Source organism: Acidithiobacillus marinus (assembly GCF_002847505.1).
GTDB classification, from domain to species: Bacteria; Pseudomonadota; Gammaproteobacteria; order Acidithiobacillales; family Acidithiobacillaceae; genus Acidithiobacillus; species Acidithiobacillus marinus.
In genome coordinates this window covers 1-41784 of record NZ_MXAV01000052.1, presented here as the reverse complement: position 1 = coordinate 41784, position 41784 = coordinate 1, and the positions used below count along the sequence as shown (strand labels likewise).

The 41784-nt window shown below is 51.4% G+C and carries 40 protein-coding genes and 1 pseudogene; 37 read left to right on the top strand and 4 right to left on the bottom strand.

All coding sequences use genetic code 11. The annotated features are described in order from the left end of the window. The first annotated feature begins 53 nt into the window (after positions 1-53). Positions 54-1268 carry an ISL3 family transposase gene (locus tag B1757_RS13590; protein WP_101536405.1) on the top strand — a complete coding sequence of 405 codons (1215 nt, stop codon included), beginning with the start codon at positions 54-56 and terminating at the stop codon, positions 1266-1268. A gap of 58 nt (positions 1269-1326) precedes the next feature. Further along, positions 1327-1764 carry a hypothetical protein gene (locus B1757_RS13585; protein ID WP_101538832.1) on the top strand — a complete coding sequence of 146 codons (438 nt, stop codon included), beginning with the start codon at positions 1327-1329 and terminating at the stop codon, positions 1762-1764. 264 nt (positions 1765-2028) lie between these two features. Here the strand turns inward: B1757_RS13585 and B1757_RS13580 are convergent. The 3 genes and pseudogenes from B1757_RS13580 to B1757_RS13565 form a co-directional block, all read right to left on the bottom strand. Then, a pseudogene (locus B1757_RS13580) lies at positions 2029-2205 on the bottom strand (IS21-like element ISCARN4 family transposase); the annotation flags it as partial. Positions 2206-2579: 374 nt separating this feature from the next. Beyond that, a complete protein-coding gene (locus B1757_RS13570; RefSeq protein ID WP_101538831.1) occupies positions 2580-2945 on the bottom strand; it encodes a hypothetical protein in 366 nt (121 codons plus the stop codon). A gap of 53 nt (positions 2946-2998) precedes the next feature. Beyond that, a complete protein-coding gene (locus tag B1757_RS13565) occupies positions 2999-5803 on the bottom strand; it encodes a ribonucleoside-diphosphate reductase subunit alpha (protein WP_101538830.1) in 2805 nt (934 codons plus the stop codon). Positions 5804-6544: 741 nt separating this feature from the next. Between B1757_RS13565 and B1757_RS13560 the strand changes: the two genes are divergently transcribed. The 35 genes from B1757_RS13560 (at position 6545) to B1757_RS13390 (ending at position 40528) form a co-directional block, all read left to right on the top strand. Beyond that, complete coding sequence (locus B1757_RS13560; protein WP_101538829.1) at positions 6545-6979, top strand: hypothetical protein; 435 nt, start codon at positions 6545-6547, stop codon at positions 6977-6979. Between the two features lie 86 nt (positions 6980-7065). Beyond that, positions 7066-7323 (top strand): hypothetical protein, encoded by a 258-nt coding sequence (locus B1757_RS13555; protein WP_101538828.1) that lies wholly within the window; start codon positions 7066-7068, stop codon positions 7321-7323. Between the two features lie 300 nt (positions 7324-7623). After that, positions 7624-9249, top strand: a complete 1626-nt coding sequence (locus B1757_RS13550; protein WP_101538827.1) for a PRTRC system ParB family protein — start codon at positions 7624-7626, stop codon at positions 9247-9249. An 11-nt stretch (positions 9250-9260) separates the two neighbouring features. Further along, positions 9261-9638 carry a hypothetical protein gene (locus B1757_RS13545; RefSeq protein WP_101538826.1) on the top strand — a complete coding sequence of 126 codons (378 nt, stop codon included), beginning with the start codon at positions 9261-9263 and terminating at the stop codon, positions 9636-9638. Between the two features lie 144 nt (positions 9639-9782). After that, entirely contained in the window at positions 9783-10106 is a 324-nt protein-coding gene (locus B1757_RS13540; protein WP_101538825.1) for a hypothetical protein, read from the top strand. Then, positions 10103-10342: a hypothetical protein gene (locus B1757_RS13535; RefSeq protein WP_101538824.1), complete on the top strand. Its 240-nt coding sequence runs from the start codon at positions 10103-10105 to the stop codon at positions 10340-10342. The genes B1757_RS13540 and B1757_RS13535 overlap by 4 nt, the downstream gene beginning before the upstream one ends. A 15-nt stretch (positions 10343-10357) precedes the next feature. After that, a complete protein-coding gene (locus B1757_RS13530; protein ID WP_101538823.1) occupies positions 10358-10726 on the top strand; it encodes a PRTRC system protein E in 369 nt (122 codons plus the stop codon). A gap of 1 nt (position 10727) precedes the next feature. Beyond that, positions 10728-10940, top strand: coding sequence for a PRTRC system protein C (locus tag B1757_RS13525; RefSeq protein WP_101538822.1), 213 nt, complete (start codon positions 10728-10730; stop codon positions 10938-10940). Between the two features lie 2 nt (positions 10941-10942). Then, positions 10943-11137 carry a hypothetical protein gene (locus B1757_RS13520; RefSeq protein WP_101538821.1) on the top strand — a complete coding sequence of 65 codons (195 nt, stop codon included), beginning with the start codon at positions 10943-10945 and terminating at the stop codon, positions 11135-11137. Between the two features lie 10 nt (positions 11138-11147). Then, positions 11148-12044 (top strand): hypothetical protein, encoded by an 897-nt coding sequence (locus tag B1757_RS13515; protein WP_101538820.1) that lies wholly within the window; start codon positions 11148-11150, stop codon positions 12042-12044. After that, a complete protein-coding gene (locus tag B1757_RS13510; RefSeq protein WP_143484283.1) occupies positions 11981-12940 on the top strand; it encodes a hypothetical protein in 960 nt (319 codons plus the stop codon). The genes B1757_RS13515 and B1757_RS13510 overlap by 64 nt, the downstream gene beginning before the upstream one ends. Further along, on the top strand, positions 12925-13635 hold the full coding sequence (locus B1757_RS13505; protein ID WP_101538818.1) for a PRTRC system protein B: 711 nt from the start codon (positions 12925-12927) through the stop codon (positions 13633-13635). The genes B1757_RS13510 and B1757_RS13505 overlap by 16 nt, the downstream gene beginning before the upstream one ends. A gap of 2 nt (positions 13636-13637) precedes the next feature. Further along, complete coding sequence (locus B1757_RS13500; RefSeq protein WP_101538817.1) at positions 13638-14219, top strand: PRTRC system protein A; 582 nt, start codon at positions 13638-13640, stop codon at positions 14217-14219. 9 nt (positions 14220-14228) lie between these two features. After that, the gene (locus B1757_RS13495) at positions 14229-15023 is read left to right on the top strand and encodes a PRTRC system ThiF family protein (RefSeq protein ID WP_172437728.1); all 795 of its coding nucleotides are present in this window, start codon (positions 14229-14231) and stop codon (positions 15021-15023) included. Positions 15024-15132: 109 nt separating this feature from the next. Next, positions 15133-17142 carry an ATP-dependent helicase gene (locus B1757_RS13490; protein WP_101538815.1) on the top strand — a complete coding sequence of 670 codons (2010 nt, stop codon included), beginning with the start codon at positions 15133-15135 and terminating at the stop codon, positions 17140-17142. A 202-nt stretch (positions 17143-17344) separates the two neighbouring features. Continuing rightward, positions 17345-17839 (top strand): hypothetical protein, encoded by a 495-nt coding sequence (locus B1757_RS13485; RefSeq protein ID WP_143484282.1) that lies wholly within the window; start codon positions 17345-17347, stop codon positions 17837-17839. A 100-nt stretch (positions 17840-17939) separates the two neighbouring features. Then, complete coding sequence (locus B1757_RS13480; RefSeq protein ID WP_101538813.1) at positions 17940-18947, top strand: hypothetical protein; 1008 nt, start codon at positions 17940-17942, stop codon at positions 18945-18947. After that, complete coding sequence (locus tag B1757_RS13475) at positions 18920-21199, top strand: helicase-related protein (RefSeq protein WP_253253868.1); 2280 nt, start codon at positions 18920-18922, stop codon at positions 21197-21199. The genes B1757_RS13480 and B1757_RS13475 overlap by 28 nt, the downstream gene beginning before the upstream one ends. 320 nt (positions 21200-21519) lie before the next feature. Then, complete coding sequence (locus B1757_RS13470; protein WP_143484281.1) at positions 21520-22629, top strand: helix-turn-helix domain-containing protein; 1110 nt, start codon at positions 21520-21522, stop codon at positions 22627-22629. A 124-nt stretch (positions 22630-22753) separates the two neighbouring features. Continuing rightward, on the top strand, positions 22754-23791 hold the full coding sequence (locus B1757_RS13465) for a ribonucleotide-diphosphate reductase subunit beta (protein WP_101538811.1): 1038 nt from the start codon (positions 22754-22756) through the stop codon (positions 23789-23791). 139 nt (positions 23792-23930) lie between these two features. Beyond that, entirely contained in the window at positions 23931-25085 is a 1155-nt protein-coding gene (locus B1757_RS15625) for a DUF6094 domain-containing protein (RefSeq protein WP_216360882.1), read from the top strand. A gap of 11 nt (positions 25086-25096) precedes the next feature. Next, on the top strand, positions 25097-25702 hold the full coding sequence (locus B1757_RS13455) for a hypothetical protein (protein WP_101538810.1): 606 nt from the start codon (positions 25097-25099) through the stop codon (positions 25700-25702). Next, on the top strand, positions 25692-28367 hold the full coding sequence (locus B1757_RS13450; protein ID WP_101538809.1) for a helicase-related protein: 2676 nt from the start codon (positions 25692-25694) through the stop codon (positions 28365-28367). The genes B1757_RS13455 and B1757_RS13450 overlap by 11 nt, the downstream gene beginning before the upstream one ends. Before the next feature lie 46 nt (positions 28368-28413). Beyond that, entirely contained in the window at positions 28414-29502 is a 1089-nt protein-coding gene (locus B1757_RS13445; RefSeq protein WP_101538808.1) for a hypothetical protein, read from the top strand. A 296-nt stretch (positions 29503-29798) separates the two neighbouring features. After that, the gene (locus B1757_RS13440) at positions 29799-30833 is read left to right on the top strand and encodes a PD-(D/E)XK nuclease family protein (RefSeq protein WP_101538807.1); all 1035 of its coding nucleotides are present in this window, start codon (positions 29799-29801) and stop codon (positions 30831-30833) included. After that, positions 30830-31192, top strand: a complete 363-nt coding sequence (locus B1757_RS13435) for a hypothetical protein (protein ID WP_101538806.1) — start codon at positions 30830-30832, stop codon at positions 31190-31192. Before B1757_RS13440 ends, B1757_RS13435 begins: the two co-directional genes overlap by 4 nt. 2 nt (positions 31193-31194) lie before the next feature. Next, positions 31195-32268 carry a toprim domain-containing protein gene (locus tag B1757_RS13430; RefSeq protein ID WP_101538805.1) on the top strand — a complete coding sequence of 358 codons (1074 nt, stop codon included), beginning with the start codon at positions 31195-31197 and terminating at the stop codon, positions 32266-32268. After that, positions 32265-33116 carry a hypothetical protein gene (locus B1757_RS13425; RefSeq protein ID WP_101538804.1) on the top strand — a complete coding sequence of 284 codons (852 nt, stop codon included), beginning with the start codon at positions 32265-32267 and terminating at the stop codon, positions 33114-33116. The genes B1757_RS13430 and B1757_RS13425 overlap by 4 nt, the downstream gene beginning before the upstream one ends. A 2-nt stretch (positions 33117-33118) precedes the next feature. After that, on the top strand, positions 33119-33703 hold the full coding sequence (gene ssb / locus B1757_RS13420; RefSeq protein WP_101538803.1) for a single-stranded DNA-binding protein: 585 nt from the start codon (positions 33119-33121) through the stop codon (positions 33701-33703). Positions 33704-33716: 13 nt separating this feature from the next. Further along, a complete protein-coding gene (locus tag B1757_RS13415) occupies positions 33717-34607 on the top strand; it encodes an AAA family ATPase (RefSeq protein WP_101538802.1) in 891 nt (296 codons plus the stop codon). A 52-nt stretch (positions 34608-34659) separates the two neighbouring features. Further along, complete coding sequence (locus tag B1757_RS13410) at positions 34660-35565, top strand: DUF3150 domain-containing protein (RefSeq protein WP_172437727.1); 906 nt, start codon at positions 34660-34662, stop codon at positions 35563-35565. Positions 35566-35614: 49 nt separating this feature from the next. Beyond that, positions 35615-37975, top strand: a complete 2361-nt coding sequence (locus B1757_RS13405; protein WP_101538800.1) for a VWA domain-containing protein — start codon at positions 35615-35617, stop codon at positions 37973-37975. A gap of 99 nt (positions 37976-38074) precedes the next feature. Continuing rightward, a complete protein-coding gene (locus B1757_RS13400; protein WP_101538799.1) occupies positions 38075-39133 on the top strand; it encodes a hypothetical protein in 1059 nt (352 codons plus the stop codon). Positions 39134-39151: 18 nt separating this feature from the next. Continuing rightward, on the top strand, positions 39152-39553 hold the full coding sequence (locus B1757_RS13395; protein WP_101538798.1) for a hypothetical protein: 402 nt from the start codon (positions 39152-39154) through the stop codon (positions 39551-39553). A 3-nt stretch (positions 39554-39556) separates the two neighbouring features. Further along, complete coding sequence (locus B1757_RS13390; protein ID WP_101538797.1) at positions 39557-40528, top strand: hypothetical protein; 972 nt, start codon at positions 39557-39559, stop codon at positions 40526-40528. Here B1757_RS13390 and B1757_RS13385 read toward each other — a convergent pair. Further along, the gene (locus tag B1757_RS13385; protein WP_101536405.1) at positions 40517-41731 is read right to left on the bottom strand and encodes an ISL3 family transposase; all 1215 of its coding nucleotides are present in this window, start codon (positions 41729-41731) and stop codon (positions 40517-40519) included. The genes B1757_RS13390 and B1757_RS13385 overlap by 12 nt on opposite strands. Positions 41732-41784 lie beyond the last annotated feature (53 nt).

Sequence of the window (41784 nt, the reverse complement as noted above, 5' to 3'; positions counted from 1 at the left end):
GGGTAGGGGGTAGAATGCTGTGGAGCGGTCGTGCCCTGAATTGGAGTTAGCTGATGGTCCCTGAAGAGCTGTTTTCTCTCGCGTTAGGATTGGTTCCGCCGTGGTTGGTGGATCATGTGACTTTCACGGTGGAGGAGAAACGCCTGGATCTGCACATCAACTTTCCCAAGGGTAGTCGCTTTGCTTGCTCCGTCTGTGGTGAGGAGTGTCCGGTACATGATACCCGTGACCATACTTGGCGGCACATGGATTTCTTCCAGCATGAAGCCTATCTCCATGCCCGCGTACCTCGTGTGAAGTGCCAGGAGCATGGAGTGCATCAGATATCTGTTCCCTGGGCACGGGAAGGCTCGCATTTCACCCTGCTCTTCGAAGCGCTGATCATGACCCTGGTGCGGGAGATGCCGGTATTGACCGTAGCCCGCCTAGTCGGCGAGACCGACACGCTCCTGTGGCGGGTGATTGACCACTATGTGCCAGAAGCCCGTACCAGAGTGGATATGGCCCATGTCCATGCCGTCGGCGTCGATGAAACCAGCAGTCGGCGCGGCCACGACTACATCACGCTCTTCGTGGATCTGGATGCCCGGCGACTCTTGTTCGCTACTCCCGGCAAGGATGCCAAGACCTTTGAGAGATTCTCCGCAGATCTACAGGCCCATGGTGGTAGCGCGGAAGCGATCACCGATGTGAGCATGGACCTCTCGCCGGCCTTCCAGAAAGGGGCTGCCGAGCACCTGCCCAATGCGGAGATCACTTTCGATCGTTTTCACCTCATGAAGCTCGTCAACGAGGCCGTGGACGACGTGCGCAAGGGGGAAGTCCTCACTCAGCCAAATCTCAAAAAGACCCGCTGGCTCTGGCTCAAGAACGATTGCAACCTCAAGGTGAAGCAGAAAGAAAAGCTGCAGGCATTACTCAAAGACCAGAACCTCAAGACGGCGCAGGCCTACCAGTTCCGCCTGACCTTTCAGGACATCTTCACGATCAAGAATCGCCATCAGGGGGCTACCCTCTTGAAAGCCTGGTTGGAAAACGCCAGAACCAGCGATCTGCCGCCTATCGTCAAGGTCGCCTACACCATCATGAATCACTGGGATGGCGTGCTCCGATGGTTCGAGAGCCAGATCACCAATGGAATTCTGGAAGGTTTCAACAGCCTCATTCAATCCGCCAAGGCCAAGGCTCGGGGTTACCGCACGCACAAGAACTTTATCAACATGGCCTACCTGATCCTGGGCAAGCTGGATCTCAGGCTACCCACTTGAAATGACGAGGAACCATTTTTAATGGCAAACCGCGGACATACTTAAAGGAGAAAATACAATGTCTTTTAACCAAACTTTTCAAATATACAACTGCACTCCCTACCAGATGACGCTTGACTCGGCAAATAGCGAAAATTTGGATGATGCATGGCCATCAACTATTCCAGCTCAGAGTGCCAATGGTCCTGGATATGTTGAGTTTGAGCAGGATGGGTTTTTTAGCGTGAACCCCACAGCCATCTATATTATGCAGAGTGCTCCGTCTATTAACGCTACTATGCACTTTTATTGTGCTGGGACAGGCCTTACGGTCCAAGTAACTACAACCTTAGAATATAGTAGCACTCCTTCATTCACTAATTTAATTCGGGAAAGCAACACCAATCCTGATCAAGAAGCTACTGGTTCAAACAATTTGTCTATCAAGGACTTCGGTAACAATTCTAGTCGTGGCATCGCGATATTCGTGATCGGACAAGACAAAATTCCGTCGTAGTCCGATAAGCGGTAACCGAGCGGCGTATCCTGTGGTTTACCGGGAGATATTATAAAGGTCTCTAGTTTAGACACTCAGCCCGGCTTCGCCGGGTTTTTTATCTCAGAAAAAAACAGTTAAAGCCCGGCAATGGCCGGTAAACACCCCGTCGGCAGCCAGGGTGTTTTCGTAATTTGAGCGTAAACGGCCTCCACACTGGTGAACAGGTGCTTGCGCATCCATTCGGTCCCCTCGACTTCTGGGATTTTGCCCAGCTTCCGGCTGGGTGGCGAAGACCTCCGCGCGGGAGCCCAGCCGTTTGCGGAAGGGCTTGGTGTTGAGCCGCAGCACCAAGGAGCGGATGGCCGCGTTGAGTTCCGCCAGGGTGAAGAACTGGCAATGATGTAGCCGGGCCAGTATCCAGCGCTCGGCGATTTGCACGCTGACCTTGGCCAGAGTCTGGACATGCGTACCTGCATACGGAAAATTGGCAATTCACGTGGCATTCTCATTCCACCTGCGTTTCTGGCGGCCTGTGGAATCGGCGACCATGTAGACATTCTTATGGAAGGCAAGTCTCTGCTCAGAAGGCCGGTACAAGAGCCGCGTGCAGGCTGGTTTGAGGGGTTTAATCGGCTGACTGAGGTGATCAGGCATCCGAATGGCCGGAATGGCCGAAAAACGGACTGTCGCATCAACCATACGGACAGCCACTTTCTGGCCGATATTACTCGGCCCCAAGTTGGGCGAGAAGATCCGCTGCTTATGTGTCATTGGGTGTAGCGCAAGCACAAGGGATGCCCGTAGGCACCAGGATGAAACTTTATTGTCCGCTATCACCAGGGTCGGCAAAGGCCGTAGGGCTGCTCAGGATGATACTTCGTGAAACGTGGTAATTGTTCAAAACCTAGAATCAAAGGGATATGGCTGATCCAGGATGATACTTTATTGTCAGCGAACAAGAATGCCTTACCATCAGCAAATAGACTCACCTCAAGCACCGTGCCGACCCACAGAATGGTGGCGCCGTACTCAGCGGAAATCCAGCAACGGCAAGGCTCGTCCGTCTGCAGGACGCATTCTGTGAAACCATCCGGAATACTTGCAACAAACCCCGCATCAATCACGAAACCGACACAACGCCCATCGCCTTGGTCATGGGGAGACCAGGCAGAGAGGAACTCACTCATTTTCATTTTCATAAAAACCCTTTTCAAAAGGGCGATGTGAATCGCCCGTCAAAACCGTGCCTGACTTAAGTGCAGGCTTCACAAGTAGGGTCATCAATGGCGCAGGCTTTAGGCTGCACCGAAACCGCATTTAACTGACCCCCTTGCACCGTAGACTTTTCCGCCGCAGTAGCGCCCAAGCTACGCAGGTAATAAGTCGTTTTTAGCCCGGAATGCCAGGCTTGCCGATACAACCGGTCAATTTTCGCACCAGAGGCCTGGGCCATGTAGAGATTCAGACTGATCGCCTGATCCACCCACTTCTGACGCTTCGCCGCACAACGCACCAACCAGTCGCGCCCCTCATGGTCAACACCCACTTCAAAGGCCGTAGCATAAAGTTTTTTCAGGACTTCAGGGACGCGATCAATCGGCCCCAGGCTGCCATCGAAGTATTTCAGATCGTTAACCATGACCTCATCCCACAAATCCAGCCGCTTCAAATCCTCGACCATGGCACGGTTCAGCACCGTAAACTCGCCGGAGAGATTCGATTTGACATGGAGATTCTGATAAATGGGATCAATTCCCTGGCTCACCCCGGATATATTGGAGATGGTAGCCGTCGGCGCTATGGCCAGGCAGTTACTATTGCGCATTCCGCCCTTTACAAACTCACGAAGGCCATCCCACACCAAGGTCTGGCAGGTTTCCGTATCCATATCGAAGACAGCGGAAGACCTATTACGAAGCGCGACAGAATCAATCGGTAAAATACCCTGGCTCCACAAGGAACCATCGAATGACTCATATGCGCCACGAGAACGGGCTAACGACGCCGATGCATTGATAGCCATAAAGCTAACCACTTCTTGCGAAACATCGCTGAAAAGAACAGCCGCCTCTGATCCATACGGAATGCGACAAGCCATCAAAGCATCCGCAACGCCCATCAATCCCAAACCGACCGGGCGATGACGAGTGTTGCTGAAACGCCCCTTTTCACTGGCGTACCAGTTCATCGAAATGACATTATCGAGCATCTGCATGGCGGTGCTGATGGTCAGGTTCAACTTATCAATATCAAAATACTGATGCAGAAAATCATCCCGAGATCCATCAAACTGCTCGCAAAGCTCGACACCCTCTGCCGGCTTCATGTGGGCCAACAAGTTCACGGAACCTAGATTGCACACGGCAGTTTCCTGCGCGTTGGTGTTCAGGGTGATTTCTGTGCAGAGATTGGAACTGTGCACGACACCGTCATGTTGCTGCGGATTACGCAGGTTGCAGGCGTCTTTGAAAGTGATCCAGGGATGCCCGGTTTCAAAGATCATGGTCAACATTTTCCGCCAAAGCTGCACGGCAGATACTTTCTTGGAAGGGAAAACCCCAAGCTCAGCCTGTTGCTCATAATACGCATAACGCTCCGAAAAAGCAGAACCATACAGATCATGCAAATCGGGAACATCCACCGGACTAAACAACGTCCATTCGGCGTTCTGCTCGACACGTTCCATGAACAAATCCGGAATCCAGTTCGCGGTATTCATGTCATGGGTGCGGCGCCGATCATCGCCGGTGTTCTTGCGCAGCTCGAGAAACTCTTCAATATCCATGTGCCAGGTTTCGAGGTAAGCACAGACAGCGCCCTTACGCTTTCCACCCTGATTCACGGCAACCGCCGTGTCGTTCACCACCTTGAGGAAGGGGACAACCCCCTGTGATTTTCCATTTGTCCCTTTGATATAGGATCCCAGGGACCGCACCGGCGTCCAGTCATTACCAAGCCCGCCACTAAACTTGGACAGCAAGGCATTTTCCTTGATCGCTTCAAAAATCCCGTCCAGATCATCAGGAACGGTAGTCAGGAAGCAGCTGGACAGTTGCGGATGAGTGGTACCCGCATTGAAGAGCGTCGGCGTGGAGCTGACAAAGAGGAATTGAGAAAGGACGTTATAAAACTCCACCGCTGTACGATCTCTCTCAGAGGGCTCCTCCGCCAGGGCAAGCCCCATTGCCACCCGCATCCACAAAGCTTGCGGCGCCTCAATGCGCTTTTCACGATGATGGATCAGGTAGCGATCATAAAGCACCTGCATACCGAGATATTCAAAATCAAAATCGCGGCTATCAGCAATCCTTGTAGCCAAAAATTCCAGATCGAAATCAGCCAGTCGTGGATCCAACCGGCCATCTTCGATCCCGAATTGCACATAAGCCGGAAAATACTGGTTATAAAAGAAGGCTTCTTCCGGTAAACCCAGGGCGCGAGAAGCTTCCTCACGTACCGAAGTGACCAGAAAAGCACTCGCTACCCGGCTGTACACCGGGTCACTCTCGATCAATGTTCGTGCAGCCATAATCGCTGCACTGCGGATCTCATTTTGACTGATCCCAGGGTATAACGAACGACGCATTTCTGCGAAAACGGCCTCACGACGCTCCTTGAGAACGCCAGAATTACCTAATAAACCTGGTGCCCAGAGCGAAAGATGGCCCAGCAGGGTCTCAAAAGTCTGAAATCCGTTGTCTGTTTCAATGCCCTCAACAACATCCGGTGCTTGCACGGCAGCACGTTCTTTCGCTCGCTTTTCACGGAACAAGACATAATCCCGGGCAATGCGATGTTCGCCTGCACGCATGAAGGCGAGTTCTACCTGGTCCTGAATATCCTCGATGAAGATCACCCCATCATTGGGGCGCTTTTCCAGAACGGCCAGTACCTGCTCGGATACATGGTTCGCAACGTCCCGCCCAGCCGCTGAAAGGGTAGGGCCGGAACGATAATCCCCATATTGGTCTTTCAGCACCGCCATAATAACGGCGTTTTGAATTTTTACAGCATCAAACGGAACGATGGAACCATCCCTTTTTTGAATTTTTACCATAGCTTATACGAGGCCACGTCTGAACGACGGACACAGCAATGCGCGGCGCGTAAACGCTGCCGTATCGTGCCTCTCTCCTGAATGAATGCGCCAACATAACAAAACTGCCGAAACGGCAGAAGAAAACACCCTTAAAGAAGGGTCTATTGCGTCGCAGTGTCCCAGACTGCAGTTTTCATCGAAAAAGCTAACGATGAAGGGAGATAAGAGTCAATAATTCTACGCCTCACCGTTGACTTGTCAACAAAAAACACGATAATCCGCATTCATTGCGCCACTATAGCGCGAGGGAGTGCCCCAAAGGCCAGAAAAGCAACCGATAAAATCCGCATCAAAATGGGGCGAAAAGTGTAACATTTTGGTTATTTTTGTCTTCTTTTTGCTACAACTATATGAGGATTTACTGGTAAGCCGTTACTCCCATAAACGGGACCACGAAAAAATACCCGGGCGTCCTTGCCGGTAGAATAATAGATGACAGGCTTTCTCGCGCCACGAGAGACGAGCCATCCATAAAGCTTAAAAGGCCCATGAAAACGGCAGATTAGACGAGGTGCGCCTGGGGCCGAAAAGTATTTAGACGGAGCGACAGGAACACATTGCGTAGATGCAGAAGCGATAAAAGGAAAAATAAGCACGAAAACAAAAAACAAAAATCGCATGTGATAGCCATTGTATATTGAAATAATGAAGTTATGATAATAGCACGAATTTAAATAAACCTGGATATGGGGGTGATTTATGGAAACACTAAACAAGGAAGTACGTCGTCGGCATCGTCGCAGCACGGCAGAGCGGATTGCAGAGCTGGAAGCGATGCTCGAAAAACGGCAAGAACAGGAAAAAATGCTGGCCGACCGGATACGTGCACTCAAGTTCGGCCGAAAGGCAATGACGGTCGCACAGCTCGCCAAAGCCATGCCCCAGGTGAAGAAAGTGTTTTCCGGGCATCAGATCACGATGGAAACCGTGCTGGGAATGGCGCTTGTGGCGATGGATAGCGTTAAAAAAGGTGAGAACAGCGTTGAAAGTCTAAGCGAAATGGGTCAGAAGGCTTGGCGAACCACCCGTGCTACACAATCAGCGGCTGTGCGCAAAGAGGAAGCCCTCTCCAAGCAAAAAAGCACCAAAGCGGCTACCAAAAAGCCATCAACGCGCATCCGAAAAACGGCTTAACGCCTTTTTTCTCCCAGAAAAGCCCCGGGAAAACCGGGGTTTTTTGTGTGTATAATCAAGGCAGGTCCATCAGATAGAGATTCATCATGCCTGCCGAAATCAGCCCCATCATCGCTTTGATCATATTCGTTTTTGTTTTGTATATCGGTTGGAGAATCCTGCGCGGATTACTCAAGGTGGCCTTTTTTGCCCTGCTTCTGTTGCTGGTGGTCGGGTTTGCCATACACGCCCAGGATGGGCCGGTATCCACAAACAGAATCACATCCATAGCCAGCCAATGGGCGGCGTCTGGATTACAGGTCGCGCAAAACACGGTAAAAAGCTTGACGCACAAAGGCGGTTAGCGGTAAATTTGTAGTCTCTACCACCCAGATTCTTTTAGAATCAAACTGTCGATTGGGAAACGACGACGCAACAACCACCCTCTGGGGCACATTTTTAGCCCCTAAACGGGATATCAATGCGCTCCTTTTTCTCGTTTATCGAAAGGAGAACGCCATGATCTCAACAATCACGACTATTCTTTTTGTTATCGCCATTGCAGGAACCCCAGCAGTGCTAGTGGGCGGCTTTATATGGCTGAAGATCGGGAAGTAAACACACCTATTTTTTGACCGAAAGGTCATTTTTCAAAAGGAGCAACGATGAAAATCAACAACATCCAAATCGGGAACAACCCACGCCGTTACTTCGACCCCGCCGAAATGGAGGAGTTGAAAAACAGCATCCAGTCTATCGGCCTATTACAGCCCATCGTCGTCAAAGACAATGGGGACGGTACCTGCCTGCTGATCGCCGGCGAACGCCGCCTTCGCGCCTGGCGCGATCTGTACGGGGACAACTCGGATATCCCGGTCACGGTACCGGACAACGAGGACATCGATGTAGAGGTGGCCAGCCTCGTGGAGAATACGCTCCGCGCAGACATGAGCCCGACCGAAGAATCCAGGGCAGCATACGCGCTCGTCATGCGCCTCAAAGGCGACATGGACGAAGCCTGCCGACTGCTGGGATGGAAGCCTGATTTTTTGAAGCGTCGTTTGGCGCTCAAGGCTTGCCATCCCGATGTCGCCACCGCCCTGGACGAACGCAAGATCCTTTTGGGTCATGCGGAACTCCTGGCCACGGTAGCTCAGGAAAAGCAACAAAAAGCCTTGGGGTCTGTACTCGGAAAGAACATCTCCGTCGCTGACCTCAAGAAATCCATCAATGCCATCGCTCAGGAACTGGCCTCTGCCATTTTCGACAAGAGCGATTGCGCTACATGCCAGTACAATTCGGATCAGCAAAGCTCGCTGTTCGCGGAAACCGTGGATAGCGGCCGCTGTACCGGGGTGAACTGCTTTGCGGAAAAAACGCAGGAAGAACTCAACGCCCGCGTGGGAAAGCTGGAAAGCAAGTACCCCGTAGTAAAGCTGGTATCTGCCGACAATGAAGGCACCTACACACCCGTAGGCCCAGAAACCGTCGGTGACGAAGCCTTTGTCAGCTGTCAGGCCTGCGCTCATTTTGGCGCTGGCGTCAGCGAAAGCCCCGCCTCTCTGGGAGAAATCACGGAAGGCCTGTGCTTTGATCTGGGGTGCAACCAGAAAAAGGAAAAAGCCTTTGCTGAGAGCAAGAAACCCTTGCCGACAGCAACCGTGACAGCCAACAGCACCAATCCCGGCGCAGCAACCTCCACACGGACAGCGGCAGCGCCCGGGCAAACCCAGGGAAAGCCGGCATCGGACAAGATCATGCCCTCCGGCAGTCTCATCACTTACCGCCGCAATGCCTGGAATGTCGCTGCAAAGCGCTTCATTCTGGAGAATGATGCGGAAGTGGCTACGTCTATCATCGTTACAGCGGTGACCACCAAAAATGTCGCCAACGCTAAAATCTCCGAAGCCGCGAAAGCGATTTTCGGAGATTCGGTATCCGTATCTGATGTCTGGAATACCGCATCCCCAGAAGCCAAAGGGGAGAAAAAGCATCAGCAACATCGACAAGCGGTCGCCTATGCGATTGTCATGGCATTGGAACAAGCCCCTTTTCGGGATATGATGGAGTCATTGGGAGTTCGCCTTGCGGACTACTGGCAGATCAACGAGGAATTCCTCGCTCTGCTTACCAAGCATGACCTGGAGCTGCTAGCCACAGAAATCGCACTGCCAACAACCCCGAAAATGTTTGCGGGCAAGAAGGCAGAATGTATCAGCGAAATCATGCTGGCCGAAGGCAAAGGGTTTGACTTCAAAGGCATCGTTCCCAAGGTGATGTCTCTGAAATAAGGAGCACAACCATGAAAAAAGGAACCGTCAAAGGGCTGATAAACTCCGTGGGTGATGTTTTCACCACGTTCTTGGTAACAGCCCTCATTGCTGCCGTCTTGGGAAACTGGCTCATTGCAGCCGGATCACTAGCGGTAGGGGTGCTGGGCATTATCATCTTGCACGGCACTGGCAAAATGCCCCTGCAAAACCCGGTCGTGCGGAAGAATATGCTCGTTGTAACAGGAGTCATTTGTTTCTTGTTCTTACCAGCAGCATTCATAGCCGTACTGGCCTGGCACTGGATTATCGCGGCGAAATGTATTGCCATAGGTGCCGTTGGACTGGGTATTTTGTACGCCCATCCAATAGAGATATTGCCCATTAAATCAGGCCATAAACAAGCCTAACCAAACCACAGTAAATTAAGTCGTTTTTGCCTCGCTGGGGGAACAAACTTCCCCGGCGGGGATAGTTGCGTTCTCCGGTGACCATTTTTGCAGGCCAACCCTATAGGCAACAGGGCGTCAGCGTCAATGTCGCGGAGAATCGCTATGAAAAAAATCATCCACTTCCTGAAAGCGGAGCTAAAAAAATCACGCTATATCTTCTTTATGTTGTTGGTCACCATGACCTACAACATTCAGCAAATCAACTCCATCGGATGGGGTGGTTGGGTTTTATACGCAACCATCGCCGTGTTCGCCTTTGTTAGCAACAACCTGGCCGGAGGAATCACGCTGGAAGAAGTAAAGGCGTTGAGTGACCTCGTAAAGAACGTCACTAATGCTCTTAAACCAGCGCTGCCTAAAAAACGGCGCAAATCAACCAAACCCAAGGGCCGTAAAGCCCGCAAATCAAAAGGAGCAGTCAAATGAAACTGAGTCAATTCATCGGCAACACCACCACCAAGACCACCCGGCAGACCATCTCCCCCGCCAAGGGGGACAAGGTACTGATGGATGGGGAAACCACCATCTTTATCAACCGCAAGAACCTGACGGTCACCACCCGCTCACGCGGCGTGACCAGCCAGGCGTATTGCAGCAAAGAAACCTTTGGTGACTATGTGGCCATTGCCCACGCACTCGCCACCACCATCACCGCACACTAAACGAAGGAGTAAACCATGTTTTCAAATATCAACGACGGCAAGTGGAACATGATCCTGGAAATCAAAGAGGGTAACGGCACTGTTATCCTCATCCCGGGAGAAGGTTCCCAGCTCAAAACCCCCTTGAAGTTTTCCGGAACACTCGGGGAACTGGATGCCAAGCTGCCGGAAATGCTAGCCACGACCATGGCCACGCGCGCCTCGCTAGAGGAACAGATGGTCGCCCAACAAGCGGCTATCGAAGCCGAAGCCAAGGAAAAAGCCGCGAAGTCTGCGGCCAAAAAGCCAGCCACGACAACCGCCAAAACACCTGCGCCCGCTCCGGCCAAAGCCTCCTCGGAGGCCGCCAAGGAAGCGGAATCATTCGATCTTTTCGGAGACTGATATGCAAGAAGCCATGCAAATGAAGTTTATGTACAACGGGGTGGAGCTACCGGCTCCGGAAGGGGCCACACCCGCCCAGGTCAAGGATGATCTGGCCGCCGCTTTCTACCCGGAGCTGAACACTGCCGAGATACGAGGCCCTCGCATCGAGGGCAACACGATGGTGTACGAATTTGTACGCGCGGCAGGAACCAAAGGAAAAGGAGGGCACTAACCATGGCCTCCTCCCCGAAACTCACCCGAAGGGAGGAGGCGCTTCGGCGCTTTCTCCACGATCAGGCCGCCGGTTCCAATTTGGGCCGGCGTTTTTTTTCGATTGATGAAACCTACATCCTCGAAATCCCGGAAAACACATCAGGAGAAGCGAATGCCCCGGCGCCATCCAGTGCCATAAAACCTCTCTTCTGGTAAGGAGAACCCCATGCTCAAATTGAGCCCATCTACACCTGCGCATATAGAAACATATACAGGTCGGCTCGGCGACACAGGTATCGCCATGCTGTCCGCCCTAAAAAGGCATAAAAACAAAGACTTCATAAAACAGTATGAAACCCACGAAGACCAACATTCCAAGCTCTATATCGCTCCTTTTGAGCCAGAAAGCGTAGCCATGCTATGCAGCGAAACCATCTATCTGGCCGATGACGAGAGTGCCTGCCTGGAAACTGCAGTGGAAGTAGAGAACAACCTCACTGAATATGCGGTGATGGTCGCTTTTCGGACAGATACAGTCGTGTTTCCTATCGGGACGGCCATAGACCGACTGGCCGACCAAAACCCTACACTCCCCAGAGACCTGTTTGAGCATATTTACAGGTTACCTTTTCTGGGGATTTCAGATCCGTTGAACATCTACCAGAGCGGCGAAGATTACTTTGAGCTACTGGACGATGAGGATGACTTCTATGGAAAGTCACTCCTGGCAGAAATGCATCCGCATTTACGCCAGTTCGTAGGAAAACCAGCAGAAACCAACCTCCCAGCAATGCCAGATCCTTATAGCCAGCTCTTGTTTCGCGCAAGAATACTGACAAATGAGCTATGGCAGCTAATGCATGACGAAACATTTTCAGGCTTATATCAACATACCCGCTACATCTTAACCGGGGATCATGATGACGAAGCCGCTATGAATTCAACGCAGCGACGCGTTGCGGACGATGAAGCGGAGCACATCATGAATTGCGGCGGTAGTCCGGATTTACGTTTTTTAGCCATCACCTCAACAAGAAAGCTCACGGCATTTTTGCGGGTATGGTCGCAAATACAAAAAATCGGAGATCGCTTGGTGAAATTACTCACACAGGAGGAACCATGATTAAAATCGGGGCAAAAACCCAAAGAACTTTCGTTTTTGAGAGCTTTGAGGAAACCAGTGACATGAAGAATGTCTATAGGATAATGCCCCGGCGACTATGGGGAAACATCAAAGCGCACCACGAAATCCATGCCGCTATCAACGCGGCGCTCAAATCCATCGGCAATGACAACCACGGTTACCAACCCATTTTTGATGTGCAAGTTGCCGATCAATATGGACTCGAAGAAGAGACGCCGCGATTTTTCGTTTCGGAAGCAACCTCCAGCGACATAGACTACTACGTTTTTCAAAGCGGCCTGCTGGTTATTCAGGTGATCCTGAAACCACACAGCCGGATAACCGTAGATATGGCTGATCTCCCGGAAACGGAAGAGAAAGCCCTGGCCATCGCCTGCTGCGGCAGTTCTGCCATCGGCATAGAAACCATTTTTTCGGCCTATCACAAAGCCGTGGAAATAAACGAGAGCCCATTCTATGACCGTGGCGTGTTCAGCGGAGATTCTGTACTGACACAGTACCCATGGCTCACAGAAGCAGGGAAATTCAAATGGGGGGAACATCGCTACGATGATCTCCTGCAAATCATCCACAACCCGCATTACCGGGAGAAAACCCGATCGCTGGCCAAACTGGCATTAAAAACCATCGCTGCCAGTGAATCGTTGTTTAACATCGCTTCCGGTTTGACCGTCAGCCACATCCCCGCCGTGGTTTTTGACCATAGCGGAAACCGTTTCACTGAAGAAATCACGGATAACATCGATCACCTCACAGAAGAGGAAAACGATGGATTCATGGCCTATATCGAACACGACCAACTTTTTCCTTTCGTTCGCGCATTGAAGCGACACGAAAAAGCCCTACAGGAGATGCAAAAATGGAAATCAACCTAGAAATGGGAAACTCCCATAAAGAATGGGAACTCAGCTCCGCGTTTCTGTTATACAAACATAGGGACGAGGCATTCATCACCGTCAATCGTGTGCGACAAATCGGTGAGGATATGGAAATCGGTCCCGGCAAACCTATCAGTCTGCAAAAAATCAGAAGCATGGTGAATAAAGAATCAGAATCGGTCTTTATTGACGATAAGGTCCTTTACAGCGATCAACAAAAGATCATTTGGTGGCTCCCGGCACAACCGGCAAGGACCATCTTTTTCAACACACGGGATCCAGAGTTGAACGGGCCAGTACGCTGTGCCCATCCGGCGCTGGTATTCCGCCTGAGCCTTTCACCATCAGACAACCCGCTCGCCGTGTGCGCCATCAAGGGCAACATGCGGCCTACCCCGGAGACGTCATTGTTCTACGCGCCATACTTCAACATCTGGAAGAGTACGGTTGTCTGCCATGGCAATGCCGATATACCCGGGAAAAGCCCCGAACGCGCTGATCTCGAAAATTGGGAAAACACCTTTTTCAATTCGGCGTTCAGCCATCCTAACCATGATGGTGTTGTCAAACAGGGCGCCTTGGCTTTCTGGAAAAAACGGCAACACGCAAAGAGTCGGAAATTCCCAGAATCCGCCCTCGTAAAAACCCACTTCGACCTGCAAAAGTGGGCCGACACCGCACAGGAGAGATAAAAATGAACAAGGATCAGTTCATTCAAAAGTTGTACCCCACACTTCCCGTCAGCGTCATAGCACCGATGGAACGGTTAAACACTCCGGGTAGCCGGTACTGGATAGCCAATGACGGGCTCTGGGTAGAAACATATCGACCATGGCTTTATCTGCTGCAGCCGGTTTCGGTGGCGAATAAAGGAACAACACCCTTTGGGGTGATTCCAGCGCCTGTATTGGAATTGCCCAAGTTACCAAGAGCGGTTTTAACCGAATTTGTAGAACGCGCCATCGATGCCTGTCCCAACGAGATCGGTTGCTGGATATTTTTGGACACGGAAGGTCGCCACCGTTTGGTATGGCACGACCAGGTAGGCACGCCGGACTTGCTCCATTACACACGCCCAACGCCCAATCCAGGGGAATCCCTGGTCTGGGATATTCATTCACATGGAAAAGAACCCGCGTATTTTTCGTCTATAGATGATGCGGACGACTTTGGGGACACCAAAATATCCATGGTGATCGGCAGCTTGAATGAAGCCGAATACACATTGGCCGCACGGCTCACATCACGGGAAATCACCATCACATTAAACAGTTAGGAGATGATTATGTTCCATTGCAAACTCCCTATGAACAACCGCATCAAAGTAGCCATCGTGGGTGCCGGCGGGAATGGCGCACAAATGGCGGCGGGAATCGCCCAAATATCCGTCGCCATGCAAGCCCGGGGCGGGCTACCGCTCCACGTGACCATTTATGATGATGACCGGGTATCAACGGCCAACGTAGGCCGCCAGTTGTTTAGCCCTGCAGATGTAGGCCGTTACAAATCAGATGTCATCGCTGAACGGACCAACTGGTTTTACAGCATGGACTGGGTATCTGAGCCCGTCAGAATCAACCAGAAAGAGGGCCGATATTCCTATACCGACTTCTTCAGAAGCGATATTGTGATTTCGGCAGTGGATACCGCTAAAAGCCGACTCGATATTGAGCAAAGCTTCACCGATGACCGCTACAAATCTTTACCGACCTACATTTTGGACGTAGGCAATCGGACCAGAACGGGGCAGGTTGTATTAGGGGCCATTTTTAGAAATAAGTACCAGCTCCCCACACTCAGCCTGCTTTATCCGGAAATCACGGATGATGATTTTCAAGAGCAAGATCAAGGCCCGTCCTGTTCGCTGGCTGAAGCCCTGCAAAAACAGGACCTTTTTGTGAACCGGGATGTCACCACCAGCGCTCTCCATATCCTCTGGGATATGATTTCAAAAAGGAGTATCGAATACCACGGAGCATTCATCAATCTGGAAACCATGCGCCGGACACCGCTCAAGATAGACCGGGCGACCTGGCTACGCATGAACCCGGATATTGAGCAGTACCTTACCGAGGATTAAACCATCCTCTCGATAAGCCCAACTTTATTGATGGGCTTTTTTTATTTTTTAAAAACGGGGCCACAAAGACCGGTACAATGGAAGCATCACAACTCACAGGAGCCCGCCCATGTTAACCGCCGAGCAGCAGGCCGCCGCCCTTCACCGCGAAGGGAATGCTTTGATTATTGCAGGGCCAGGCAGCGGTAAAAGTACCACTCTCCGACATCTGGCCGCTAACCATATCCAGCAAGGCATCACCCGTGCAGAGGATATGCTGATCGTTATGTTCAGCGAAAAAGCGGCGCGTGACTTTGCCGCAAAACTCAAGACGCTTTGTCGCCAGAAAACCCCTTTGGTATCCACGATACATTCGGCCGCATTCCGGTTTCTCCGCAGCGTGTACCGGGCAGGGCTGGACGCGCCGAAAACACTCAGAACGGAGGATTATTACTGGGATCAGATCACCGCTGCGGCCATTGCCAAAACGCGGCGTATCCATGTAGAAGACGTGGATGCCCAGGATATTGAAGAAGCTCGCAAAATCATCGGCATCCTCAAAGCCAATCTCATCACTCCGGACATGGTAAACCGCCAAGTCGCCGAGCAGGTCGGCATGGAGGATGCAGACATCGGCATAGACATATACAAAGCCTATGAAAAAATGAGAAAAGAAGAAGCAACAATCTCTTTTGATGACATGATTTATGATCTGGTGAACCTCTATTTTAACGATGAAAACGTGCAAAACATCATGAAGAATACCTATAAAACGGTACTGATTGATGAGTTCCAGGACATGAATCGGGCCAACATGGAATTTGTGCGCATCATCGCGCAAAACGCCATTGCCATCGGTGACGATGACCAGAGCATATTCGGCTTTCGCGGCTGTTCACCATACTACATGACCCACGAATTTGAGCGGCTTTTCCAGGACGTGACCCGCTATCAAATCACCCAGACTTTCCGCTATGGGGAAGCCCTGAGCCGGGTGGCCAACAAACTCATCGAGCGTAACAGTGATCGCATCGCTAAAACCATTGTTACCGCCAATGGCGTCCCGAATACGGAAGTGCACTTGCGCTGCACAGACAGACCCGGGGACGCCACTCTGGAAGTCATACAAGAGAACATCAGCCAGTCGGGAAGTATTGGCATCCTCGTACGCACATTCCATCAATCGGCCTTGTGTGAGATCGCGCTGACGGAAGCCGGGATCCCTTACGTTCTTGAAGGGGGGACTCCGGCTTTTGAGCGCCGCGACGCACTGGCCACCGTCGGCTATCTGGCGGCCAGCATGGGAAAACTCGGGAATACCGGATGGTTTCACGACCAGGACCGCCTGCGTAAAATTGTCCGGGCCATGCTGACCACCCCCAATCGCTTTATGCGCCGGGAAGATCTGGAGGCAGCAGAAGAAGCGGTCATTCAGGAAGAAAGCCTGGACCCATGGATAAAAAGAACCATGCAAAAAAACACGACAGGGCAAGGGACGTACGCACAGAGGCTCTACGCAACACTCGACAATCTCAAGGGACACATAGGCTTTCTCCGACAGATGCACGAAAATGAGGGCAGCAGTGCCGCAACGATGATTCGAGCCATCTACGGCAAATTGGGGCTACACGAGGCTATTCGACAGGCAGGGCCATCAGACCGCGCCCAGGACCGCACAGCGTTCTATGCTGTCATGGCAGACTACGCGGCAACAAACCAGCTCAGCACAGCGCAATTTGTACAGGAAATCGAATCTCTGGCGCAAAAAAACCGTCGCAGCAAACTCAGTCCCAGGAATACCGCACGCATCCACATTGGCAGCTGGCACGCAGCGAAGGGACGGGAGTTTGATTTGGTGATTCTTCCGGATCTCGCCGAGGGCAAAACCCCCTATATCCGGGCAGACAAAGACGGACCGGACATCGACGAAGAGCGGCGACTGTTTTATGTGGCTATGACCCGCGCAAGGCAGCGCCTCGTCCTACTGAGCCCTATAGACGACGCGCTCACCAGGTCACCCAGAAAAGGGCAGGGGGCTTCCAAAGACCGCAAATCGCCAAAAGCAAGCCGGTTTTTATACGAAATAGCGTCCTGTCCAAGCTTAATACGGCAAGAAAGCCGATTGGACCGGGCCAGTTGACAAACCAGCGGTATCCGTAAAAAATAAAGGCTCTTACCACCCTTTATTTCAATGAAATAAAAACTGCAGCCTGGGAATCTGCGACGCAACAAGCCGAATTTTGGCTACCCATCCCTTGTGCGGATTACTGACTTCCGCCAAGGAAGATTTCAGTATCCATTGCCGCGCACAAGGAAAAAGGATTTTTCGCCTGCGGCTGGCGATGGAGATCAACATGAAGATTCTTTTAGGATTGTTTATTTTTCTGTTCGCTATCTTCCAGATAGGTGGTATCGCTATCGGCGGATACCTCTTGTGGAAGTGGCAAAAAAACATGAGCACCAATAGTAAGGCACAGTGGAAGGGCCGTTTTCAGGGTTTTTTTGCGCTGCTATGGCGTCACAAAATCATCACGATTGTGGCATTGTTCGCGATGTCATTCTTAGCCCCGGAGATCGGCTTCGGGTTGTATATGGCGTTCATGGTCATGGCCGCCGCCTCCTGGGGCATCTTCTTCTTCCTGAAAGCCGCACCGCATCTGAAAAATGCGGCAGCCAACTTGCATAAGAAAGCCCCGCAAAAGGCTTACAAAATGCCCACATGGCAGGCACAGCAGCAGCAATCCGTTGCCCCGGTGCAACCCACGCCAGCATCAATGATGACGCCAGCCGTGAACCCCCCATCCAGCAAACCCACAGTTTGCAATATCGTAAACTAGAATTACAAACACTCGACATGGACCTTTATAGGTCCATTTTTTTGTTTTAACGCCAGTTTTTATGGTAAAATTAAGTCATAAGTTGCATGGAGCATAAGCGATGGAAGCGAGACAGCATGTCGTCAAACTGGAAACATTAAAAGATGTAAATGACGTTCTCACAGATTCAAACATTAGTGTAATAACCAAGGAAGAACATCGTAAAATTGCGCAAAATGCCGCGCACAGAAACAACCTTTCCCGCCTTATTCAACTGATCGCCGACGAAAGGCTGATGGGTAGCCAGCGCATCCGTGCCATCAACGACCTGGCCAGAATGAGAGAGCAGATCGCCCATAATAACCCGCCACAGGAGAACCGGATGCCAGCAGAACACGCATACGCGCCCGAAAAAACGCAGGACGCACCCAGGAAAGACGCTATCATTATCGCCATGGATAATATCGAAGATGATGATATGCGCTATATCAACCATACCGCCTATGGCGCGAAAGCTGCCTTTGTGGTGGCTATGTCAAAAACGAAACCACGCCCCAACGAAGACTTGCAGGGCCATTACACGGTCAATATCGAAGCCGCTAAAATAGTGGAAGGCGCGGAACGCAAATACGATTGGTCCGACAAGATCACCCTGCAACTCACCCGGGCCGAGCTACCAACCGTCGCTGCCGTTTTTTATGGCTACATGGATGCCTGTACTTTTGCTTCCCATGGCCCGGCCAAAGATAAAGGGTTCAGTCTGGAAAGAAAGGACGGAGGGATCATCGCCAGAGTCAACGCAACCGGGAAAAGTATGGCGGTCAAAATCAGTCCACCGGACATCTTCCAGATGGGGGCCATTTTGACCCGACAGCTGTTGAAAGAAACCCCTTGGATGGATAGCTACATGCTGGAAAAACTCTTACGGGGGAGTTTTACTTTTCAAACTTCCCAGGCAATGCCAGCACCACAGCCAGCTCGCGCCAACGCCCCCGCTAATAATGCCCAGCATGGACCGAAGGACAAGCAATGCGCGGGCTGCGGTTGCGAGATCGATCAACGCGTGCATGACTACAGCCTGAAAAATATGGGCAGACCGCTGTGCCTGAATTGCCAGAAAAAACACTAACCCTCCGGGATGCGGTCCTCATCAAGCCATTACGCTATGAGGACCGCCGCTTTCCTATCTCCATTTGGGACGCTGAACCCGGAGAAAAATGTCTGGTCGTCGGTCGGATTATCAACTATCACGGTAATGGTCGGCAGCTGAAAGTGCGGGTTGAGGATACGAACGGGGAAGACGCACACAAAACCGAGTTTTACATCACCTTTTTTCATTACAATCGCTGGCATACGGACAAGATGGTATCTGGTGCCACGTATGCCTTTCTAGGGAAAGTCACGGAGTTCGCCGGAACCCACGCCATCTTGCGGAGCATGTCGCAACCAACGATTCTGGAGCTGGAAAGCATCGGGAAAATCGTCCCGATATATAAAAAAAACGGGCCATATTCCGGAGAAACCATTGCAGAAAACATCCAAAAGGTCTTAAACTCCCACAATGATGCGCAGATCGCCCAGATTACAACCCCATGGGTCAATGAACAGGTACATAAATCATCGGCGGTGAATATACCCAGGGCGTTACGTGTATTGCGCAATCCACAAACCCCGGATGATATACAAAAAGCCCAGGAAGCATTGGTCCGTATGGAGGTTCTGGAGCGGGCGGAAAGAACCGCTCGCATAAGGCGATTCAGAGAAAAAACGCCGGGCGTGATGGTGCACATCAACCCAGAGGAAATGGCGCAATTCTCCTCTATGCTGCCTTTCACCTTGTCCCCGGGACAGCAAGACGCCCTGGAAGCCATCCGGAAAAGCCTGGCATCCCCTTGGCCCAGTCGCATCCTCCTCATGGGTGGAGTGGCTTCCGGGAAAACGGCTATTTGCCATACGGCCGCCAGAGCCGTAGTTTACGGCGCACGGGAAGGTTGCAACAAAGCGTTAATCATCGCCCCGACACAGCCCTTAGTGAATCAGCTATATCAGAAATTCCAGGATTTTTTTCCGACAATTCCGGCTGTTTCGCTGATTGGGAGCAAACCAGGTACCCACATTCCCGATGCCAGCGTTTATTTTGGAACGCACGGCGCGTTTAACCGAAAACTCCCCTGGGATCGTATCGGATTGGTGGTCTTCGATGAGGAGCATCGTTTTGGCACCGATAAAAAGTTCGCCAGCCTACCGGAAACGGCCAATCGCATATTCATGTCGGCCACCCCTATCCCGCGCAGCCTCTCACTCTTTATGTTTGGCGAAATGGAACTGGTCCGCATTCAGGGCACACCCAACGCCCGCCGGGTAGAAACGCGCCTGATTACCAGAAACGAAGGGAAAAAAGCCGTCCAGCAAGTGCGCGACACCCTCAGAAAACAGAAAAAAGCCATCATCGTGTATGGCACCATAAGCCGCGCCGAAGAACCGGAAATCATCTGGTCAGGGGCAAGATACCTCTCACCCCACTTTCCCGCAGACCGGGTAGCGCCGTTAAAACACGCACGAGACATCAAATCAGCACGAGAAGAATCACGCCTGGTCGGAACCGATTATCTGGAAAGAATCTACCGCATCAACAAAAACTTCGACGCTCGGAAACTCATCATCCGGCAAGAGAATAGTGAACCCGTCCAGTTTCCGATACTCGCCTATGACACGGAATCACAAAATACGTTATATATACTGGAAAGAAACGCGCTCATCGAGATCGTAGGTAACAAGAAGAAACTCAAGAAGTGGAACACCATCCTCCAGGAAATCCGGAGCGACTTCTATCCCTCGGTATCGCTGGTCCGGGAAAGCCTCTATCGCGCCGGTATAGACATGGAGGGCGCTGTCCAGTTCTGGGAACGTGCGTTTCCGGGGAAAACCGCCACTATTCACGGCAAAATGTCTGGTCGAGAGAAAAACGCGGTGCTGTCTCGGTTTTCCAGCGGAGAAACCCCGCTCATCATTGCCACCTCCATTGTGGAGGTCGGAATTGATGTGGAAGGGGTGGATTGCCTGGTACTGGCCAATGCGGACAAGTTCGGCACGGCCTCTTTGGTCCAACTACGCGGAAGGGTAGGTCGCAACGGTGATCCCGGGGTCTGTATTCTGATTTCCCCCTCTGATGATGGCAGCGATTATGCCAGGCTCCAGACATTCAGTGAGGAAACCGACGACCTCAAGCTGGCAGAGATGGATTTCATCGAACGTGGTTGGGGGCAGATACAAGGGACCGCACAGTCCGGTAACAACAGCACTTTTTTCCGAATCCGGGAACACCGCAGGATCCTCAACGAAATCACACAAGAAATCGTCATCACACAAGAAAAACCATAAAAGACGAAAACAAACACGAAACCACTAATCTACCCCGTCACAACAATTGAAGAGGGCGGATAATGCGGCTATGATGGAATCGATTTCCAAGCAAGGGCTCAAATTATCGATTAAGGATGACAGACAAAGCAAAAAGGGCTTCAGTCCCCACTGAAGCCCTCTAAGCCGACCAGAAAGTCGCTGAGAAAATTGTGAACCAAATCTCCCCGTCCCAACGAGGAAGACACTCACCACAAAACCAGTGAGTGCGATTTTTTCACAACAGCATTTTCTTGTCAATAGGTTTGCTTTGCCTTTTTTATAGGAGAGGTGAACTAAAGATGAGGAATATTCCTGTACCCATTTCCTGCGCAATGACACGCGCCTGGCAGATAGATGACCCGTCACTAAACCGGAGAGACAGAAATGTTTTAAGCTGGATGCTGAGTTACGTCTGCATAAAAACACCCACTAAACCGATCTATCCAAGACTGGTTACGGTCGCCGAAAGCGCAGGCCTCTCTGAGTCTTCTGTAAAAAGATCAGTAAGAACATTAGAAACAAAAGGATACATAACAAGAATTTCACAGGACAGAGGGGAGAGAACCGGAAACTTCTTAACAAGAAGAACCATTTTAAGCGAGAAAACGCTTATTTTTACAGGTCTTTTAAAAGAAAAAAAGGCATATTTAAACAACGATCCGGAAGGGCCATCAAAAGCCGGACAGATGCCCACAGAAAATCTCAGCCCCGCAAGGCCTAAAACAGACCTCCCGCCGGAGTTCAAATTGCTCCCCGCCATAGAGAACGAGCTACGCTCTCCAACTAGAAAGAGCAATATAAGCACAGAGGGATGCCCCACAAAAATCCGGAAAAGCGCACACATTCCCCAAGACCTCCAATGGCTGCAAGAAGAATACAAAATCCCTGCTCCCGTGATTTTCTGGGCCATGAAAACAGCACGCGAGGCGGGCACAACACTTTCTGCCGTCGCTCTCCACATCCGGGAACGCATCAGGGACGCCAAAGATGCTACACGCTATCTGGCCGGGGTTATTCGCAACTTGGCACAAGGAAAAAACTTGTGGCGAACCGAAAGACCGACATCCGTGCAAAGCGCGGACGCCTTGGGACAGCAGGAAAAATGGCGCAAACAAGTCGAGCAGCAGTGGGGGATGGGGAGAGTCTACACCAACCACGCAGGGGCCTGGGTACGGGTTATTTCCTTTGATCTGGTCGAAATTTACCAAACGGATCCGGCCGATCCAGTCGTGAAACCACGCGCCAGAAAAACTCTCCGACAAATACTGCCCGAACTGGAAACCGGAATCTGGACACCCAAAGGCGAAGCCCAGGAGAAAAGCCCGGAAAACTCGTGGGAAACTGGCCTGCAGATGTGCCGAAAGACCCTGAAAACTTGCGCCTTATCGTCAGGTGTCGTACAGTCATGACTCTACCACCCATCATCACTTTGATGAAAACAGCAGCCCGGGAATCTGCGACGCAATACAGGCAACTCACCCGTTCAGGGAGAGGCTTGCCTTTAAATCATCCATTTTTATTGCAGGAGGCGCTATGAATACCGTAGCAGCAACCGCGCGCGTTCGTGTTGAGGACAAGCGCATTATCAACGGCCAGGCTGATGTGAACCAGTTGGTCCCCTTTAAGTATCAATGGGCATGGGACAAATATCTGGCAGGCTGTGCCAACCACTGGATGCCCCAGGAAATCCAGATGTCCCGTGATATCGCCCTGTGGAAAGATCCCAAAGGGCTGACCGAAGACGAACGCCGGATTGTTAAACGCAATCTCGGTTTTTTTGTGACGGCCGACAGCCTTGCGGCTAACAACATCGTGTTAGGCACTTATCGCCACATCACCGCACCGGAGTGTCGGCAATACATGCTCCGTCAGGCCTTTGAAGAAGCCATTCACACCCACGCTTATCAGTACATCGTACAAAGCCTGGGACTCGATGAGGGCGAGATTTTCAATATGTACAACGAGGTGCCGTCGGTACGGGACAAGGATCGTTTTCTCATCCCCTTTATCGACACACTCTCGAATCCGGACTTCAAAACCGGTACCCCTGAAACCGATCAGCAACTACTCCGTTCGCTGATTGTTTTCGCCTGCATCATGGAGGGCCTTTTCTTTTATGTCGGCTTCAGTCAGATCCTGGCTTTAGGCCGTCAAAACAAGATGGTCGGCGCCGCCGAGCAGTATCAGTACATTCTCCGCGACGAGTCCATGCACTGCAACTTCGGCATTGATCTTGTTAATCAAATCAAGGCGGAAAATCCACATCTGTGGACGCCAGCATTTCAACAGGAAATCAGCGAGCTGATTCACAAAGGTGTGGAATTGGAATCTGCTTACGCCGATGACACCATGCCTCGTGGGGTTCTCGGGCTGAATGCTTCAGCATTTAAAGAGTATGTTCAGTTCATCGCAGATCGCCGGTTGGTACAAATTGGGCTGCCACAGCAAAACCCAGGGGTGCAAAACCCTTTTCCATGGATGAGTGAAATGATTGATCTCAAAAAAGAGAAGAATTTTTTTGAGTCAAAAGTTCAAGAGTATCAAACGTCTGGGCTAAGCTGGGATGACTAAAAAAACGATTATTTTTTGTTTTTATTATCTTCCAGAAAAGGTACCGCGCTTGTAGGGTAAAGTCAAATCACACAGAGCCGAAAGGCTCTTTTCACAAAAGACAGCCGACCTCGTGTCGGCTTTTTTATGGGAGTAAATCATGAACGAAGTCAAAAAAGTAGGACGTGGATTTCGTCAGGACGCCAATATTGCCAATTTAGGATACTGGCCCACTGACCAGGACACGATGTATCACGTCACCCGGATGCTGGAAGTCGATGAGGGGGTAGAAACCGCCATATTCGACTGTTCCTGCGGCAAATTGGACGCCCTGAAGGTTGTCTATGAAAAGCTGCAGCAGGACGGGGCAAAGGTGTCTGCGTATGGCATTGAATTACATGCAGAACGCTACAACGAAGCTAAAACCATCTTGCGCGAGCAAGCCATCCCGGGTGAGGTCCTGCACGCAGACGCTTTACACGATGTCTCCCTGTCAGAAGGGTGGGCTGGGTTGTCGATTTTCAATCCGCCTTACGGCGAACTGTCGCGTCCGGGTGCGGATGATGAAGAAATCAAGGTTCGTCTGGAGCGGCTTTTCTGGACACAGCATATTTCCAGAACCAAAAAAGGGACAGGGATAACGGTGGCAATCTTGCCGACGCAGCTCTTTGTCCGGGACGTTTCCATGACAAAAATGATTGCGCGCCATTTCACGGACGCAAAAATTTATCGTGCTGCGGATGCCAGCTACAACCAGGTGGTCATCATCGGTTATCGCGTCGATAACACCACCAATCGGAACCACTTTGATCACATGCTGGCGGAAACCTTGCTGGCTATCGGCGAAGGCCGGGCAGATGTACCGAATATTGCCCAGGCACAGGACTTGTTCGAGGTCCTGCCGAGCAAAGCTCCGCAAACATTCACCTGCTTCACCCTAACAGACGAAATGGCGCAAAACATCCTCCAGGATGGTAGCCAAAACGTAGAAGCGTGCCGACAGCAAATCATCAACCATTCCCTACGCGCTTTTGGCATCGGGGAAAATATCCCCTCGGTGATGCCGCTCAGGGATGGGCATGTGCCGGCGGTACTGGCATCGGGACGGTTGAACGGACGGATTGAAACGGAGCTGGGTGTATTTCTGTTCCGTGGAAAAGCCAAAAAAACCATCACGGCGAGCACACGTTACGAAGCTGATGACAAAGGCCGTAATGAACGCCAGGTTTTTGAGCGCATACACCGCACTCAAACGGCTGTGACTTACATTGACATCACCCCTGGGCGAGAAATTGCGCTCACTCAGGTCATTTAAGGAGACAAATCATGATAGAGGTTTCCATTTTTGGAAATTACCTGAACGCCCAATGGGTTTGCCGTGCCAACGGTAAATTCTTAGGAGCGGCATTCCTGGCCCGGCAAAGCGCCGTCGAATCCGCCTTATCGAGCCTCAGTAATGGGCATGATGTTCGTACAACCGATTATCTGAAAAACATCGGTGCTTACATGCATTCGATGACCCGTATCAACGGGTATGTCTATGCCATCGTGATCCCCAGTCTGTCGGCTCTGGTCTTAGAAAAAGATAAAGGGGAAAAAGAGGACTCAGAAGACAAAAGCCACGAACAATCGCTGGTCTGGCATTGTGAGGGGCCCAATATTGTCTGGGAAAAAATTGTAGACATCGTGGACACCCCGTTACTTCCGTCCTGGAAAGAGTACATCTTGAAGGGGCTGGGAAGCTCATTACTCGCCGAGGCCCGTAACTCTTGCAGACTTCCGGATATTCCGGGCGACCGTTTAATTTCGGCCACGGTGGAGGGCGATGCCGACGGTTGGCAAGGCGCCACGATTAAATTGCAACCCGATGACGTAACCGCCCTGGTTATGCACGGACTTGAAACAGGGAGACTAGATCCTTATGCAGATTAAAAAAGAAACCATGATGGACTTCATGGGCAAATTTGGTGGCGTCTTTTTTCAAAAGGCTGCTGAGGCACTGAAACCCACATTCGTCCCCGGCACAGACAAAGCCGGGATATGGGAAGCGGCCGTAGATGCCATCCCCAAAAAACGCAACCCTTTCCCGGGACAAAAAACCCTGATCGCGGCAGTCGCCGCGCATCTTTACGGGAAAGACCGGCGGGCCATTATCCTGTCCGCAGACATGGGTACGGGAAAAACACTGATGGCCACACTGCTGGCGGCGCTCGGAACCAACCTGCGCCGGCCGCAGCGCGTCATTTGTATGGTCCCCCCGCACCTGGTTGGGAAATGGGCCAGAGAAATCACTATTACCATCCCTGATGCCAAAGTGGTCACCATCAATGATGGCGGCAGCATTGGCCGGCTATATAAAGCGGCACAGGAAAATCCGGATGCCCCCGAGAAATCGGAATTCTGGATTGTGGGTCGCGTCCGCGCCCGCATGAGTTTTATGCGGAAAAGCGGTATAGCTGCACACAGTAACGATTCTTTTCTGGACCTGACTGGACAGAAAGGACGCCTCAAAGGGCATCAGTGCCCGGATTGTGGCGGCACTATTGTCAAAAGGGTGACGGAGAAGGAAATAGAAAAATTCTCGGATAGTGATAGACGAGGATTGATTTATCTGGGTGACTCAGAGACGGATGATATGGAAAAAGGCGACGTGCAATATGTGTGGATGCCTAATGCCGAATATTTCTCCAAGGGTCGTAAAACTTGCCAGTGGACGTACTCCGAACAGAAGGGGTTACAAACAGGGTGTGGCGCGCAACTGTGGCAAGCTACACGCCGCAGCAAAAGCGATACAGACGACCTCATCAAAAAATCATTGGTAGCAGTCGAGGGCATCGGAGAAACGAAGGCTGGCTTGATCCTTTCTCTGGAAAGTCGTGATCAGATACTGTCCGATTTGGGAAGCGGTAAGATTCATCCCGATCTGGCCAGCATTCTGGGCAAGTCGGCAACCGCAAAAGTATGGAACCATCTGCAGACCCAGGGATTTTCAGGGGCTGATGGGAACTATGCGATTTCGGAGTTCATCAAGCGGAAGCTACCTAAGCACTGGTTTGATATTTCGGTGTTCGATGAGCTGCATGAACTGGACGGTGATGATACGGCGCAGGGCGTGGCCATGGGGGTCATTGCCGGTTGCACCAAGAAAATCGTGGGCCTTACGGGAACCCTGGTGGATGGATATGCCGGGAGCCTTTTCCCGCTCCTGTTCCGCATTAACCCGCGTCAAATGCAGCGCATGGGTTTCAAAGCAGGAGATGCCGCCATTTTTCAAAGAGAAAAGGGGGTCATCAAGGAAATCAGCGTGGAGTATTCCGAGGATGAGTTCAAGCAGTCCAAGGGAAAGAAAAAGTCCTACAAACAGGTGAAAAACCTGCCAGGATTACACCCCACGGTGATTACCGACTTCCTGCTGCCGAACACAGTATTTATCGAGCTGCAGGATATGGAAGAAGGGTTACAAAAATTGGGCCGCAAGCATGGAGTAGACATCCGTTTGCTTCCCAGCTATCGGGAAACCTATATCTCGGTACAGCTTCGTGAGGAGCAAAAAGTCCGGATGAAGGCTTTCACCCATAAAATGGTGGACATCATTAAGACAGCCAAAAGCGAAAAAAACCGTAGGGTTATGGCGCAAGCCTTTCACACATTGCTGTACGGCGCCGACGGCTGTTTTGAAGAGGTGGTATTTGGCGATGTAAAGCTCAAACCGGATATCCCGGGTGAGCTTCTGGAAAAGGAAAAAATCCTGGTGGATCTCGCCCTGCGAGAGCATGCGGCCGGACGGAAGCTGCTGGTTTACAGCATCTACACAGACCGCCCGGATCTTCTCACCCGTTATGCGAACATTCTGGCCGATGCTGGCCTGAAAAGTCGCGTCATGCGGTCTTCGGTCCCCACGCACAAGCGGGAAGAATGGTTGCAAAAGTCACTGCAAGAAGGGGTCGATGTCTTGCTGTGCAACCAGGAAATTGTCAAAACAGGATTGGATATGTATGAATTTCCAACCATCCTGTACATGCAAACGGGGTATTCCAGCAATACGATTCTCCAGTCTTCCAAAAGAAGCTGGCGAATTGGTCAGGTAAATCCAGTCAGGACGTACTTTGCCAGCTATGCCGACTCACCACAGATGACGGTGATGAAGCTGGTGGCCAAAAAACTGGCCGTGGCCAATCAGGCAAAAGGCAATATTGCCGATACCAGTTTGACCCATCTGATCGACGATGATGACGGAAACTCACTGATGGCGATGGCCAATGAGATTCTGGAGTCTATCCGTTCGACAGACCATGACCCCATTGTGGGTTCCATCACAAAGCTGGCAGAAGACAGTCTCGTCGGTGAGTATGGCGCAACACCTATGGCAAATATCGCCCGGGTGTTGAAAATGGAAAATGCGGCACATACCCCGCAGCCCGCAGTGCAAAAAGCCAGTAAAAAGCCACTGGATCCTATGGACATCCTGTCCGTAGTTTTTGCCACAGCCAACCAAAACAGCAAGAAAGAGCACGAAGCGAAGCCGGAAAAGAAACCAGATTCGGTCAAACGGATCAGCAATTCGATTCTGGTGGAAGATCCATTCGATCTCTTTTAAGCCTCTCAGGTCCCCGGGAAACCGGGGTTTTTAATAAGGAGTCAACATGGAGTACACAGATATTATGCAAAACATCAAACAGGCCAAGTCGGCACAAAAAGGCAGCGGCGAAAGCACCATACTGGTCCACGGCGGCATTGCCGTAGAAGGTCAGGGAATGTTGGCGTTGTTCGCAGAGCAGGATATTGCAATCGGCAAGGGAACAGCACTCAGACTTCATAATCCAGAGGGTTTTATGAAACTGAACTCACTGTTACCGAGCAGCCAGGTGACAGGCGGCGAACGGGATTCGCTGACCATCACCGCCAACGATGGGCGTTCTCGGTTTAAGCTGCGCTGCGCCCCAATAACCGATTATCAGTCCCGGCTCAAAAAGACGGTCCAGCATATCGCGGTGCAGTATCCGAAATTGCTGGTGGACGCTTTAGTTGATGCCGGACGTCTAGCAGACAAAGATATCCTTATTTTTCGGGATACGGTTGTTACCATCGGTCACATGGGGGCGCTCGCCGTTGTGGTCAAAATGGGGCAGGAAATACCGTGGCCCGTGGCTTTTCTCGCAAAAACCACGGAGACGATCGCAGGAATCTGGGCACGGAAAGCCGTGGATGCCAGCTTCATCAGCCCGGGATCCATCCTGATCAAAGGGGAGGGAACATGGACGGAATTTCGTGCCATCGAAGACCCGGACCAGGAGTTCGTTACCGTCCCCAAGCATCATCAGTCGGCACTGGCTTTCGGCGAGACCTTGGAACCCATTGCCAAGGTTCCGGCTGCAGACATCAAACGCAATAGCCATCTCATGGCGGTGGCGTGCGATGTCGATGAGGTGGATACGGATGACGAGAAGGCCAGCAAAAAAACCAAAAAAGAAAAGGTTTTCAACATTGAAATCAGCGATCAGGCGATTAACTTCCGGACCACTGGTGGCGAAACCAGCCTGGAACACGAATCCCTCGGCACAATGGCGGAGACGAAATTCAACGCCGCGCTGTTTAACCGGGCGGTGGACATGATCGCCTCACGCTGCACGGAGGTGATTATCGGTCAGACCAGCATGATTGCGTCCAAGCACATCATCCTGTCTACAGAAGATCGCTCGGCGATTGTGTTGATCGCCGGTCTACGTGACTAACAACCATTTCTCGACCACCCCTATTCGGCATTGCCGATTAGGGGTTTTTTATTGACCAAATCCGCTAAGAAAACTATCATGATAATCCTTACCACCCAGATTCCTACGAATCAGACTGTCGATTGGGAAACGACGACGCAATAACACAAGTCCAGCATTGTTTGGTCTTGTTATCTATCTGTAGTCTAAGGAGAATACCATGAGTAAGCAAACCAGCTTGCTCCAGGGCGTTCCTTACACCAGCATTACGGGCGAAATACGGGAAAGAGTATCCATCCCCAAAGCCATGATCCCCAATGTTTGCGCTGTTTTACTCGATATGTACAAACACCAAATCAGCACTTTGCCGCCAGGCGAAGATCTGGATGACGCGGTGTTGTGGTTCATGTCCGAGGAAAAAAATGGCGCATCTTTCACAAACTGCACAACAGCTATGGGCATTTCCAGAGACTGTGCAGATGAAATTCGAGAAAGATGGTGTAAAAATTACCTGGAGAAAATCTATGGAAAAGGAAAAAAAGGCAGAAGTCAGATTGTCTCCATCATCGATGATCACCATGGAGACGTGTGCCAGGCAGTTTTGGTACAAATCGCTCAGAATAAAGCCGAAAGAAAAAGATCGTAAAATGCTCTTGGGCACCATCCGGCATCTGGGATTTGAACACACCCTCAGAACGGATCAGCCCGCAGCCTGCGCGGATGCACGGTTGACCGAAAAGGAAACCCAGTCCATCAACGCGGAACTGCTGGTCTTTTATGATTGGTGGATGGAAAGCGGGCTTACCCCGGCATACATCCACCAGACTCCGGCGATTGAGTTGAAAATAGAATCGCGCCATCCCGACGACCCCTCGATTATTTTGGTCACCAGGATGGATCTTTTGGCGGTGGATGAGGACGACGAATATTGGCTGATCGACTGGAAATCAGGGAAAACCAAAGCGACCCAATGCTTTGCTGACCATGCTGACCAGCTCACCTTTATGCAAATTATCGCGGAGGATGTTCTCCAAGAAGCCAGCATCGACAAAATCGATCATCTGGCCATTGTGGAAAGTCACCCGCCATCCGCCCAAAAAAATGCGGCCGTCAACATGATCCCCTCTCCACGTAGAGGGGCGGCTCAAGTTGAAGACCTGCTGTCCAAAACCCGGGTGATTGCGGATCGGATTCGCAATCAGGAATTTTTCGCTACCAGTCGCTACGGCTTCAACTCACCCTGCAACTTGTGTGAGTATCAAAGCTTATGCGCAAATTCAAAAGACACGGCGGGATTTCATATTCCTCCGGGAATAAATATTCCCACGGGTCTTTTTGAGGAGGTCTCATGAATATCGTGGTGGTCGAGGGCGCGACAAAATATGTCGGCTACTCGGAATCAAAGAACGGACATATTATCGGCGTGCATACGCTGAAAGGCGCCGTCAGGGTCTTTATCCCAGGCCAGGAGGATATGGAAATCCCGGAGCATATCCGGGTAAACGGCTACATCCGCAGTGAACCATATTCAGATGGAAAGGTAATCCTGGAAGAAGTGGTCGCTGAAATGTGGTCGCCCAAAGATCCAGGTCCTGGGCCATGCAACGCCAACATCGCCGTGACCAAGCGGTCCACGGATGACCTGGAGGACCTGAAGGGGCTCGAAGATATGTGGATACCTCCAGAATTTCCGGAGGATATTGGAGGATAAAAATGAGGGACTACTTCGCAGAGGCGAAAAGCCTCGATCTGGTAGAGTTTCTCACGGCCTATCTGGGGAAACCCAAGGAAGCTGCCGGTTCGGCACGATTTGCGTGTTGTCCCAGCTGCGGGGAATCTTCCAGCAAGAGCGTAAAGCTCGAAGTCAAAAATGCCGGCAACACCCAGCACTATAATTGTTATCGTTGCGGTGCCCATGGCAGCATCGTTGACGCAGCCATGCAAATATGGGGCGTGAACGAACCATTGGAAGCCGCGAAGATGCTGTTGGGCGAGAATACGCCACAGGCAGTATCCATCCCGAGACGAACAGCGGCTCCTGCCGATGATCGACGCAACCAAGAAGCATTAACGACCGCCATAAAGCAGTTACGCCAGGTCACCGCAGGGCAAAACCTGCATGATCACCGCTGGCGTAACGCGGCAAAATACCTGATAGAAGAAAGGTGTTTGCCAGAAAGCGTGGTCCAGGAAGCCATGGACCGCATGTTGCTGGCATTCATGCCAGATAACACCAGCGAGGCGGCACAATTCCTTTCAGATCATTTAGGTCAAGATCTACTTATGGCTTCCGGGCTATGGAAAGCCGGAAAAAAAATACCGGGTATTGCCTTTCGGCCCATTGTGGCCTTTCTTCCGGGGCTCACCTCAGCCGAGTTTCGTATTGCACGAAAACCACGGGATGGAGAAAACAAAGGCATGCGTTATGGCGTTTCTGGCTACCCATGGTTCTGGAGGGGTAATAACCCCAAAGGTACCATGATTGTCGAAGGGTTTATCGATATGTTGTCCGGTGTCGCTATGCATTATCAGGGCCACATCCTGGCCCTACCGGGCGTCAACAACTGGCACCCGGATATGCTGGAGGCATTTCAGAAAAAAAATCCCGAAGTGACTGTGTACCACATCACCACGGATAACGATTCTGACTCTGAACTCAACCCGGGGAGAACCTGGGCTTTTAAACTCAAGGAAATTATTGAAAAAAATCTTCGCAAGAAGGCAGAGATCACTTTGCCGGAAAGCGGGGATTTGAACGACGCGCTAAGGAGGCGCATGAAAAAATGAACGTCAAAAAACTCTCCATCATTGGAGAAAATGGTGAAGTAAAAGAGATCCTTGCCTTTTCCGAAAGAGTAAGGATTTTTTATGAGCGGTTTCCACGGGAACGCTACTCGGTCGTTGTGGAAACCATTCCGCAATCGGCTACCAGCCCCTTTTTGCAGTCTCTCAACGCGTTGAAAGACGCCCCAGAGGCACTCAAGGAAGTGGTCAAAAAGTGTCCGTCGAACGTCTTTCAGAACAGCGTGCATTACCGCTGTTCATTGCGAGATGACCTCACGCAGCGTGTGGTGGGTTCGGCAGATGCTTTCGGGGAAATTGCTGCTTACAAGGATTTGGAGCGCATCCAGAGCGCCGCTTTTTCTCGTATGCTGGCTATAGTGTGCGACATTAACGCCGATGATCTGGATAGTGACATTGAAAGTGACATTCAAAAAATGGGTGAAGTCGGGACTCAGATCAAATCAACGACCGCGCCATCCCCTCATACACAACCGGCAAAAAAAGAAGGACCATCCACTGTTGCAGCGTTCCCACGCCGCAGCAAACAGGATGCCTTTGAGGATTCAGCCGACAAGGCCGACGAATCACCGTCAAAGGCGGATCCGGCCAACACATCGCAAAGCAGCTCCCAGGAAAACCTGGGCCTGTTTTTCCTGCTGGAAGACGAAGACGCCAAGGTGGCCTGCGAAATCGCCACCGAATTCTCTATTGACGCTTCCATGTTCGCCAACTATCTCGGTTCGGACAAGGTGCGCCTACGTCGCATCGTCAAACAGTACCATCGCGTAACGGCCGGAGCCCTCAGCAAAGAGGACTTTGTGGCGCTTATCCATGAAAAAATAGGAGAGTAAAAATGAGTTCCATCGCTATTATCACAGGCATTACGGGGGAAACCCCGGAGTGCCACGAAATTGGGAAAAATGCCGCTGGGGAAAAAACCCTGGCAACCACATTTCCGGTGGTGAGCTTCGAGCGGAGCTTCAACTCTGCATCGGGGGAATTTACGACCAAGCGCGTGTACCATCGCTGTGTGGCCTACGGGGCTACCGCCGAGCGTATCGCCAAGTATTTCTCGAAGGGGAAAGGCATCCAGGTCACGGGTCGCATCAATTACCGCACCTGGAATAACGGCACCACAAACTTGAAAGTCACGGAAATTATCGTCGATCAATTTCATTTTGTGGGTGCTGCGGAGGACGCTAAAGAGAGTCAGCAGTCGAACTCTCAGCAATCAACCGCGCAGACCCCGCCGCAACCGGAAAAGGCTCACCGCCCAGCCGGGCAAGTGACGGGATATGTCGTGCAGCCTTATTTGATGGCGGCAGCGCCATTACCAACACCTGCCAAAAAACCACAGCAGGCCGCACCCCAAGCCCGTAAGGTTGAGGAACCAGCGCCCTGTTTTGCCGAATTACCGGAGCCGGAGGCTCCCTTTTAACAAGGAGTGAGATATGAGTTGCAAATTCCTGGACCTCCCGCAAATGGAGGCAGCCAAGTTTGAACATCAGGTAGGTATTCCGGAAGATCCCGGTATGGTGTATCTGGACCTCGCCCGTAAAGCACAGTTAGCCGTATGGGCATCTCAACCCACGCGTCCACTATGGATTTACGGCCCGACAGGGTGCGGTAAAACCCATCTGGCCAAGTGGATCGCGCACCATACGCGTCGCGGATTGCTTCGCTTTTCAGCGAACGGTTCTACCGACGTTGAGGACCTCATTGGGCACCTCACCCTGGTGGATGGAGAAATCTTCCATCAGGATGGCCCCATCACTTCAGCGATGCGGAATGGTCAGATGGTGGTTATTGATGAGGGTGACATCATCGCCCCGGATGTGTGGACCACTCTCCATGCAGTATTGGAGGGAGAGCCGGTAACTCTGAACAAGGGTGGGGTGGTTGTCGTAAAACCCAAGCCCGGATTTCAGGTCATCGTTACGGCCAACAGCCGTGGTGCCGGAGAGAATCGATCCTCGTACAAAGGAACCAAAGAGCTGAACCAGGCGACACTCAATCGCTTCTATCGCATCGAAATGGATTACATGCCCGCTGACATCGAAACAGAAATTGTCAAAAAGCATGCACCCGCCGTTTTGAAGCCGGTAGTGGGAATGTATGTGAAGGCCGCCGAAAGTATCCGAAATGCAGCAAAATCGGAAACGATAGAGCGCGGTATATCTACGCGAGACTTGATCGCCTGGACACAGCTTACAGTACAATTCAAAGCAGCCGGATTTGCTGCAAAAGATGCCATGGTTGCCTCTTTGAATGCAGTCTTTGGAAGCGGCCTCGAAGACTCTGAACGGATCGCCGTTGAGAATCTCGCCAAGGCCGTCATGTAATTTACTTTCATCTACGGCCGCGAAAGCGGCCAAACAAACAAGGAGCAGTTTTATGGAAACCGAAAATATTGTTTTTGTACGTCCGGTGGTCAAAGCCATTTCAGGGCGTAAAAAACTGGCGCCCGAAGATCTCGTGGAGATGTACGGCGCCATTCCACCCAAGGAACTGGCGTCGTTAGGCTCGAAAAAAGTCATCGATCCGGATCGCGTCAAATTTTTCCTCAATGCCCGCGCGGCAGCCGAACGGATTTGTAGCAAGTCGGGTGTTTCTTTGTCCGATTTCTACGGCATTCCTAAACACAAGCTGCGCGATGTGCTTGACCAACTCCGGAATATCAAGGAGGAAGTCGAGCGGCAGCGCGATATTCTGGTGGCCGAGCTGGATGAGGCGGTCGAAGGATGGGTGGATAAAAATCCCGATGCCTATTCGGACGTCATTCGTTCCGGCGCCCCAACCAAAGAGTACATCCAGAAGCGAATCCGTATGGACGTTTACACGTTCACGGCAGCAGCTGTGGATACCGACGGTCAGGTCAACCAGTTCGATGTCGAAATGGGAAGACTGGATGAGCAGCTGCTAAATGAGGTGGCAGATCGTGCATCAATGGCGTTCAAAGGCAGCTTTCAAAATGGCCGGCAACCCAGCCGACGTGCTCTTTCACCGCTCATCGAAATCGCGGAAAAGATCGAAAGTCTCGCGTTTTTACGGGATGGGTTTGATGAATTGGCGCATTACATCACGGAAAAAACGATCCGCCTCAAATCTGGCGGGCAACGGATGTCCGACGAACAGGTATCGGACCTGGCCAGCCTTTATCTGGTGCTTTCGAGCCCCATGAAAACGGCGGAACTAGCCAAATCGCTGGATGCAGGGCAGCAGCCTATGCCATTTACCCAACCATCTCAACCAGCGAATCAAGGTGATGCAATAATGTCCCTTGAGGACGCGTTGAGCTAATCAACCACAAACACGAAAGGGGCGAAAGCCCCTTTTTTTGGAGAAAAATATGAAGATGAACAAGGTGTTGAACGCCTTTTCACATGGATTGGCCTGTTCGGGCAGTCGTATGCAGGTGAAGTTTAAGGGCAATAGTGTGGTAACCAACGGTAACGAAATCACATTGCCGAACTGGTTGCTACACGCTGGTATTGAAGAGGTTGAAATGGCATTGGGATTTTCCACCAATGCCATGGCTCACTACCTATTCAGCGGAAATGAACCTGCCCAACACGCACTGGATGATGTGGGCAAGACAATCTGGGCGGTGATAGACGATAGCCGGGTAGAGCGGGAGATGATGAAAGATCGACCCGGAACCAGGACCTTTTTGGAACCCGCGAACCAAAAGATGGTCTGCGAAGCCGCCATACACAAAGACGCAAACTTACACGTTTTACTGGTGCTGGCCGTAACGAAAGGTGCTATTTATCCAGTATTAGATGACCTGATGGCTTTAGTAATAAAACATCACGCCAACCAGTTTGGCGAGCAGCTTTGCGATAGCATCCAGACGGTTCTGGACACCACTCTTTCGACAACGGAAAAAACGGAAGAGATTATGCGTCTCATTGCCGAGAATCAGGAGGCCAGCCAAAGTTCATCTGGCAGCGGCGACTCTCAACCACCGCAAGACGATGACCAGGCTGAATCAGAGTCCGGGTCTGAATCCACGCAAGATGATGAATCTCCAAGTTCTGGGGAATCATCGGAAAGCGCGGGTGACGGCGAGGCCGGGGAAGAATCAGAACCCTCAGCGGGTAATGAGGACGCTTCCGGTGATGCCGCACCGGATGATGATGACCAGAGCGAATCAGAGTCCGGGTCTGAATCCACGCAAGATGATGAATCTCCAAGTTCGGGGGAATCATCGGAAAGCGCGGATGACGGTGAGTCCGGAGAAGAATCAGAACCCTCAACGGGTAATGAGGACGCTCTCGGCGATGCCGCACCGGAGGATGATGACCAGAGCGAATCAGAGTCCGGGTCTGAATCCACGCAAGATGATGAATCTCCAAGTTCGGGGGAATCATCGGAAAGCGCGGATGACGGTGAGTCCGGAGAAGAATCAGAACCCTCAACGGGTAATGAGGACGCTCTCGGCGATGCCGCACCGGAGGATGAGAGCCGGGATGAATCAGAGTCAGGGTCTGAATCCACGCAAGATGCTGAATCTCCAAGTTCGGGAGATTCATCGGAAAGCGCGGGTGACGGCGAGGCCGGGGAAGAATCAGAACCCTCAACGGGTAATGAGGACGCTCCCGGCGATGCCACACCGGAGGATGAGGGCCAGGCTGAATCAGAGTCCGGGTCTGAATCCACGCAAGATGCTGAATCTCCAAGTTCAGGGGAATCATCGGAAAGCACGGGTGACGGCGAGACCGGGGAAGAATCAGAACCCTCAACGGGTAATGAGGACGCTCTCGGCGATGCCACACCGGAGGATGAGGGCCAGGCTGAATCAGAGTCCGGGTCTGAATCCACGCAAGATGCTGAATCTCCAAGTTCAGGGGAACCATCGGAAAGTACAGATGATGATGCCGGAGAAAAATCACAACCAGCTTACACACTCCAGAGTATTGCTGAGCATTTGTCTGGCATAGGAAGTGCCGAAGGCGCATGCATGGAGAATGGTCAGCAGGTCACCGTGGAGATTCTCAACCCCTCAAACCAACGGGTGAGTGTGGATAAAGGCTTTTACGATTTGGCGGCATCATTGGCTGAAAGCGTAAGCCGAAAAAGCACCCCTGCCAAAAAAGGGAAAGGGTACGCATTGCGTACATCTTGTTTGCCAGTCGTCAGCAGTGGCATTAATCCATTTGGGCAGAAACGCCTGGTATACGGACAATCAGCCCATTATGTCATTGCCGCCGACATGAGCGGATCCATGGAGGACCTTTACGTCCGAGCACTCAACACCACACTTTCTTTCGCCCAGCTTCTTCAGGAGCAAGGGGACACCATGGTGGATGTCATCACATACTATGGGAATTACGAGTGGGCAATGAATGACCAAGGAAAGCCTGTCGGGGTAACCCCTACAGGGATAAGCATTGGTACGATCAACCGCTTAGACCGAATCCCAGACATCAAGCCGGACGGCTTAACCCCCACGGCTGAGGCCATTGTTTTTGCGGAAGACATACTGAAAGCCAGCCCTTATGAAAGACGGGGCATCATCGTGATTACGGATGGAGTGCCGAACGAACCGCACCTCGACCTATGCAAGAAAGTCGAGCGATCCGGTATAGAAGTGTACGGACTTGGACTTACAGAAGATGGTTTTGAAGCGGTTAAAGCGAATTTTACACGCGCTATAAACGCTCAAAACGGCCACCTTGCTCAGGCACTCTTAGCAGCAACTGCCTGAAAAACGCATCGAACAAGCCACTCCAATAATCGGAGTGGCTTTTTTTTATGGGATTTATGGTCTAATATAATGATGTTTTTAGATTAAAAAGAGCATGAGATGCTATCTGATAAACGTAAAAAAACATTTATCATCAGCGCGATGGCGTTGGCGGCACTGACGGCATCATGTGCGGCTGATGCGAGCAGTTTCAACCTGATGACGTCGATCAACTGGAAAAGCTGCGCGAAGCCGATGATCGTAGGACTTTGCGGGGCGCCCATACCCTACGGTTACATAGTTTCAGAATGGCTTCCCACAAACTTCGACGGAACGGTGAAAACGCCGGGGTACTTCATGATGCCTGGTGTCGGGTCAATGATTGCAGGCTTGTTCGGCAAGGTGCTCGGGCACACCGAACAGGTCAGCCAAAACGGAACAGACAATACGTTTGTGGTGCATATCTGGGGATTAACCAACCAGATACTCGCCCTCTCTTCCGGAACGATGTCCTGTTTTGGGTGCTCCCTGTCGGCAACCCAGGGGTTGAGCTATAACGCAGGGATTGGCGGGAATGAAAAGCCATCTTCAGGAAAATGTGGCGGAAGCTCGGTAGCTGAAGGAAAGGCCATAGGACAAATAGCCAAGCTGGCAGCGCTGGTACCATACATGCCAATCCCCGAATACTTCTCCGAGTTGGACTCGTTGAATTGGAGAACGGGCTGCAGAGATTTCAGCATTATGAAAATACTGAAATCCAACGCGTTCACCTGCAGCGCAGAAAGTGGCACAAAAGGGATCGGGGGGCTGAGCAAAAAAATCCAAGGCATTATCGGCAAAGATGCCTGCATCGGTGATTGGGGACCGTTGTACCCGAGACAAATGCGGGACATTGGACCAAGCAACGTGATCGCTTCCGCCACAGAAGCCTACCGAGGCATGAGTGAGGCTGCCACCGTGTTCGGAACCATGACAGCACCACTTTCGTTGTCCGGAAAAATGCAGGAAGCCTACCCAAAAGTAAGTAAATGCTTTCACCCAGGTGCTAGCATAAAAAAGGTTACATCAGAAACAAAAGGCAGCAAAGATGGTAACTATGGTTGGATATATTGGGTGCATACAAGCTGCTGTGTCCCATTCACCAAATACGAGCAGTGTGTAGCCAGAATGGCTACATGAGCAGCATAGGAGATTCCTGTGAATAAACGAAACTTCACCGCACATAGCGTCAAAATTAAATATGGACGCCGGAGATACGCCAACATCACCATTGGCGGAATCTACAAGACGATACATGGATATAACGTCCGGGTGATGGGCTTCATTATGAGTCCGGAAGATGCCACACGCTTCACCATCAAATCGCTGGTTGTGGACCGTTGGCCATCCAGCAACACCAAGTTCGAGATAAGCGCCCAGGATATATTGCCAGAAAACAACAAAGAAAGTATTACCATCATGGAAAGCGGAGCCACCAGCATTGGCAAGACGGACGATGGCTGCGAAATTTATTTATCCATGGATGAATATCCCATGGCCCTAGACAAAAGCGTATTCAGAGGCGGACTGGTTTCCGACTCGAATAGAAATGTGCACTGATATATGTCAGCTACGGGCAGATACGAGATCATATCAACAGATGTTGATAAAGCCGTATTTCCGCCGCAAGTTTATCGGTTTGTTAGGGGTCAGCAGCCGGTGAACGGTAACTTGACAGAAAACTACGAGATCAGAAAAAGGATAAAGAACATCCGTGCAAAAGAGTTTAGTGAAGCCTTGAGCGATCTTGGCATAGATGAGGATGCTGCCTTAAAAATAGTAGCCATAGCCATTGAAAAGAAATATCAGAAGCTAGGTAGAATGGTGACAGCTGATTTGAGAAAAGCAGTGATAGACGGCAATGAAGAAACCGTCTTTGGTGTGATAGAAATGTACACAGACAACTCAGAAAATGAAAATGTCAGGGTAATAGATATACCGCTTATTCCGAATAAAAAAGAAATCAGCGAAGCAATATACGCTACCATGAAAGGGACTTGGTGGCCCGCATTTACCACAGTAGTAAAAAAACAAGGCGGGAAGCTCTTGCTCAAAGTGATGGATTCCATAGACAAGATGAATGGAGAGCTTGCGGTCATGCCTTATTCGGAGTTGGCATACGAAGACGACTACGAAGCCATCAATATTGGCGATAACGCTTTGGTGGCTGTAGCCGAGAATTATAATCTCGATAGTTGGGAGATCGACCAGGAATCCGTGAAACCGCACCTCTTTGCATCAAGAGCAGTTGACAGCTTTCCAACAATTGTCGGGCCTAAACTTGGCATTAACAGCTATGGATACACCTATTCGGGGTTGGCCGTCTATGAGATAGACCCGGAACAACACGAGGAAAATGATTTATCAGGACTAATAAGAAACGCCGAGTTCAATGCGAGGATTCTAGGCGTGGAAAGATTGGTCTTTATTTATAAGACCAGGACGACATATGCTGATACGTTGGTAAGGAAAATGGCAAAGTCAATTGCCGGCGTTACATTGTCTCGAAGGTTCCTCGTCATTTCAAGTGGGTAGCCTGAGATCCAGCTTGCCCAGGATCAGGTAGGCCATGTTGATAAAGTTCTTGTGCGTGCGGTAACCCCGAGCCTTGGCCTTGGCGGATTGAATGAGGCTGTTGAAACCTTCCAGAATTCCATTGGTGATCTGGCTCTCGAACCATCGGAGCACGCCATCCCAGTGATTCATGATGGTGTAGGCGACCTTGACGATAGGCGGCAGATCGCTGGTTCTGGCGTTTTCCAACCAGGCTTTCAAGAGGGTAGCCCCCTGATGGCGATTCTTGATCGTGAAGATGTCCTGAAAGGTCAGGCGGAACTGGTAGGCCTGCGCCGTCTTGAGGTTCTGGTCTTTGAGTAATGCCTGCAGCTTTTCTTTCTGCTTCACCTTGAGGTTGCAATCGTTCTTGAGCCAGAGCCAGCGGGTCTTTTTGAGATTTGGCTGAGTGAGGACTTCCCCCTTGCGCACGTCGTCCACGGCCTCGTTGACGAGCTTCATGAGGTGAAAACGATCGAAAGTGATCTCCGCATTGGGCAGGTGCTCGGCAGCCCCTTTCTGGAAGGCCGGCGAGAGGTCCATGCTCACATCGGTGATCGCTTCCGCGCTACCACCATGGGCCTGTAGATCTGCGGAGAATCTCTCAAAGGTCTTGGCATCCTTGCCGGGAGTAGCGAACAAGAGTCGCCGGGCATCCAGATCCACGAAGAGCGTGATGTAGTCGTGGCCGCGCCGACTGCTGGTTTCATCGACGCCGACGGCATGGACATGGGCCATATCCACTCTGGTACGGGCTTCTGGCACATAGTGGTCAATCACCCGCCACAGGAGCGTGTCGGTCTCGCCGACTAGGCGGGCTACGGTCAATACCGGCATCTCCCGCACCAGGGTCATGATCAGCGCTTCGAAGAGCAGGGTGAAATGCGAGCCTTCCCGTGCCCAGGGAACAGATATCTGATGCACTCCATGCTCCTGGCACTTCACACGAGGTACGCGGGCATGGAGATAGGCTTCATGCTGGAAGAAATCCATGTGCCGCCAAGTATGGTCACGGGTATCATGTACCGGACACTCCTCACCACAGACGGAGCAAGCAAAGCGACTACCCTTGGGAAAGTTGATGTGCAGATCCAGGCGTTTCTCCTCCACCGTGAAAGTCACATGATCCACCAACCACGGCGGAACCAATCCTAACGCGAGAGAAAACAGCTCTTCAGGGACCATCAGCTAACTCCAATTCAGGGCACGACCGCTCCACAGCATTCTACCCCCTACCC

Coding starts and splice junctions, on each gene's coding strand:
- B1757_RS13390 (WP_101538797.1), top strand. CDS start 39,557: ATGTCAGCTACGGGCAGATACGAGATCATATCAACAGATGTTGATAAA.
- B1757_RS13520 (WP_101538821.1), top strand. CDS start 10,943: ATGGCCTCCTCCCCGAAACTCACCCGAAGGGAGGAGGCGCTTCGGCGC.
- B1757_RS13535 (WP_101538824.1), top strand. CDS start 10,103: ATGAAACTGAGTCAATTCATCGGCAACACCACCACCAAGACCACCCGG.
- B1757_RS13545 (WP_101538826.1), top strand. CDS start 9,261: ATGAAAAAAGGAACCGTCAAAGGGCTGATAAACTCCGTGGGTGATGTT.
- B1757_RS13455 (WP_101538810.1), top strand. CDS start 25,097: ATGATAGAGGTTTCCATTTTTGGAAATTACCTGAACGCCCAATGGGTT.
- B1757_RS13410 (WP_172437727.1), top strand. CDS start 34,660: ATGGAAACCGAAAATATTGTTTTTGTACGTCCGGTGGTCAAAGCCATT.
- B1757_RS13555 (WP_101538828.1), top strand. CDS start 7,066: ATGCCTGCCGAAATCAGCCCCATCATCGCTTTGATCATATTCGTTTTT.
- B1757_RS13470 (WP_143484281.1), top strand. CDS start 21,520: ATGAGGAATATTCCTGTACCCATTTCCTGCGCAATGACACGCGCCTGG.
- B1757_RS13530 (WP_101538823.1), top strand. CDS start 10,358: ATGTTTTCAAATATCAACGACGGCAAGTGGAACATGATCCTGGAAATC.
- ssb (WP_101538803.1), top strand. CDS start 33,119: ATGAGTTCCATCGCTATTATCACAGGCATTACGGGGGAAACCCCGGAG.
- B1757_RS13480 (WP_101538813.1), top strand. CDS start 17,940: ATGGAAGCGAGACAGCATGTCGTCAAACTGGAAACATTAAAAGATGTA.
- B1757_RS13445 (WP_101538808.1), top strand. CDS start 28,414: ATGGAGTACACAGATATTATGCAAAACATCAAACAGGCCAAGTCGGCA.
- B1757_RS13435 (WP_101538806.1), top strand. CDS start 30,830: ATGAATATCGTGGTGGTCGAGGGCGCGACAAAATATGTCGGCTACTCG.
- B1757_RS13495 (WP_172437728.1), top strand. CDS start 14,229: ATGTTCCATTGCAAACTCCCTATGAACAACCGCATCAAAGTAGCCATC.
- B1757_RS13430 (WP_101538805.1), top strand. CDS start 31,195: ATGAGGGACTACTTCGCAGAGGCGAAAAGCCTCGATCTGGTAGAGTTT.
- B1757_RS13465 (WP_101538811.1), top strand. CDS start 22,754: ATGAATACCGTAGCAGCAACCGCGCGCGTTCGTGTTGAGGACAAGCGC.
- B1757_RS13550 (WP_101538827.1), top strand. CDS start 7,624: ATGAAAATCAACAACATCCAAATCGGGAACAACCCACGCCGTTACTTC.
- B1757_RS13485 (WP_143484282.1), top strand. CDS start 17,345: ATGGAGATCAACATGAAGATTCTTTTAGGATTGTTTATTTTTCTGTTC.
- B1757_RS13440 (WP_101538807.1), top strand. CDS start 29,799: ATGTTTGCGCTGTTTTACTCGATATGTACAAACACCAAATCAGCACTT.
- B1757_RS13510 (WP_143484283.1), top strand. CDS start 11,981: ATGGTCGCAAATACAAAAAATCGGAGATCGCTTGGTGAAATTACTCAC.
- B1757_RS13585 (WP_101538832.1), top strand. CDS start 1,327: ATGTCTTTTAACCAAACTTTTCAAATATACAACTGCACTCCCTACCAG.
- B1757_RS13450 (WP_101538809.1), top strand. CDS start 25,692: ATGCAGATTAAAAAAGAAACCATGATGGACTTCATGGGCAAATTTGGT.
- B1757_RS13505 (WP_101538818.1), top strand. CDS start 12,925: ATGGAAATCAACCTAGAAATGGGAAACTCCCATAAAGAATGGGAACTC.
- B1757_RS13570 (WP_101538831.1), bottom strand. CDS start 2,945: ATGAAAATGAAAATGAGTGAGTTCCTCTCTGCCTGGTCTCCCCATGAC.
- B1757_RS13425 (WP_101538804.1), top strand. CDS start 32,265: ATGAACGTCAAAAAACTCTCCATCATTGGAGAAAATGGTGAAGTAAAA.
- B1757_RS13525 (WP_101538822.1), top strand. CDS start 10,728: ATGCAAGAAGCCATGCAAATGAAGTTTATGTACAACGGGGTGGAGCTA.
- B1757_RS13590 (WP_101536405.1), top strand. CDS start 54: ATGGTCCCTGAAGAGCTGTTTTCTCTCGCGTTAGGATTGGTTCCGCCG.
- B1757_RS13500 (WP_101538817.1), top strand. CDS start 13,638: ATGAACAAGGATCAGTTCATTCAAAAGTTGTACCCCACACTTCCCGTC.
- B1757_RS13415 (WP_101538802.1), top strand. CDS start 33,717: ATGAGTTGCAAATTCCTGGACCTCCCGCAAATGGAGGCAGCCAAGTTT.
- B1757_RS13400 (WP_101538799.1), top strand. CDS start 38,075: ATGCTATCTGATAAACGTAAAAAAACATTTATCATCAGCGCGATGGCG.
- B1757_RS13540 (WP_101538825.1), top strand. CDS start 9,783: ATGAAAAAAATCATCCACTTCCTGAAAGCGGAGCTAAAAAAATCACGC.
- B1757_RS13565 (WP_101538830.1), bottom strand. CDS start 5,803: ATGGTAAAAATTCAAAAAAGGGATGGTTCCATCGTTCCGTTTGATGCT.
- B1757_RS15625 (WP_216360882.1), top strand. CDS start 23,931: ATGAACGAAGTCAAAAAAGTAGGACGTGGATTTCGTCAGGACGCCAAT.
- B1757_RS13405 (WP_101538800.1), top strand. CDS start 35,615: ATGAAGATGAACAAGGTGTTGAACGCCTTTTCACATGGATTGGCCTGT.
- B1757_RS13490 (WP_101538815.1), top strand. CDS start 15,133: ATGTTAACCGCCGAGCAGCAGGCCGCCGCCCTTCACCGCGAAGGGAAT.
- B1757_RS13385 (WP_101536405.1), bottom strand. CDS start 41,731: ATGGTCCCTGAAGAGCTGTTTTCTCTCGCGTTAGGATTGGTTCCGCCG.
- B1757_RS13515 (WP_101538820.1), top strand. CDS start 11,148: ATGCTCAAATTGAGCCCATCTACACCTGCGCATATAGAAACATATACA.
- B1757_RS13560 (WP_101538829.1), top strand. CDS start 6,545: ATGGAAACACTAAACAAGGAAGTACGTCGTCGGCATCGTCGCAGCACG.